Below are 57671 nucleotides of genomic sequence, written 5' to 3' on the forward strand. Positions count from 1 at the left end.
TGGTCACAATCAGTCTTGTATTAGCAGCATGTCAAAGTGCGCCCAATCAAAATACAAAAACAGTTCAAACAAAAAAAACAGTTCATCATGTTCAACCCCCTGTTGTAAAAAAGAGAGTGAGTCCTGATGGCATTCAAGATATTGATTGGCAAATTACCCAGATTAATGGTCACAAGGCCAAGTTTTTTAACCAATGGCCAGTTCTTTCTTTAAATTCTGCTGTCAAAACAGTATCAGGCCATACGGGATGTAATGGAGTGTTCGGACGATATGCATTTGATTTTATTCAGCAAAAACTTGATATGCAGGTCAATGCAGGACATTCAAGTTGTGATGGTGCATTGGCTCAAGAAGCAGAATTGATTGATTCTTTACAGCGCATTCAAAAATTTCAGTTGGTAGGCAATACACTCTATTTGCTTGACCAAAGCGGTCAGCGATTGATTCAGGCACAAAAGAAATAATAAAAAAGGTGGTAAAACCACCTTTTTCATATCTAAAGCGCTTGTAACATGGTTGTTGGAATATCTGTAATTAGCCCTTGTACATCTAAATCTCGTAAAGATTTAGCTCGTTCTACATCATTCACTGTCCAGACACTAATGTTCAAGCCAGCCTGTTGTGAAAGCTGAATCATTTCATCTGTTGCGAGTTGATCGTGCCAGCCAATGTGACCACAGCCATATTGATGCGCAAGCTCAATTGCGATTGCACCCACTGGAAGTTCAACTAATAAGCCTCGTTTAAATTGAGATTTTATATCGCGTAAGGCAGTTAGAATTTGAAGATCGAAACTTGTGATTGTTACGATTTTCTCAAAACCCTGCAATTCAGTCTCAAGCTTTTGAACGAGTTTTTCTGCTAAAGCCATGTCTCTTACAGCTTTTACTTCAACTTCAATATGCTCAAAGTTATCAAGTAAGTTTAAAACGCCCGTCAGTGTAGGTGTCGGCTCTGCACTTGGCCAGTTGGGCCAGTTTTGACGATGATCAAATGATAATGCTTGAGCCAAACTCGATTGCTCAACAATTTGATCTATTCCCGCAGTACGTAAAAAGTTGTCATCATGGATAACAACTAATTCTTGATCTTGAAGCTGACGAATATCAAATTCGACACCACGAATACCTAATTTTTTTAAGTGTTGAAAACCACCTAGCGTGTTTTCAGGAGTTTCTTTGCGTGCACCACGATGACCAATAATGCGCATAATTTTCTTCTATCAAGTATTTTTAAGAATGGTCCTTCAAAAGAACAAAGACTATTCTTAATCTAATCTATTTTTAAATAATCTCATTAATATTTTTTTGCCAAAGCACTTCTTGTCCACCCTCAGCACGTTGTAAAGCACGCGATGCGACAAATAACCAGTCAGAAAGACGGTTTAGAAGTTGGAGCGCCGTGGTTTGAATATTCTGGTCGCGTATTTGTACCGACAGCAGAGATCGTTCTGCACGGCGGCAAACAGCACGCGCCTGATGGGCGTAACTGCAAGTTAAAGAGCCTGATGGTAGAATAAACTCTTTCAGCATGGGTAAGTCTTCATTCATACGGTCAATTTCTTTTTCAAGAAATTCAATGCAAACAGGCTGAAGTAAATTGTAGTTTGGAATACAAACCTCTCCACCTAAGTCAAATAACCAATGTTGAACTAAGCTTAGACTCTTATCCCAATTTGCTTTGTCTATTACTTGACTTGCAGTGATTTGAGCACGAAGTACCCCAATAATAGCATTCAGTTCATCGACATCACCAAGTGCTACAATTCGTAAATCGTCTTTGGCAACACGAGAGCCATCGCCTAAACCTGTTGTGCCTGAGTCGCCTGTGCGTGTATAGATTTTGCTTAAACGGTGTCCCATGATGGATATCCTGAACATAAAAAAGGGGATAATGTCGGTCAGAACATTACCCCGAAACTGGAGTTAAGAAAATATTTTTATAGTTGGAGTGAAAAATTAATAACGGAAAGTTACGCCAACAGAAGCTTGGCGACCACCATTAATGTAATAGTAACCGCTACCATAAGCTGTAGTCTCATATTGAACATCACCAATATTCTGGATGTTTGTAAATAGTTTTATATTGGGATTCACATTCCAAAATGCATTCACATCGACAGTAGCATAGCCTGAGATGGCACTATTTTTAGGTCTAGATTTTGCAGAAAGTGACGTGCTTATACCATAAACTTCGTTTTGTAAACCAGCAGTCAGCGTCAGACTTTGACGTGAACGACGACTTAAATCTTGATCTGTCTCTTTATCTTTAGGCTGAACGTATGCATAAGACAGATGAGTAAATAATTCATCATTTACCCAATTTAGATTGAATTCACCACCTGTAAAGGTTGCTTTTTTGACATTGTATAATCTGCCTTCATATGTAATTGGATCTGTAACAAATGTAATTAAATCATCGACTTCATTGCGATATGCAGATAATTCTAAACTTAACTGATCAGTAATTTTTTGATCTAAACCAATTTCATAAGAAACACTTTCTTCAGACTTTAAATTAGGATTCCCCCCCCAATTAAGTGCATAAAGATCATTATTAGTTGGGGCGCGGAATGCCGTACCGATATTAGTATAAATACTTGTAGTAGGTAAAACTTGATAGCGAACGGCTGCTTGACCAACAGTATGCGTGCCAAAGGTTTCGTGATCTTCTACACGTAAACCTAATTGAGTATGGAGTTTATTGGATTGATATTGATGTTGTACGAAATAGCCTGTACTGTCGACCTCTTTATTATATTCAACTTCATAGGGAGCAGTACCTGAAAGGACATTAGACTTTATATTTTTAGTTGCAACGCCTGCTAAAATATTCTGATTTGGTGTAAATTGCCACTTGCTATAAAGTTCAGCTTCTTTTGTTGTGTTATAGATAGCATCGTGTGATTCGTTTTGTTCTAAGTCATCTTTAAATTGTGATAAACGTGCATTCACTGATACTTTATCGTTAATATTTACACGACCTTTAATATTAATGATCTCATTCTTAAAATCTTGAGATACATTCTTTAAACCTAGTAAAGTATAATTGGCGTCTTGAATGGATTCGACATAAACGGAATTACCTTGGTTTTGTGAATAGTCTACAGAGGCGGCGTACTGTTCTTTTTCAACACCAATTTTTGTACTAAATCCTTTTTGATCATAAGATCCGGTTTTTACATTAGCATTTTTAAAATCTGTAACTTGAGTACCATCAGATTCTAAACGTTGTCCACGAATTTGTGCATAGAAGCCATTTTCAGCGAGATCAGCACCGACCACAGATTTATAAGTATTTTGTTCACCTATTTCACCAGTGATGAACGCACCAGTTTTCTCAGGTGTTTTTGAAATTAGTTGTACTACCCCTCCAATAGCATCTGTTCCATATAAAACAGATGCTGGCCCTTTTAATACTTCAATTTGTTTAATATCTGTTGTGTCAATAAAAGCCAATGATGCAGAACCAGCAGAACCTGTATTTAAACGAACACCATCACGAAGTACTAATGTATGGGTTGAATTTGTACCACGTGTAAAGATAGATGCAGCTTGCCCGTAACCACCATATTGCATCATATCAATAGAGGCATCGCTCATGAGTAAATGTGGTAGCTCTGCGATTGGTGATTGTTCAAGTATCTGTGGCTCAATAATTGAGATACGAGCGGGCACATTTTTAATTTTTTCTTCTGAACGAGTGGCAGTCACTACAATTGGATCAAGCTGAGTTGCGTTGGTTGTATCTTCAGCAAAAATAACAGGTGAAAACCCCATCGCAATAGCGATAGCCCCTACCAGACGAGTAGGTTGAAAAGACTTAGACATAACATGCTCCATACATTCACCCCACGTGAATGATCGGGTAGATAGATGAAACAAGTAGGTCTCCGGACTTCAGCGCCATAGTTAATTTATGGACATATTCACCTTCCCACAGAACTGCAGTGGTGTAAGTCGATATCGACTTAAAAAATATGTTTTACATTGTTACCGTTGCGGGGGCAGTGCCGGACTTTCACCAGCTTCCCTAAAGCATGAATTGCTTACACTTGCTTCCAATTTTACGCAGTATAAAGTGGCGATTTATTTCATACAATGTCATTTAGCCCAATTCCCAGAGAACTTTTACGCAAGGGACAAAAATTGCATTACAATGGCCATTATTTTAAGAAATGGTTGTAGTTTAGGCAGATCATGAGCCCCTCAAACCAAAAGCGCACACGAGCAAAAATCTGTGGAATTACTCGCCCTCAAGATGTCCAGTCAGTAGTTGCGGCTGGAGCAGATGCGATAGGTTTTGTTTTTTTTCCGCCAAGTCCCAGACACGTGACAGTTGCACAGGTTCAAGAATTAGTAAAAAAAATTCCGCCTTATGTACAAATGGTTGGTTTGTTTGTAAATGCAAGTGCCACTGAAATTCAAGATGTACTTGATTGTGTTCCCCTAGATGTATTACAACTACATGGCGACGAAACTCCAGAGCAATGTCAGGAAATAGCTCGCCATTGTAAACGTCGCTGGTATAAAGCGATTCAGGTTAAACCTGAACTAGATGTAATTGCTGAAATTCAAAAATATCAGGCGGCTGGTGCCAGTGCTGTATTGCTCGATGCGTGGCATCCTGAGCTTAAAGGGGGCACAGGACATCAGTTTGACTGGTCTAAATTCCCAAAACTTGATATTCCTTTAATCTTGGCAGGCGGTTTAACTCCTGACAATGTCATTGACGCTATTCATACTACCGGTGCTTTTGCAGTAGATGTGAGCGGAGGCGTAGAGTCCGCAAAAGGTATAAAAGACCAACAACTCATTGAACGATTTATGCAAGGAGTCCAACGTGGATCAGCAAAACAATGTGATTGACTATACACAGTACCCAGATGCTGCAGGGCATTTCGGTATCCATGGCGGACGTTTTGTGTCAGAAACTCTAATGGCGGCATTGGAAGATTTAGAAAATCTCTATTCCCGCATGAAAAATGATGAACAGTTTCTGGCAGAATTCGACCGCGATCTCGCCTACTATGTAGGTCGTCCTAGTCCACTTTATTATGCTGAGCGATGGTCAAAAGAGTTAGGTGGTGCCCAAATTTATCTTAAACGTGAAGACTTGAACCATACAGGCTCACATAAGGTAAACAACACGATTGGTCAGGCGTTATTGGCAAAGCTTTCTGGTAAAAAACGTATTATTGCCGAGACTGGTGCTGGGCAACATGGTGTGGCAACTGCAACAATTGCAGCGCGTTTGGGTCTTGAATGTGTAGTGTACATGGGTGCTGAAGACGTTAAGCGTCAAGCCATGAACGTTTATCGTATGCGTTTATTGGGTGCAACAGTTGTGCCTGTGCAAAGTGGCTCAAAAACGCTTAAAGATGCTATGAACGAAGCGATGCGTGACTGGGTAACTAATGTTGATAGTACTTACTATGTGATTGGTACGGTGGCAGGTCCTCACCCATATCCACAACTTGTACGTGACTTCCAGTCAATTATTGGCCGTGAAGCACGCAAACAGATCTTGGAGCAAGCAGGTCGCTTACCAGATGCATTGGTTGCTTGCGTCGGTGGTGGTTCAAATGCAATGGGCTTGTTCTATCCATTCTTAAACGATGCCAATGTAAAAATGTATGGTGTTGAAGCAGCTGGTTTGGGTATTGAAACTGGTAAACACTCTGCACCATTAAATGCAGGTCACGTTGGCGTGTTGCACGGTAACCGTACTTACTTGATGAGTGACGAGCAAGGCCAGATTATCGAGACACACAGTATCTCTGCTGGGTTAGATTATCCGGGTGTTGGTCCTGAGCATAGTTTCTTGAAAGATATGAAGCGCGTAGAGTACGTGCCGATTAATGATACAGAGGCTCTGCAAGGCTTCCGTGATTTAACCAAAATTGAAGGGATTATTCCTGCGCTTGAAAGCTCGCATGCAATGGCATACGTCTCTAAGCTTGCACCAACGATGTCTAAAGATCAGATTATTATTGCGACTGTTTCAGGTCGTGGTGATAAAGATTTGATGACTGTTGCACGCATTGATGGCGTAGAAATGGTTGAGATGTAAGCGGAAATAAAAATGCCAAGTCTGTTTATGGTAATGTTAGGTGGGCGTCATGCCCGCGCAAATACAGAAGTTCATGATGTTGTCATGGCTGTAGGAGATACTTTAGAAGAAGTTTATCCTCAACTTAAACAGGCTTGGTTTGGTGAGGCTCAAGGATTACATATTGATGCTTGGGCTAAGCTTTCGGGAGTAAAATCTCAAGAGCAAAATTATCAAATTCACTTCACCGATGCAGCACCAAAACCAGATGACTTAAAGTTATATTTAATTAATTTGGGCGGATATAATGCTCATGAATTTGGTGAGCTCCATCGTTATGAGTTTGTCGTTGCACCTAATGCAGTCATTGCAAAACAACTGGGTAAACAATTTATAGATCGGCAGTGGCAAAAAGCGCATACAGATCGAGTCATTGATATTGATGATTGCTTAGCAATAGATTGTGTAGCAGGACGCTATATTCATTTAATAAAAGGCGATTTTGCTGCAACAGTTTGGGAAAATACGTATTTGACCGTGGTATAGGTCATTTGAAATCTAATATTCATATGGAAGTGGGTAAATGGATTTAATTCAAGAAAATGGACAGCCTCGTTATGGGCGTTTTGAATCTGTACCGTCAACCATTCATGTACAACATTATATTTATAAAACCCCTTATGGTAAGGTCTTAAAAGGCTGGCGTAAGCAATTAAAATACAAGAAATTTAAATTCTGCGGCATTCAACATAAACACTATAGTATTGGTCTGGCCATTGCGGATATTGGCTGGGTTGGGCACGGTTTTTTCTATATTTATGACCATGAAACAGGGCAAGTGATTGAGTGGAATGCGATTCAGCCTTTGGGACATAAGACCAATCTAGATGAACAGCCGCTTTTTAACCAAAGCTATTTTTCTAAATCGCCTTATCAGTTTGATATTCAGCATGCCAATGGTGTGCGGTACATTCGAGTCACTAAATATGGTGAGATTCAACTGAGCGCTCGAATTTTTTGTGCTGGCACCGATATATTAAGTTTATGTACACCGACAGGAATTAATGGTTGGACCTATACTCAAAAGCAGACCACGCTGGGTGTAGAGGGGATGTTTATTAATAAACAAAACCAAATTGTACAATTTGATGAAAAGACTTTTGCATCTTTAGATGATACTTGCGGTTTTTTGCGTCCTGAAACAGCTTGGTTTTGGCTTTCATGTAATTTCTGGGATGAACAAGGCAGACGTATTGGCCTAAATTTAGCTTCTGGTGTTAATGAAAGCTTTGGTAACGAAAACTGTTTATGGATTAATGGGGTTTTATTTCCCCTGACAGATGTTCTATTTGAAAAAGTAAGTGATGAACTTTGGCAAATTAGTTCTCTAGATCAAAAGCTTAATCTACAAATCCATATTGGTTGGTGTCGATACGAAAATATTAACTTAAGAATGATTGGGAGTCAGTTCAATCAGTGGCAAGCTAAAATTAGTGGCACGATTGAACATGAGACGAATGATGTCATCACTTGCAATGAGCAATACGGTTTACTAGAACAACATTATGCAAAGTGGTAACAAGCAGGTTATAAACCTGCTTGCCAAAATGCTTCACCAGCCGCAATTGGATCATTTGTTTTCTCTAATGTTTCAATCCAAACAGGGTATTGGCGAATCACCGGATGCTGACTTGGGTGGAAGTCTTTTTTAAACCAGTCCAGATATTGGCTTTTCATGGCTGTTAAAGTACCATTTTTACCAAAGAACCAAGGTAAACCCTTAAGGCTCATCAAGAGTCTTTCTCTAGAACTAAAACCATCACATTTCAACATGACATTGGTGCGATAAAGCGTAAAACCAAACATCAATACTGTTGTAGCAACTAATACAAAGCGACGTGTTGACTCAGGCACTTCACCTACCTGCTTCATAACATCAAAAGCAACATCTCGATGCTCCATTTCTTCAATGGCATGCCATGCAAACAGTGCTCGAACATACGGATGTGCATTTTCCAATGTTTTTCTGTGGCTATAAAATGTCTCTGCCATTAAGGCTGTTAAATGTTCGGCAGCAGCAGTCATAGCAATGTTATATTGCGGTGAGCGTTTTGTCAGTTCAAAGCGGAAAATCTTTTTCAGCGTGGCCGTGAATTGGTCAACTGGCATGCCTTGCTCTTTCATGATTTGATTCATTTTGTCATGAGCAATACCGTGCTGAGCTTCTTGTTTAATAAAGTCCACAACTCGTCTTTGTAGTTCTGGATCATCAATTTTGTCACGGAACATACGAACACATTCAATAAAATAACGCTCTCCATCTGGAAAGGTTAAGCTGAGTGCATCGAACATACGAGTCAAAAAAGGATCATTATTAAACCAAAAGCGAGGTGCTTCGTTTAAATGAAAATCTAAATCTTTACGAACCACTGGCTCGACCTGATAAGCAACATGTGCGTTCATATTTTTATTTCTCGCATCTAACATGTTCACTAGTATGTCGCGACTGGTCGGCTTTGTTTTGACAGTTATTGCCAATTTTTATACAGTTTGCGACAAGATGGCATTAGAAAAAGGATGAGCCATGCAGGATTTCACCATTTCAAATGGTTATTTTTACCTTTGGAATACGTATTTAAAAGAAAAGGGGATGGACTGGCGGTCATTAAACTTAACTGAAGCACAAGCTCGCCAAGTTCAAAATATCTTATCTGCATCTATCGATGCTCAATCATCTTTAACTTTTTTTCTTGAGCTTTTAGAGCTGACCGAATCTCGATTACAAGTTTCCAATTTAGCATTGGAAATGGCGACCTGTATTACACCTGCCAATTTTGGTGTGTTGGGTTATATGGCATCCCGAAGTGATAGCCTTGCGCAGGTGCTCGAATATGTCATGAAGTTTCATCGTCTGGTGATTGATGGTGAACAAGTTGTGCCTATGCAAGTTGAACAAGACGCTTCTAAAATTCGTTTGTATTGGCCGTTGGTTGATGACAGTAATATTATACTTTGTGAACTGACCTTGGCGGCTATGGTGCAGCTTGCCAAACAAATTGCGCCATTACATGATTTTCTTTTGCAACAAGTTGAGTTCGTACACCGCGCACGTGGCCCATTAGTGCACTATCAGCGTTTCTTCCAATGCAAATTATCATTTGGAAAACCTTACTATGCATTAACTTTTGCAAGTGAGGGACTAAGTATTCGCCCTCAACATGCAGACCCGACTTTAATGCAACTTTTGGTAAAACAGGCAGAAGAGGCGTTAGCTCAGCGTAAAATACATACAGATTTAGCTCAGCAAATACATTGGATCGTACATGAATATTTTAAGCAAAGGCAGCAAGCCCCTAAAATAGAAGATATTGCCATCGAGTTGAATATTTCAGTGCGAAGCTTGCAGCGTCAGTTACAGTCATTAAACACTTCATTTAAATTAATTTTAGATGCAGAGCGCATGAGACGTTGTGAAATATTACTCAACCAAAATGCAAGCCTAACTTTAATTGCTGAACAATTGGGATATTCGGACCAGTCGGCACTTGCACGGGCCCATAAAAATTTGACAGGACAAACCTTACTCACAAGAAAAAGACAATTACAGCTAACCCATAAAAATGCAGTGAAATAGTCTTATTATGGCGGTTTTCTATTTAAATGACGATCTAATAATGGTACGAAAATAGGAAGCTTTGATCATTGAGAAAAGTTTCAAAATATTGATAAATGTACGCCATGGGTTGTATGAATCATACAATCGAATATCGCCATAACGTTAGAGCTGTTCAATGGACAAAAAATAGCGTTAAAATGCGATGTTCTTGTATTTCTACAAACAACTCCTCAATTTTAAATAATTCAAGGAAAGCACAACCCTATGTCACGTCTTGCCACCCGTTTTGAAAAGCTTAAGTCCCAACAACGTAAAGCGCTTGTATCTTATGTTATGGCGGGTGATCCACAACCGCAAGTAACAGTTCCGTTACTGCATAAAATGGTTGCGGCAGGAGTAGATGTCATTGAGCTTGGTTTACCATTTTCAGATCCAATGGCTGATGGTCCGGTAATTGCGCTTGCCGCTGAACGTGCACTTGCAGCAGGGACTAACACATTAGATGCTCTTAATATGGTAAAGGAGTTCCGTGAACAGGATCAGGATACACCTGTTGTTTTAATGGGTTATTTAAATCCGGTTGAAGTGATTGGTTATGAGAAATTTATTTCTCACGCGAAACAGTGTGGTGTAGATGGCCTATTGCTGGTGGATTTACCGCCCGAAGAGTCAAAAGAGTTTGGTGCTGTGTTGAAGCAACATGACATGGATCAAATCTTCTTGCTCGCGCCAACTTCTACAGACCAACGCATTCAACATGTGGCAAATCAGGCAAGTGGATTTATCTACTATGTTTCACTCAAGGGTGTAACGGGAGCTGCAACACTAGATACGGCAGAAGCTGCTGCACGTATTCAGAAAATCAAAAATGCTACTGATATTCCAGTGGGTGTTGGTTTTGGTATTAGTGATGCCGCTTCAGCAAAAGCAATGGGTAGTGTTGCTGATGCTGTGATTGTAGGTAGTGCTTTCGTTAAAAATTTTGCAACGTTGGCAGCGGATGACGCTGTTGAACAGACGGTGAATAAAGTCAAGGAGCTTCGAGCAGCGCTCGATGAGTTAGTATGAATCAAGAAGTGAAATCAGGGAAAGTTCTTAACCCTGCGACCCCATGGACACAACGTCCAGTTCCAGGTATTGAAGTCGCAAATGAGCAACAAATTCTCAAAGCAACATTTACTGAGCCAACGATTGAATGCCCTGAATGTCATGCTCTCGTGACACGTACAGCAATCTCTTTCAATGCGTATGTTTGCCCGCAGTGTGATGAACACTTACGAATGAAAGCTCGTGATCGTTTGAACTGGTTCTTCGACAATGTGGTAACAGAATTAGGACAAGAGTTTAGCGCGAAAGACCCGTTAAAGTTTGTCGATACCAAGCCATATCCAGATCGTATGCGTGAAGCACAAAGCAAAACTGGTGAAACAGAAGCTTTAATTGCAATGCAAGGCAATTTAAATGGCGTTGATTTGATTGCATGTGCTTTTGAGTTCGACTTTATGGGCGGCTCTATGGGTACTGTAGTGGGCGACCGTTTTGTTCAGGCTGCCGAACTTGCTATTGCAAAACGTCAACCATTAGTCTGTTTCGCAGCTTCTGGTGGCGCACGTATGCAAGAAGGCATGTTGTCACTTATGCAAATGGCGCGTACTTCAGCGGCGATCCAAAGATTAAAAGATGCAGGCTTACCTTATATCGTAGTTTTAACACATCCGGTGTATGGTGGTGTAACAGCTTCTTTAGCAATGTTGGGTGATATTCATATTGCTGAACCTAAAGCCATGATCGGCTTTGCGGGTAAACGTGTAATTGAGCAAACTGTACGTGAAACATTGGAAGAGCCGTTCCAACGTGCAGAATATTTGCTTGATCATGGTGTAATCGATCAGATTGTTCATCGTCATGCTTTACGTGATACTGTATCTCGACTTGTATCGAAATTGATGAACTTACCTTGAATCAACAAGCTCCACTTTCAATAGACTCTTTAGATACATGGCTCAATTATTGGAGCCATGTTCACGTTACAGGGATAGATCTTGGTCTGGAACGTGTAATTCCTGTTGCAGAAAAGCTCGGTGTAACTCAGCCTACTGCTAAAGTTTTTACAGTAGCCGGAACGAATGGTAAAGGCTCAACAACAACTACACTAGCTGCCATATTAAATCAGCAGGGTTATAAAGTTGGGTTATATCAGTCACCCCATATCTATCGCTTTAATGAACGAGTCAAATTAGGTGGAGTCGAAGTCGATGATCAAAGTCTGATTGATGCTTTTGTTCAAGTCGATCAGGCTCGTCGCGATTGTGATTTAAGCTTATCTTTTTTTGAAGCAACCACTTTGGCTGCTTTTGTCATTTTTAAACAACAGCAATGCGACGTATGGGTGCTCGAAGTTGGTTTGGGCGGACGCTTAGATGTTGTTAATGTACTTGATCCTAACGTTGCGGTTATTACTAATATTGGCCTAGATCATACTGATTGGTTAGGCGATACCATTGAAAAAATTGCTTTTGAAAAAGCAGGAATTATTCGTCCACAAATTCCGGTTGTCTTTGCTGGCGAACAACTTTTACCTCAAGCAATTCAAGATAAAGCAGAAAGTACGCAAGCAATTTTATATACCGTTAATCGTGATTATTTTTATAAACTCGCCGATGATGGACAAAACTGGTACTTTGCCTCAGAAGGAACCACTTTAAAGCTTCCTTTAGGTCGTTTAGCCATCGAAAATATTGCGGGGGCGGTTGCAGCCATTTTAAATAGCGGACTTGAAATTTCTCAGTCTGCTTTAGAAAAAGGTATTCAAGCTGCACGCTTAGCAGGACGTTTTGAACAGCGTCAAGTGGAAGGCAAAACAGTAATTTTTGATGCCGGACACAATCCACATGGTGTTGAATTTTTGTTAAAGCAATTGCGAAATTTCTTAGAATACAATAAACAGTACACAGAAGTTGTCGCAGTATTTTCAATGCTGGCAGATAAAGATATAAAATCAGTAGTCGATTTATTGAAACCTACTGTTTTACATTGGAAAATTGCTGAATTGAATGTGCCGCGTGCTGCATCGATTCAGCAGCTCACTGAGGCCTTGCAAGGTCAGACAGTACAACAATATGGCAATATCAAAGAGGCATTTAAATCAGCGCTTGAGCAAACAAATAACAATCAGCTGATTTTGGCCTGTGGTTCGTTTCATACTTTAGAAGCGATTTGGGAGTATTTGGAAGAATGTCAATGAATAACAAACAACGCTGGATGGGTGGTGTTGTTTTACTGGGAGGTGGTGTTTTATTGGCAGCATTACTTCTAAAAGGAAATGAGGAAATAAAACAGGTTGAGGTTCAACCACCCGCATCCACATCGCCAAAAACTCAAACTAAGCCAAAGCAAGCAACCGAAGGACAAATGGTACAACTACAACCTCTAGCGGTTGATGTTGAAACAGAAAAGCGTTTGCTAGAAGAACAGCGTCGTTCTCGTGAAAAAGCTGTTGCAGAACAGGAAGCACGTGCAGCAGAGTTTTTAGCAATGCAACAGCAAGCTGAAGCCGACGCTGCTCGTAAAGCAGCAGCAGAGTACGCTGCGATTAATGCACGCCGTACAGCAGCTCAAGAAAGTTCAGATAATATTCCACCAGAGTTAGTGGGTGAGGCGAAAGCTAAAAACCAGCAAACCAATGTAGCGAATAAAACAACTGATACTTCAAAAATAGATGCAGACAAAAAAGCAGCCGAAGCAAAACGCCAAGCAGAAGCAGCCAAAAAAGCAGCTGAAGCAAAACGTCAGGCAGAAGCTGATAAGAAAACAACTGAAGCAAAACGCCAAGCAGAAGCTGATAAGAAAACAGCTGAAGCAAAACGACAAGCAGAAGCTGATAAGAAAGCGGCTGAAACAAAACGCCAAGCAGAAGCTGATAAGAAAGCAGCTGAAGCAAAACGCCAAGCAGAAGCTGATAAGAAAGCGTCAGATGCTAAACGCAAAGCAGAAGCTGATAAGAAAGCGTCAGATGCTAAACGCAAAGCTGAAGCTGATAAAAAAGCTGATGCTGAAAAAGCGCGTGAACTACTGGAAAATGGTGATAAAAAGTGGATGGTGCAAGTTGCATTGGCTGCTAACCAGGCAAATGCAGATTCAGTTGTTTCTAAATTACGAGCTAAAGGCTACAAGGTAACTACGAGCCAAACTAGCAAAGGAATCCGTATTATGGTTGGACCAGCGAAAGACCGTGATACAGCAGATGCAGCTCGTAAGAAAATTACTTCTGATTCAAGTTTAAATATGAAATCGGCTTGGGTCATTGACTGGGTGCCACTTGATCAGCGATAACGGCTGATCATCCCCTAAATCAAATCAGGAACACTTCAAAGGTTTTATTCTTGTGAGGAGTGTTCCATTCAATAGGGGATCTTGAAGATGAATACAACGATCAAAATATTAGAACAATTTGTTTTTGCACAAGAGTCGGTGATTAGCGCACTGTCTGGAGTCGCTTGTGTGGGGGATGATGTTTACTTTGTTGGTGATAATCTTCCTTATTTATTAAGAATCAATCGAACCCAGAACATGGCCGATGCAACGTTTTTTGAAAAAATTCCATTATTTGATCCTTCAGAGCAAATACCGCTAAGTGCATTAAGCAAAGAACAGAAGCCTGATTTTGAAGCTTTAACCCCCATAAGTTGGAATGGACAATCACAGCTTTTGGTGATGGGCTCGGGTTCTACAGAAAATCGAAAACGAGCATTACTCTATAACCCTGCCAATGATCAGGTCAAAACTTTCTTGAATGCGGTTGATTATGATTTTTTGCAGCATCAGGTTGAATTAACAGGCGGGGCTGATCTCAATATAGAAGCCATATGTTCAGACCATCGTTATCTCTATATCTTTCAACGTGGTAACATCAATCTCCATCATGGGGTTTTAGTCTTTGATTTAATCAAAACTCAAGCAGGAAAATCCTTAGCAAATGCACTTATACATTCGCTCAAACTGAGCTTAGCTGAGCTTGATGGTTCAGCAAGTGGTATTTCAGATGCTTGTTTTTTAGCGGATAAAAATTTGATTGTTGCTACAGCTGCGGTCGAACAAACACTCAATACCTATGATGACGGTGTTGTCTTGGGAAGTTTTATCTTGGTGTTTTCGCCTGAGGGTAAAGCTTTAGCGACTCATTTGATTCGAGATGCGAACGGACAGACACTGCCAATCAAGGTTGAAGGGATTACTTGGTTCGAGTCGAGATCCGATGGCGAAGTCTTTTTATTAGTGACAGACAGTGATGGTGGTGATTCTGAAATTTTGAAGGTATTACTTAGCAACGCCGCTTTGGGAAAATCATAAAGTTAAATCATATTTTTGATAATCATCTATCTTTAAATGTATGTTTTTCGATGTAATTGATAATAATAAAAACAATAAATAAGTTGGTGATTGAGCCAACTTATTTGCCTAATAATCGTGTTTTGCATACAAAAGCAATCCAGTCTTTAACTGCTAGAATTCGACAGTTGCTGTTGAGTCCATTTAACATTTTCAGGTGTAAATAGGCGGTCAATATTCTTCCAGATAATATGATAGCCATAACCGCCTTGTTTCATTTCTTTAACCGCATCATCAATTGCCCAATTCTCAAAAATAATTCGATACATGGCAACACTAGCTCCTGTACGGTCTGAACCATGGTAGCAGTGCAATAGAACACGTTGATTATTCTGCTTGGCAATCTTAATTTGTTGCATGACTTCTAATAGATCTTGTCGGTCGATTGCCCATGTATTGATAGGAATATGTGCAAGGTTAAAATTTTCATTTTTAAAAACTAAATCATCTGAGGCTCTAGCTCTTAAATTAATAATGGTACTTATTTGATGACGTTTTAGCTCGGGAACCATCGTTGCATCGGGTTGTTCACTGCGAAAAACAGTATCACTAATCTGATAAAAGTTATGGGTCTCAGAGACTAAAGTCCCCCAGTCTTGGGGGCGATGCTCATGGGCAATACTTTCATGCTGCATACATCCCTGTAAATTTATACAGATGACAAGTGTGATGAGCGATAATTTTTTCATGTTTGGTACCGGTTAAGCTCATAAGGATCATGAGCACAAATTATTTCAATCGTTGGCTCATGTTGAGCTAAATGCTGTAAGCGTTTGAGATTAACAAGACGTTTTTGATTATCTTCTGCAAATGTTTTTTCCAGCAAACTAAGTGATCTTAATTTATTTTTAGGGTTTAACTCCAGATGTGAATAGTATGCATCTCCACAAAATAATAACCATCGATTTTGTTGCTTTATGGCAATGCCACAATGACCAGCTGAATGCCCCAATAGAGGCACCATTAAAATTTCATCTTGAAAAAGAGGGAAGCCTTTTACTTTTTCAAGGTTAAACCATGCTTCACCTTGCTGATATTCAACAAAGTTCCAGTAGCGATGATCTTTATATTGATTGGTTCTATAGCGAAGTTTTCCCTTAAAATTTGGAAGTTGGGCTGCATTATATTCTGCTGCTAAAACATGGACAGTGGCATGGGGGAAATCTGAAATTCCACCTGCATGATCAAAATCAAGATGAGTAACAAAGATGTGCTGTACATCCTTAGGATTAAACCCAAGCTTTTGGATTTGCTGGATGGCACTAAATTCAAGGTTAGTCTCAATTTTACCTAAACGTTGAACTAATGAACCTAGTCGCTGCTTCATGTGAAGGTAATCTTGCAATCCAAAACCTGTATCAATAAGTACAAGGCCGCGATCGGTTTCAACTAGCAGGCAATGGCAGACAACCTCAGCCCGGAAGCCTTTTTGTCCAAAGAGTGGGGCACAAACAGGGCACATGCTGCCACACTTTAAATGATGAATTTTATAGATCATGATTTTTATTTTTTATACCGAATCGCTTCGAGTTATAACTGATCTGAGCAGTAAAAACCATGTGTATTCAATACATAAATAAAAAGCCATCGCGCTGGATGACTTTTCAGGATGAGGACATTTACTTATTCCCCTTAGGATTTTTAAGGCTTGCTATGCGCTTGGCTTATTTAAAGTTTACTGATGTTACCTATATGCTTCGCTTGTCTCGTAGTGAGCATTTTTAAATGCTTGCCTACGCACTTCGTTTGTCTTGCAAGTAATAAAGCCTTTAGTCGGCTTTATTACTTTCAGGCTGTGGTGTTAAGCGTAAATAAGGTTTAACTGCTTTATAGCCTTTAGGGAAGCGCTGTTTAATTTCTTCTTCATCTTTAAGTGAAGGAACAATAACGACATCTTCACCTTGCTGCCAGTTCGCAGGCGTAGCGACTTTATGCTTGTCAGTTAATTGTAATGAGTCAACAACACGTAAGACTTCATTAAAATTTCGGCCTGTTGAAGCAGGGTAGGTAATAATTAAGCGAACTTTTTTATTAGGGTCAATAATCACTAAAGAACGCACTGTGAGCGTTTCACTGGCATTTGGATGAATGAAATCATATAGCTCAGATACTTTACGGTCTTTATCTGCAATGATTGGAAAGTTTACAGTGGTATTTTGTGTTTCATTAATATCGTTGATCCAGCCTTTATGAGACTCTACATCATCTACTGACAGAGCAATCGCTTTAATATTACGTTTTTCAAATTCATCTTTTAATTTTGCTGTGTAACCTAATTCTGTTGTACATACTGGAGTATAGTCGGCTGGATGTGAAAATAAGATTCCCCAACTATCTCCTAGAAAATCATAAAAATTAATTGTGCCTTCACTCGATTCTTGTTGAAAATCGGGGGCTGTATCTCCTAATCGTAGTGTCATGATCGTTCCTCAATTGCTCATAATTTGTTATTCGATCCAATAAATATGCAGCATTATCTTTATGATTAAAATTATTGTTTTTGTATTTTATTATGAGTTTTTTATATAAGTGTAAATATATATGACTAAAACTCACTATTTTATATGCTTAATCAATGTAACTTTAAGGTAAATTTGCTAAATTAGATTTCTCGGAAGTTATGCTTAATAGATGAGCGTTAATGTTACGTTTTTAGGTGCAAGGCACATTACGAGGGACTAGGCGAATGATAAAACCATTCGTCTAACTATCAGATTTTTTTTAGGGGTTTTGTGCAAAACCCTTGTACTTCAAATTTCTGGCACCATAATAAACGACTGAGAAAAAGTTTATTCATTTGACCAAGCAAGATTTAGAGAGTTTATCCATGTTGGCAAGTCTGATCGGAGGTATCTTCGGTACAAAAAATGAGCGTGAACTCAAACGCATGCGCAAAATTGTTGAGCAAATCAATGCGCTCGAGCCGACGATATCAGCTTTAAGCGATGCAGACTTATCTGCAAAAACTCCAGAATTCAAACAACGTTATAATAATGGCGAAAGTTTAGATAAATTACTTCCAGAAGCGTTTGCAGTGTGTCGTGAAGCTGCCAAACGTGTAATGGGCATGCGTCACTATGACGTTCAGCTTATTGGTGGTATTACCTTACATGAAGGTAAGATTGCCGAAATGCGTACCGGTGAAGGTAAAACCCTGATGGGTACTTTGGCGTGTTATTTAAACGCATTAAGTGGCGAAGGCGTTCATGTCATTACTGTGAACGATTATTTAGCACAGCGTGATGCTGAGTTGAACCGCCCATTATTTGAATTTTTGGGTTTATCAATTGGTACCATTTATTCAATGCAAGGTCCATCAGAAAAAGCGGAAGCTTATCTTTCTGATATTACTTACGGTACCAATAACGAATTCGGTTTTGACTACTTACGTGACAACATGGTGTTTTCTTTAGCAGAAAAGAAACAGCGTGGCTTGCACTATGCCATTATCGATGAAGTTGACTCAATCTTGATTGATGAAGCACGTACACCATTAATTATTTCTGGTCAAAGTGAAGACTCTTCGCATCTTTATGCTGCAATTAACACAATTCCACCTAGATTACGTCCGCAAAAAGAAGAAAAAGTCGCAGATGGCGGGCATTTCTGGATTGATGAAAAGCAGCGTTCAGTTGAAATGACCGAAATTGGTTATGAAACTGTTGAGCAAGAGCTTATTCAGATGGGCTTGTTAGCCGAAGGTGAAAGCTTATATTCAGCAACGAATTTAAGTCTTGTTCATCATGTGTCTGCCGCTATTCGTGCACATTTCTTATTCCAACGCGATGTTCACTATATTATTCACGATGGTGAAGTGGTTATTGTTGATGAACATACTGGCCGTACAATGCCAGGTCGTCGTTGGTCAGAAGGTTTGCATCAAGCTGTTGAGGCAAAAGAAGGTTTGGAAATTCAGCCTGAAAACCAGACTTTAGCAACCACAACATTCCAGAACTATTTCCGTCTATATAAAAAGCTTTCAGGTATGACAGGTACTGCTGATACTGAAGCTGCGGAAATGAAAGAAATTTATGGCCTTGATGTTGTGATTATTCCAACTCACCGCCCAATGGTACGTAATGACCAAAACGACTTAATTTATTTAAACCGTAATGGTAAATATGAAGCGATTATTCAAGAAATTATGAATATTCGCCAACAAGGTGTTGCACCGATTCTTATTGGTACGGCAACCATTGAAGCCAGTGAAATTTTATCTTCTAAGTTAATGCAAGCTGGTATTCACCATGAAGTGTTGAATGCAAAACAACATGAGCGTGAAGCTGACATTATTGCTCAGGCAGGTAGCCCCAATGCGGTAACGATTGCAACCAACATGGCTGGTCGTGGTACTGACATTATCTTGGGTGGTAACTGGAAAGCAAAACTTGCCAAACTTGAAAACCCTACTGCTGAAGATGAAGCACATCTGAAAGCACAATGGGAACAAGATCATGAAGATGTATTGAAATCAGGTGGTTTGCATATCATTGGTTCTGAACGCCATGAATCACGTCGTATTGATAACCAGTTACGTGGTCGTGCGGGCCGTCAGGGTGACCCTGGTGTTTCTCGTTTCTATTTATCTCTTGAAGATGACCTTATGCGTATTTTCGCAGGCGACCGTGTCGTTGGCATGATGCGTGCGATGGGTTTAAAAGAAGACGAAGCGATTGAACATAAAATGGTGAGTCGTTCAATTGAGAACGCTCAGCGTAAAGTTGAAGCACGTAACTTTGATATTCGTAAAAACTTATTGAAATACGATGATGTGAATAATGAACAACGTAAGATCATTTATTCACAACGTGATGAAGTGCTAGCTGAAAATACTTTAAAAGAATACGTTGAAGAAATGCATCATGAAGTGATGAAAGGCGTGATTGCGAACTTTATTCCACCAGAGTCAATTCATGATCAGTGGGATGTTGAAGGTTTAGAGAATGCTTTACGTATTGATTTAGGTATTGAGCTACCAATTCAAGAATGGTTAGATCAAGATCGCCGTCTAGATGAAGAAGGTTTAGTTGAGCGAATCAGTGATGAAGTGATTGAACGTTATCGTCAACGACGCGCTCAAATGGGTGACGAATCAGCAGCAATGCTTGAACGTCATTTCGTTTTAAACTCTCTTGATCGCCATTGGAAAGATCACTTAGCTGCAATGGATTATTTGCGTCAAGGTATTCACTTACGTGGCTATGCGCAAAAGAACCCTGAACAGGAGTACAAGAAAGAAGCTTTCAACCTGTTTGTAAATATGTTGAGCATTATTAAAACTGATGTTGTGACTGATTTGTCTCGCGTTCATATCCCAACACCAGAAGAACTTGCAGAAATGGAAGCTCAACAGCAGCAGCAAGCTGAATCGATGAAGCTTTCTTTTGAACATGATGATGTAGATGGTTTAACGGGTGAAGTTACACTCTCTCAAGAAACCATGAACGAGTCTGACGATCAGCAAGCTTTCCCTGTTCCAGAAAGCCGTAATGCGCCATGTCCATGTGGTTCAGGACTAAAATATAAACAATGTCACGGTAAGATCTAATCTGCCTGCACAAAAAAAAGCAGAACAATTGTTCTGCTTTTTTTATGTTTGTAGTAAGCCTGTGAATAATGTTTGCAGTTTTAAGCATTAAATGCTATTTACTTCTCATCCAGAGTGTATGTTGGAAAGACAATGAAAAAAGTATTACAACCTTTATTTTTAACTGTTCTTGCTGTGCCTAGTTTCGTTTTCGCAGCAGAAACAGCTTCGGCTCCTCAAACGACAACGGTTGATAAAGTCCTTGCAGCAAAAGGGCCAACTTCGGCTCAGGCTGTAGTGAAGCAAGAAAATACAACAGTGATTAGTCCGCGTACAGGCATTCGCTATACGTTGGGTAACACAAATAATCGCCCAATTATTTTACAAACTACTGCGATTGCTCCGGCAAACTCAGCAAATATTAATCGTATTGTGGCAACTAACCCTGCTTTATCTACGAAGAGCCAAGAAAAAGCAAAAGTGGCTTTAATTGGGGAAGCAGCAGTGGCGGGCCCAGCGGCAGTGGCAGCAAGCAATATGAGTGCCCCTGCAAATCCGACAACAATAAATTAAGCTGTATCTGTAAAAAAAGCCGGTTCATCTTGAACCGGCTTTTTTATATAAGAATTTCTAGTTTTTAGATCTGATTATTTACATCATCATTTTTTGTTTCACGAATGAATAAGAAAGCGATGAGTGATAGAAGTGATGCCGCAGTAAGATAATAACCAACTGCATATAAACCATAGGTTTCAGCAAGTTTAGTGGCAATGAGTGGAGCAAATGATGCACCAAAAATGCCTGCCAAGTTAAACGTTAACGCTGAACCTGTATAACGAACTGAAATTGGGAAAAGTTCAGAAAGAACTGTACCAATCGGACCATAAGTCAATCCCATAATCGCCAAGCCTGTACATAAGAAAAGGAAGACAATTAATGTATTTCCTGACTCTAACATACTAGAGAAGAACAAACCGAAAATAGCAGCAGCAATACAAACACCAATCGAAGTGGCTTTACGTCCAAATTTTTCTGCAAAAATAGCCGATAATGGAATAAACGCAGCAAAGCATAGTGTGGCAAAGAGTTGAAGTTCCAAGAACTCACCGCGTGCATAGCCTAATTTGGTGGTTGCCCAGTTTAAGGCAAATACGGTGGTAAGATAAAACACGACAAACGTACAGATTGCTGCAATCGTACCAAGTACAAGTTTGCCTGTATGTTTAGTTAAGACTTCTTTAAATGGAATATTGACTTCTTTTTGCTTATCCAAGACCTTTTGAAATGCTGGAGTCTCATGGAGTTTTAAACGGATATATAAGCCAACAATCACTAATACAGCACTTGCAATAAACGGAATACGCCAGCCCCATTGCATGAATTCCTGCTCAGGAATGACTGCACCCAATAATAAAAATGAACCTGTTGCCAAAATAAAGCCAATTGGAGCGCCGAGCTGTGGGAACATGCCATACCAAGCTCTTTTACCTTCTGGGGCATTTTCGGTCGCGAGTAATACTGCACCACTCCATTCACCACCCAACCCCAAACCTTGCCCTAGACGACATAGAGCCAATAGTAAAGGCGCGGCAAGACCAATTTGTGCATAGGTTGGAAGTAAACCAATACATACAGTTGAAACGCCCATGGTCAGTAAAGCTGCAACTAGGGTGGCTTTACGACCAATACGGTCTCCTAAATGACCGAATAACGCTGCACCGATAGGGCGAGCAATAAAGGCAATGGCGAAGGTTGCTAAAGATTGTAAGACTGCGGCACTACCACTACTAGCAGGGAAAAACAGGTGAGGAAAGATAATTACGGCAGCTGTTGCATAGATATAAAAGTCGAAGAACTCAATGGTTGTACCGACTAAGCTTGCAAACAAAACCCGCGCTTTTGAATTAGTGGCTACTGCCGGAGCAGCAGTCGCAGAAGTTGACTCCATATAAGACCTTATATCAGTTAAAATTTATTTTTGGTTTACTATTCTTTTTAAAGACGTATTTTTCTCAAAGAATAGCGTGAAAGAACATCATCCATGACTCTTTCAGGATCACTGAATAAGAGTGAAAAATGAACTAAACAATGTACCAATAGATCGCAAGAAAATGTGCTCCTGCACCTAAAAGCACAAAAATGTGCCAGATCGCATGGGTATATCTTACCTTTTTTAACGCGTAAAACAATGCTCCAACCGTATAAGCTAATCCGCCAATGATCAAGAAAATCAATGCGTCTTTACTTAAATAAGTGCGCATATCATCCATGACGAACACGGCAAGCCATCCCATTAATATATAGGCAAGCAAAGAAATTTTTTGAAAGCGATGAATAAAAACTAACTTGAAAAGTGTACCAATTGCAGCGATGCTCCATAGAGCAATCAGCAGAATATGAGCTTTTGTAGTAGGTATAGCGATGCTTAAGAAAGGGGTATAGGTCCCAGCAATTAAATAATAAATGGCCGTGTGGTCAAGTTTCTTATACCAGTAACGTAGATTCTGTGTTTGAGCAAAGTGATAGAGTGTAGAGCTGGTGAAAACCAGAATCAGACTAAATGAGTATACCCATAAACCAATCCACTGAGCAGTTGAAAGATAAGATCCCTTCATAATTAAAAAGATAGAAGCAATAACAGCCATAATGACACCAGCTCCATGGCTGTAGGCGTTAAATAGCTCTTCTTTAGGATCGTAAGTTTCCAGTACAGATTTACTCATAAGTTTAATTTTTTTGATTAAAAATACGAATGTATAGAAATACAAAACAGTCGTAAAGTTATTTTATTTTTAATCCTAGACCCTTTAAACTTCTATTTCATATGAGTCTTCATTTTTAGGTATATCCGTGTCGGTTTTTTCCTTTGAGCAAGAACAGCAATTCTTCCATGAAATTAAGCAAATGCTTGATCAACAAACTTTTGAGCGTTTGATTTTGAGCCAATATAAGGGAGATTTGGAACAACTGGAAAAAATCACTTTCCGTATTGTTGAGTTACATGGGCAAAAACAGCTTTCAGCTTTATATCACCATACTACTCAGGATATGACCAAAAACTATTCATTTGAAGAGGGCTTACAGCAGATTGAGCAATTAATCATACAGTGTAAGCAAGCGAATTTATTTTCGGCTACTCAAGAAATTCAACTCAAAAAGAATAAGAAAAAAGCCATGTTAAATATGGGTAAAAAACAGGCGGCAAATGCGACGCAAATGGTTCAGACACATGATCGTGAGAAGCAACGCTATGTACAGCAGGGCAATGCATTTCTAAAAGAGCTTGGTATTACTGATGAAAAGGGCCAAATCATTCCAAGCATGGCTCGTAAATGGAAACAGATAAATAAATTTATTGAAATTTTTGCGAGTGCCTATGAACAGATTGATGCATCTCAGCAAGAGTTACGGATTGTCGATTTCGGTTCAGGTAAAGGCTATTTAACTTTTGCTTTATATGATTATTTGCAAGAACAACAAAAAACACCTCTAATTACCGGTGTTGAATTACGTCCGAATCTGGTTGAATTCTGCCAAAAAGTTGCAGATAAAGTTGATTTCAATTATTTAGATTTTTTTGAAGGTGATGTACGTAGTTATCAACCAGAAAAACTTGACGTCATGATTGCCTTGCATGCTTGTGACGTTGCGACCGATTTTGCGATTCATACTGGCATTCGTTTAAATGCTTCTATGATTATGTGCGCACCGTGTTGTCATAAAGAATTACGTCCACAATTACATAGTCCAGAAGTTTTACAGCCAATGCTGCAATTCGGCATTCATGCGGGACAACAAGCCGAAATGTTGACTGATACATTACGTGCATTGCTTTTAAAGGCATATGGCTACGAAACTAAAGTTTTTGAGTTTGTGTCGCTTGAACATACCAGTAAAAATAAAATGATTTTGGCGACGAAGCGTAAAAATGTTACTCAGCCTGATGCCAAGATTATGACTCAAATTCAAGCTTTGAAAGAAATGTACGGCATTCAAAAACATACTCTAGAATTGTTATTACAAGACCAGTTGCCTATCGAAAATATTGGCTGTAAATGCTAAGCAGGTGAATAGATGTTTAGAATTATAGCGGGTGATTGGGAGCAGTTTGGACAAGATGCCAAGCTCATTCGTGAGCAGGTTTTTATTCAAGAGCAGGGAATTTCCCCTGAAGATGAATGGGATGATCTGGATGCCACAGTTCTGCACTTTATGGTGTATGACAGCGATCAGCCGATTGCCACAGCACGCTTGTTGTCGCAGCATAGCGTAGGACGGGTAGCTGTTTTAGTACCTTATCGCAAGCGAGGGATCGGCAAAATTTTAATGCAGCATATTATTGAGTATGCACGTCAGCAAGAATTACCTTATCTAAAGCTTTCAGCTCAAACTTATGTGACCGCGTTTTATGAAGCATTGGGCTTTGTCGTTCAAGGCGAGGAATATCTTGATTGTGACATTCCACATATTGATATGATTTTAGAGTTAAGTTGAGACTTCTTTTTAGAAATCTCAACTTAGGTTTACTTCATTGCATTCCAGCTTTCAATTGCTTGTAGACCTGTCTCTAAACCGACTTCATAGCTATAGCGAAGCTTTTTCGGATTAGTGCTTAAACGGCCCGCCATATTTTTAAGTGGCGGTGGACAAATTTCTAAAATTTGCTGGTCTGGGTTAGGACCACGGACAAAATCGACCGAAGCGTTATAGCGAGCACAACGGCTACGTAAGCTGTTTGCAAAACCATAATGATGTTTAAATGCATATTTCGCGAGGAATTGATCACCGCGACTACTGGCCTTAAAGTAATTTTTCGGCCGAGTACGTAAAACTAAGAGTTTTTTGACGTCACTTTGCTGAGCCGTCCAGCGCACGGGTAGTGCATCTGCAACACCGCCATCAAAATAGGGTTCACCCATAATTTCAACAGGATGACGCGTTAAAACCGGAATCGAGCTAGATGCACGAAGTGCATTTAACAAGTTGTCTTTACCTGCACGAAGATATTCAGCATGCCCAGTTTTAGCATGCGTCAACACCATATAAAAATCAGGGTTTTTAGCAAAAAGACTTTGCTGGTCAAGCGGATGCTCTTGTTCGCCAATCTCCCACATCCATTTTAAATCAAGTAAATCACCGCCTTTAAAAAAGCGTTTGTAATCGATAAATTCAGGACGTAGTGAGTGATCAATATAAAATGTTAACGTGCGGCCTTGTTGACCTGCTAAGTAGTTTGCAACGTTGGTTGAGCCAGATGACACGCCAACATATAAATCGAAAGGATTGAACTGTTGTTGTAAAAATGCGTCAAGTACACCACTGGTAAAGGCACCACGCATGCCTCCACCCTCTACAACAAGTGCATTACGGGAAAAATCTGTCATTTGATATCTAATTACTGAGTTGAGTTCTGATGTTCTTTCATATCCATTTCAGACATGTTGTTACTATGTTGAGCGTGTTGCTCTGTGGAATTTTCAGCTTTTTGCTGCATTTGCTCTTGTTGTGCTTTGCGCTGAGCTCCTGGCATATAGTCAGGTTCATTACTCATCGCTAAATAGAAAAAGCCAAGGAAAATCGCACTCAAAACACCAACGATCAGAACAAATTTCCAGCCTAAAGCTGCTGACTCGGAAGAATTTTTATCGGACATAAGGATTTCTCGAATGTGCTGTAGAAGCACAAAAATGAAGTCTATTTATAGCATATTTAGGCGTGAGGCTGAAATCTTAAAGGTCATAAAGAAAAACCCATATAAATAAAATATATTTATATGGGTAAGGTTTATGCAGTTTTTAAATATTCGTTAAACCTAAGTTATTGAATATTTTGTTTCTGCTCAGCTTTAGTTTTTAGTAATACTGGCGGTGTAAAACGTTCGCCATATTTGGCAGCCAATTCTTCAGCTCGCTTCTGTGCTTTCTCGATACCATATTGGTTGAGGAACTGGATTGCACCTCCGGTCCACGGAGCGTAACCAATTCCAAATATAGAACCAACATTGGCATCAATCACCGACTCCAATACGCCTTCTTCATAACAGCGTAGAGTGTCTAAAGCCTGTACAAACAAAATGCGATCAATCATATCTTGCTCAGAAATATCATGATCTTTTTGCCAGCGATTTAAGCCTTCCCAGAGGTGCTTTTTACCATTTTCAGGATAGTCATAGAAACCAGAACCCGCCGCTTTACCTTTACGGTTCAGCTCATGAATCATGGTATGAACCACTTCATCTACAGGCGTTTTAGGTAAATCTTTACCTTCAGCTTGTAATGCTTTACGTGCTTCACTGGCAACATGTTCGGTTAAGGTTAAAGATACTTCATCTTGAATAGCGAGAGGGCCTATAGGCATGCCTGCCTTAAGTGCTGCCATTTCAATGCGCGCTGGGTGGACACCTTCAGCGAGTAGACGCATACCTTCTTGAATGAAAGTACCAAATACCCGACTGGTAAAGAAGCCACGGCTATCATTTACAACAATCGGCGTTTTTCCAATTTGTTGTACAAAGTCGTAGGCTTTAGCAAGTGTGTCGCTTGAAGTGTTTTTCCCTTTAATAATCTCAACCAACTGCATTTTGTCGACTGGGCTAAAGAAATGTAGTCCAATAAACTTCTGGGCATCTTTACTCGCCGTTGCCAAACCTGTGATTGGTAGGGTGGAGGTATTCGATGCAAAGATTCCACCTTCAACTAAATATTGTTCAGCTTCGTGAGTGACTTTGGCTTTGAGCTCTTGGTTTTCAAATACGGCTTCAATAATTAAGTCACAACCTTGGAGGTCTTCCGCTGAAGCTGTAGCCGTAATCAGAGATAAAACCTGATCACGTTTTTCTGCGGTCATACGACCTTGAGAAACACGTTTATCAAGAAGCTTTTGTGAGTAAGCTTTACCTTTTTCAGCATTCTCAGAAGAGACATCTTTCAACACAACTGGAATGCCTTTAATTGCGGCTGAATAGGCAATGCCTGCACCCATCATGCCCGCGCCTAGCACACCAACTTTGGTCGCTTGCCATTTGGCAACATCGGCAGGACGGCTAGCCCCAGACTTAATTGCATTTAGACCGTGCCAGAACGTACCGATCATATTTTTAGAGATTTGACCGGTGGTGAGTTCGGTGAAGTAGCGAGATTCGATGCGTAAAGCAGTATCTACATCGACCTGAGCACCTTCAACCGCTGCCGCCATAATTGCTTCAGGGGCAGGATAACAACCTTTGGTTTTGTCTCTTAACATGGCTGGGGCAATCGCAAGAACTTGAGCAACTGCCGGAGTTTTTGGATCGCCACCTGGAATTTTATAACCTTTAACATCAAAAGGTTGTTGAGACTTAGGATTAGCTTTTACCCATGCGATCGCTTTATCTAAAAGCTCTTGTTCGTTTTCGGCAGTGTCGTGGATTAAGCCTAAAGTTTTTGCTTTATCGACACCAAACTGCTTGCCTTCCATTAAAAACGGGAATGCATTTTGAAGGCCTAGTAAGCGTACCATGCGAACAATACCGCCACCGCCCGGTAATAGGCCTAAAGTAACTTCTGGTAATCCAAATTTACTTTTAGTGTCATTGATTGCAATACGATGGTGACAGCTTAATGCGATTTCCCAACCACCACCTAGAGCTGTACCATTTAATGCTGCAACCACAGGAATGCCTAGAGTTTCAATGGCACGTAAATGACCTTTTAGTTTTTCAACCATATTAAAAAAGTCAGTCGCATTTTCAGGCTGAACTTGAATCAGCTCATCTAAGTCGCCGCCAGCAAAGAAAGTTTTTTTGGCTGAGCGGAAAATAACGCCCGCAACTGCTGTTTCTGCTTTAAGTTTTTGGGTGACTTCATCAAGCGAGTCACGAAACTCGGCATTCATGGTGTTTGCAGATTGACCAGTTGAATCAAGCGTTAAAATGACAATATTGTCGGCATTTTTTTCGTATTGGATTGCACTCATCTTTTATATCCCTAATCTTTATACGCGTTCAATAATGGTGGCAATACCCATACCACCACCAACACAGAGCGTAGCTAAACCGCGCTTTTTATTTTGACGTTCAAGCTCATCAAGTAGCGTGCCTAAAATCATGGCACCCGTTGCACCTAATGGATGACCTAAAGCAATCGCACCGCCATTTACGTTGACTTTTTCAGGTGGAACATTGAGTTCATTGATAAAACGCATCACAACTGCTGCAAAGGCTTCATTGACTTCAAACAGGTCAATATCATCAATGGTGAGGCCAGCTTTTTCTAAAGCTTTACGTGCAGCAGGAGCAGGGCCAGTGAGCATGATGGTTGGGTCGGTACCGACGAGTGCGGTAGCCAGAACTTTAGCGCGTGGTTTTAAGTTTTGTTCTTTCACAGCTTTTTCTGAGGCTAATAAAACAACAGCAGCTCCATCAACAATGCCCGATGAGTTACCTGCGTGGTGAACATGATTTATTTTTTGCGCTTCAGGATATTTTTGTAAGGCGATGGCATCAAAACCCATTTGTCCCATCATTTCAAAACTTGGGTTGAGTTTAGTCAGACCTTCAACTGTCGTATTTCCTTTAATAAACTCATCTTTTTCTAAAATCAAAACGCCTGAGTGATCTTTTACAGGAATCACTGATTGATCGAAATAGCCGTTTGCCTGAGCCGCCGCTGCTTTTTGTTGAGAATTCACGGCAAATGTGTCTACATCTTCGCGACTATAGCCGTCTAAAGTTGCAATGAGGTCTGCACCCACACCTTGTGGAACAAATGATGATTTAAGGTTTGTTTCAGGGTCTAACGCCCATGGTCCGCCATCAGACCCCATTGGAATACGTGACATTGACTCAACACCACCTGCAACAACTAAATCTTCCCAGCCTGAGCGAACCTTCATTGCTGCCATGTTGACTGCTTCTAAACCTGATGCACAAAAACGATTGATTTGCACACCAGCAACATCATCGTTCCAACCCGCTGCAATCGCTGCTGTTTTTGCAATGTCACCGCCTTGATCACCAATAGGAGTTACACAGCCCAGCACAATATCGTCGACTTTAGAGGTATCGAGTTGATGGCGTTGCTGTAATTCATTTAATAACGTGGTGAGTAAGGTAATTGGTTTTACTTCGTAAAGAGAGCCATCTTTTTTTCCTTTTCCGCGTGGTGTGCGAATGGCATCAATAATATAAGCCTCGCTCATAACAGTTCCTTTTTTATTACTTAAACTTTATTGTGTTTTGAGTGTACTGGTTTTAAAAGGCAACGCAATGACGATAAGCGCACCAGTCAGGTGATGATTTTTGCCAATAGAAATACAAAAAAGCCCAAGTTGGACTTGGGCTAAATGTGAAACTCGAAAGTGAAGTTAAGAATTAGTGGTAACCGTGTAGCTGGCGATATAAACCAGGAGTTACACCAGTCCACTTTTTAAATGCGCGGTGGAATGTACTGGTTTCACTAAAACCAACTTGTTGAGCAACATCTTCAAGTGTTAATTCAGGGTTGAGTAATAAGTGAATAGCCGCATCTCGACGTAAAGCATCTTTTACGCCTTGATAGCTTTTCCCTTCAGCAGCCAAGCGGCGACGTAAGGTTTGTGGAGATAAATACAACATTGATGCAACGTCGTTAAGCGTTGGCATTTCTTCACCAATCTGGCTCTTAAGCACTTCACGAATACGAGAAGTTAGCGAGTTGGTGTTTTTGAATTTTACTAAAAGCTGAGCAGGTGCTGCTTTTAAGAACTCTTCTAGTGTTTTTTCATCTTGGCGAATTGGCAAATCAAGATAATCAGCCGCAAATGTAATTTCAGTACGCGGTGCATCAAATTGCATGACTGGTGCAAAAAATAATGCATCATATTCATCTGCATGTGCAGGGCGTGGATAGCTAAAATGAACACGTTCTAATGGCAAGCGGCGTTCAATTAACCATGATGCTAGACCGTGCCAAATCATGAGCATACTTTCAGTAATGAAATGATCTGGATCTAAAGTTTTTGGAATGAGCGGAACTAGACGTGCTTCATGTTTGTCACGCTCTAGGCTTACAGACCATTCATCACCAAATAATTTGTAAAATTGAGATGAGAGTTCAAGGGCTTGGCCCAATGTTTTTGCGTGAATAATCAACTGACACATAATGGCAAAAGTGCCCAGACGACGTGGTTGTACATCAAAGCCAACGTGTTCATCTTGTGTGACCATCCACAACATTTTTATAAAACGAGTGTATTGTTCTGGTGAGATTCGAGCTTTAGGTTGACGTAATAATTCCGCTTCAATGCCCACATGTGAAAGGAGTATTTCAACATCCATGCCAAGGCGCTTTACGCCTGTTAAAGCCGCATTCACGAAGTGGATGCTAATCGTATCGCGACTCATATTGAATCCTTCAGTCTCTTTGATGTTCACTTTAAATTGACCTAAATGACCGTCTAAAAAAATAAATTGGCTATTTACAACAGAGTAAAAGCACTTTTTACATGTTAAATTGCCGAAATGATCAAGGTAAATGGCTGAACATGACATTGTTTTAGAATATTTGCTTAACTAATATAAAAGAAAATATGAATAATAGTGGTTAATAAAACGATGACGACAGCATTAAATGGACTTAAAGTTCTCGATTTCTCGACACTCTTACCCGGACCTTTTGCCACAATGTACTTAGCCGATATGGGGGCTGAAGTCATCCATATTGAATCTCCATCGCGCCCAGATTTAATTCGGATCATGCCACCCTACGCAAATGGACAAGCAACGGCACATAGTTATCTAAACCGAAATAAACAATCGATTGTTCTCGATTTAAAAGATCCGGCGAGTATTGATCTAATTAAAGCCAAGATTTCCGAATTTGATATTGTCATCGAACAGTTTCGACCTGATGTCATGCGCCGTCTAGGATTAGACTACTCAATGCTTGCAGAGATTAATCCACGTTTAATTTATTGTTCAATTACCGGATATGGACAAACAGGAAGCTATAAAGACAGAGCAGGGCATGACATTAACTACCTAGCTTTAGCTGGTATTGCTGGGTATAGCGGCCGACAAGACAGTGGTCCACCACCGTTGGGTATTCAAGTTGCAGATATTGCAGGTGGTTCACTTCATGCTGTCATTGCTATTTTAGCGGCGGTCGTTGAACGTGGACGTAGTGGTTTGGGGCAATATATTGATATTTCCATGACTGATTGTGTTGCTAGTTTAAATAGTATGGCTGCATCAGCCACACTTGCTGCACAGGTCGAGCAGGTACCAGAGCAGGGCATGCTCAATGGTGGCATTTTCTATGATTACTATATGACACAAGATGGGCGCTATCTTTCAATTGGCAGTCTTGAACCACAATTTATGTCAGGTTTATCAATAGCGCTTGATCTGCCTTTATTATTACAAAAGGGTGCTTCATTAGATGCCGAAGATCGACAAGAAGTTAAACAAGCTATTCAAGAAAAAATTAAAACCAGAACATTTAAAGAATGGCATGAAATATTTGCAAATCTTGATGTGTGCGTAGAACCTGTCTTAAGTCTAAATGAGGCGTTAAATTCGCCTTTAGCACAACAACGTGGATGGATTGTGGATGTACCATTGCAAAATAATACAGCAGATACAGAACCACAGTTGGCTTGCCCAATTAAGTTTTCAAGATCAAAAATGAGATATTCCTTTATAGGTCAAAAGCTTGGTGAAGGGCAATGGTAAAGAGCTGAGGCCATTTCTTATACAATGTGTAGTAAGATTATTATTAGATTAATCAATTGATTAACATTTTGAATAATTTCTTTACATAAAATTAGCGTACCCTTTATAAACAAAGACATAAAAGGTATGTAAACATGAAAACACATAAATCCTTGATGGCTTCCTGTTTATCCGTTTTATCAATTACTCTTTTTATACAGCACGCACAAGCTGCTGCTGCATTTGACCCAAATAGTCCGTGGATGTTGGGTGATTGGAACGGTCAACGCTCCGCGTTACAAGCACAAGGTTATGATTTTTCTTTTGGATATACCGGTGAATATGCCGGTATTTTAGATTCAAAAAATACATCTACGCATGGTAGTGCTTATACGGGGCAACTTGCTCTAGGAACCCATTTTGATCTAAACAAAATTTTAGGGTGGCAAGATACAGAAGCTCAAATCACATTAACTTATCGTGATGGTCAGTCGCTTTCTGAGCATTCACCAGCTTTAGCGGGACATTTGAGTTCTGCACAAGAAGTGTGGGGGCGCGAGCAAACTTGGCGTTTAACAGATTTATGGATTAAGAAAAAATTCATGGATCAAAAATTAGACGTTAAAGTGGGTCGTTTTGGTGAAGGTGAAGACTTTAATAGTTTTGACTGTGATTTCCAGAACTTGGCACTGTGTGGCTCGCAAGTGGGGAACTGGGTAGGCGATCAGTGGTATAACTGGCCAGTCAGCCAATGGGCAATGCGTGTTAAATATAACTTGCAACCAGACTTATATACGCAAGTGGGTGTATATGAATACAACCCAGAAAATCTGGACCGAGGCAAAGGTTTTAACTTAAGTACAGACGGCTCTCACGGTGCAATTATTCCAGCTGAAGTAGTCTGGTCACCGAAACTCGGTACACAAAGCATGGCTGGTGAATACCGTTTAGGTTATTACTACAGCACTGCTGATGCTAAAGAAATTACAGATGAAACCAAAAACTCTCATAAGCAAGGTGTTTGGGTTACTGCAAAACAAAAATTATTCCAGCCTGCTGATCAAACAGACCGTGGTTTGACCGGTTTTGTGAATCTGACATTCCACGACTCTGATACCAACAAAATTGATAACATGCAAAATGTAGGCTTAGTCTATAAAGGTTTGCTCAATCAACGTCCTCAAGATGAGTTGGCATTAGGTGTTGCGCGTATCCATATCAACGATGATTGGAACGATGTCCAAAATAAAGAATACGACACTGAATACAATACCGAGCTTTACTACGGTATTCATGCTACCAACTGGCTGACTATTCGTCCGAATGTACAATATGTTCGTCATGTGGGCGCATTAAAAAATGGTGATAATACTTGGGTAGGCGGTGTTAAATTCTCAACCGCATTCTAAGCGTATTTACTACTAAAACGGATTGTCGAGATTAAATCACTGATTGAAATAACTTGACCTTCCGTTTTTTGTTTATGCCTGAGTTTTGTTTTAGATGTATCGATGATGCCGAATTTTTAATTAAAAGTTTGGCCTATCTTTCCGATAAAAATGATGATTGATAAGAGGTGGTTTATGACTCAACCTACTTCAAGATCAGGATTAACGACTTTTACCGTAATTATTGTTGGGTTATTGGCGTTATTCCTGTTAATTGGAGGTATTTGGCTCGCTACATTAGGCGGTTCAATTTACTATATTATTGCTGGTGTATTACTCCTTATTGTTGCATGGCAACTCTATAAGCGCGCTTCCACAGCATTGTGGGTGTATGCTGCTTTAATGCTAGGCACCATTATTTGGGGAGTCTGGGAAGTTGGAACTGACTTTTGGGCTCTTGCACCTCGTTTAGATATTTTAGGTATTCTTGGTTTATGGTTATTGGTTCCAGCTGTAACTCGTGGAATCAACAACCTTGGATCAAGTAAAGTTGCCTTATCTTCAACGTTAGCAATTGCAATCTTGTTGATGGTCTATTCGATTTTCAACGATCCGCAAGAAATTAATGGTGAAATCAAAACACCTCAGCCGGAAACTGCTCAAGCTGTACCTGGTGTTGCAGAGAGTGACTGGCCAGCTTATGGTCGTACTCAGGCAGGTGTGCGTTATTCTCCGTTGAAACAGATTAATGACCAAAACGTAAAAGATTTGAAAGTTGCTTGGACTTTACGTACTGGCGATCTTAAAACGGATAATGACTCTGGCGAAACAACCAATCAGGTTACTCCGATTAAAATCGGTAATAACATGTTTATCTGTACGGCTCATCAGCAATTAATTTCGATTGATCCTGCTACAGGTAAAGAAAAATGGCGTTTTGATCCGAAGCTTAAAACGGATAAATCGTTCCAGCATTTAACTTGTCGTGGTGTGATGTATTACGATGCAAACAACACAACTGAGTTTGCAACAAGTCTTCAAGGCAAGAAATCTAACTCTACGCAATGTCCGCGTAAGGTCTTTGTTCCTGTTAATGATGGCCGTTTAGTTGCTGTAAATGCAGACACTGGTAAAGCATGTACTGACTTCGGTCAAAATGGTGAAGTGAACTTGCAAGAGTTTATGCCATATGCTTATCCAGGCGGTTACAACCCAACATCTCCAGGTATTGTGACTGGTTCAACCGTGGTGATTGCTGGTTCAGTAACAGATAACTACTCAAATAAAGAGCCATCTGGTGTGATTCGTGGATACGACGTTAACACTGGTAAACTTCTTTGGGTATTTGATACAGGCGCGGCAGATCCAAATGCAATGCCAGGTGAAGGTACGAACTTTGTTCATAACTCACCAAATGCGTGGGCACCTTTAGCATACGATGCCAAACTTGATATCGTTTATGTGCCAACAGGTGTAGGTACTCCAGACATCTGGGGTGGTGACCGTACTGAGCTTAAAGAGCGTTATGCAAACTCAATGTTAGCGATTAATGCCTCTACAGGTAAGTTGGTATGGAACTTCCAGACAACCCATCACGATTTATGGGATATGGATGTACCATCGCAACCATCTTTAGCTGATATTAAAAATAAAGCTGGTCAAACTGTTCCTGCAATCTATGTATTGACGAAAACAGGTAATGCCTTTGTTCTTGATCGTCGTAATGGTCAACCAATTGTTCCTGTGACTGAGAAACCAGTTCCACAAACAGTTAAACGTGGACCACAAACTAAAGGTGAGTTCTACTCAAAAACTCAGCCATTCTCTGACTTGAACTTAGCTCCACAAGACAAATTGACAGATAAAGATATGTGGGGAGCCACTATGCTTGATCAGCTCATGTGTCGTGTTTCTTTCAAACGTCTAAATTACGATGGTATTTACACTCCACCATCAGAAAACGGTACTTTAGTTTTCCCTGGTAACTTAGGTGTATTTGAATGGGGTGGTATGTCAGTTAACCCTGACCGTCAAGTTGCTGTAATGAACCCGATTGGTTTACCATTCGTAAGCCGTTTAATTCCTGCTGATCCAAATCGTGAGCAAACTGCAAAAGGTGCGGGAACTGAACAGGGCGTACAACCGATGTACGGCGTACCTTATGGTGTAGAAATTAGCGCATTCCTATCTCCGCTTGGTTTACCTTGTAAACAACCAGCTTGGGGTTATGTAGCTGGCGTTGATTTAAAAACTCATGAAGTGGTATGGAAAAAACGTATTGGTACAATTCGTGACAGCTTACCGAACTTGTTCCAGTTACCAGCTGTGAAAATTGGTGTGCCTGGTTTAGGCGGTTCAATTTCTACTGCCGGTAATGTCATGTTTGTTGGTGCAACTCAAGATAACTACATACGTGCGTTTAACGTCACTAACGGTAAGAAACTTTGGGAAGCACGTTTACCAGCTGGTGGACAAGCAACACCAATGACGTATGAAATCAATGGCAAGCAATATGTTGTGATTATGGCCGGTGGTCATGGTTCATTTGGTACGAAAATGGGCGACTATTTAGTGGCTTATGCCTTACCAGATAACAAATAAAAAGCTTCTCTTGAAAGGGCCCGGATTTATCCGGGCTTTTTTTATATCGATTTATATTAAAGCTTATCAATAAAACCGTTATTAAATATGCAAAAAAAGCATTTTATTGATGAATAAAAGCTCGCTATGCTATCTGCCTTAATAATGAAACTACTAGCCGTACGCCATGTATTTATATACCGATTTCGATCAGCAGCTGATTAATCAACGAGTTGCTCAGTTCCGCGATCAGACAGAGCGCTATTTAGCGGGCAAACTTTCTGAAGATGAATACCGTCCATTACGTTTGCAAAATGGTTTATATGTGCAACGCTATGCGCCTATGCTGCGTATTGCTGTGCCGTATGGCTTAATGAGTTCAAAACAATTACGTAAAATTGCTGAAGTTTCAACTGAATATGATCGTGGCTACGCACACGTATCTACACGTCAGAACATTCAGTTAAACTGGCCAGCTCTTGAAGATGTACCAGAAATTTTAGCTGAACTTGCAACGGTACAAATGCATGCCATTCAAACCAGTGGTAACTGTATTCGTAACACGACGACTGACCAATATGCGGGTGTGGTTGCAGGTGAAATTGCAGACCCACGTCCAACATGTGAATTGATCCGTCAGTGGAGTACGTTCCATCCTGAATTTGCATTTTTGCCACGTAAGTTCAAAATTGCCGTTTCTGCACTTGAAGAAAAAGACCGTGCAGCAACAGCATTTCACGATATTGGTGTATATATCGTGCGTAATGAAGCGGGTGAAATCGGCTACAAAATTATGGCTGGTGGTGGTTTAGGCCGTACTCCAATCATTGGTAGTGTTATTCGTGAGTTTTTACCACGCGAAGATTTAATTTCTTACTTAGAAGCAGTTCTACGTGTTTATAACTTGCATGGCCGTCGTGATAACAAATATAAAGCGCGTATCAAAATTCTAGTTAAAGCGTTAACTCCTGAAGTTTTTGCTCAGAAAGTTGAAGCTGAATTTGAACATACACGTGAATCATTAAGAATTCAGCCAGAAATCTTGAAAAAACTGGATGAAGAGTTCATCCCATTTGATTATCAAGATTTGGCAGATGAAGACTTCACTGCTTTATTTGCTGAGCATCCAAAATTCAAACAATGGTTCAATATCAACACACATGCACATAAAGTGAAGGGCTATCGTATTGTTACGATTTCTCTGAAACGTGCAGGTATTGCACCGGGTGATATGACTACCGAAGAAATGAACTTTATTGCAGATCTTGCTGATAAATATACTTTCGGTGAACTTCGCACGACTCACGAACAAAACATTGCTTTGGCAGATGTACCTCAAAAAGATTTGTTCGATGTGTGGCAAGCGCTTGAACAGCAAAATATGGCACGTGCGCATATTGGTTTCATTACCGATATTATTAGTTGCCCGGGCGGTGATTTCTGTTCACTTGCAAATGCAAAATCAATTCCAATTGCTGAAGCAATTACACGCCGTTTCGATGACTTAGATAAAGTGTATGACCTTGGTCATTTGGACTTAAATATTTCTGGTTGTATGAATGCCTGTGGTCACCATCACGTAGGTAACATCGGCATTTTAGGTGTAGATAAGAAAGGCGCTGAATTCTACCAAATTACATTAGGTGGTAATTCAGACCATGATGCATCAATCGGTGATATCTTAGGGCCATCATTTGCAGCAGATGCTGTTGCCGATGTAATTGAAGAAGTATTAAATACTTATCTTGATTTACGTACTGAAGGTGAGCGTTTTGTTGACACATATCGCCGTGTAGGAATTCAACCATTTAAGGAGCGTGCATATGCTTAATACAGCTCTACCAGTGCTTTATAAAGATGGCACGATTGCAGATAATACTTATCAAATCATTGCTGAAGATGGTGTTATTCCTCAAGGTGACGTTGTGGTAACAACGGCTCAACTTGATCAATTAGCAAACATTCAAGGTAAAAAAGCTTTGTATGTAACTGTGAATGATTCGCCTGAAGATCATACGTTCCCATTAAATGAACTTGATGCAATTTTTATTGAGTTTGCTGGTTTTGGCGATGGCCGAGGCTACTCATTTGCAGCACTATTACGTCGCCAAGGTTTCCAGGGTGAGTTACGGGCAACGGGAGATGTGTTTAAGGATGTCTTAAACTACTTAAAGCGTTCTGGTTTTGATAGCTTTGTCGTAAAAGAAGGCAAAGATGTGCAAGAAGCAGCGGCGGGTTTACAAGACTTTACCAACCCGTATCAAGCTTCAACGGCTGTACCGCAAGCAAGTTATCAAACAGGTGCTGAATAAGTCCTGATATAAAAAATCCCGCAAATTGCGGGATTTTTTATGCTGAAATTTATGTGTCCAATTGGCAATTAACCATCCACTTTATGCCAAATTGATCGGTAAAAGCGCCGTACAATGCGCCCCAGAATGTTTTTTCTAGAGGCATTTCAATTTGACCATTTACAGATAAAGCATCAAAAAGTTGTTTTGCTTTCTCTTGCTCATCCTTTTCAAGATTAATCGAGATGTAGTGATTATTACCTTGGGTAAAAACACTGTTAGGAGCACAGAACTGATCATTTGTATCTGATGCCATAAGTACGGTATATTCATTAATTGGCAGTGAAACATGAAGAACCAGATTCTTATCAGCTTCAGATAAAGTCACACCTTCTGTTGGTGGCATATCACCATAGCGGCTCAATATGCCGAACTCGCCGCCAAAAACTGACTTATAAAAATTAAAGGCTTGCTCTGCCTGACCTTGAAAGTTGAGATAGTGATTGAGTTGCATTGTTATTGTCCATTGTTGTTTTCGTTTAAAAGAATAAGTTAAAACTTAAAAGTGATTTTGTGGGTCATTTTTTGTAGCTTTTTCATAAAAAATCCCACCGAAGTGGGATTTTAAAATAGTTATTTTTAATTAAATGAGTTCAATTGCAACGGCTGTAGCCTCACCACCACCAATACAAAGTGCAGCAATACCTTTTTTACCACCCGTGCGTTTCAATGCATGAATAAGCGTAAGAATAATACGAGAACCTGTAGAACCTACTGGATGGCCTAGTGCACAAGCACCACCATTGATATTGACTTTTTCAGCATCAAGTTTGAAGTCATCAATTGGGCACATGGTAACCATGGCAAAAGCTTCGTTAATTTCCCATAGGTCAACATCTTGAGCATTCCAGCCAGCTTTTTTCAGAACTTTCTCGATGGCACCCACAGGAGCGATTGTAAATTCTGAAGGATGCTGAGAGTTTGAAGCTGTTGCGATAATTTTCGCAAGCGGCTGTAAACCACGTTGAGTGGCAACTTCACTCGATGTTAATACTAATGCAGATGCACCATCTGAAATAGAACTCGCGTTTGCTGCGGTGATTGTTCCGTCTTTTGCAAAAGCTGGTTTAAGTGAAGGAATCTTGTCGATTTTTGCATTTAAAGGTTGTTCATCTTGGTCAACAACAACATCGCCTTTGCGACTAGGTACGGTAACAGGAACAATTTCATCTTTGAAATAACCTTCGGTAATTGCTTTTTGAGCACGTTTCAAAGAACGAATTGCAAAGTCATCCATTTGCTCACGTGTATAGCCACGTGTATTTGCCATATCTTGAGCAAAAGAACCCATTAAACGACCAGTTTCGGCATCTTCAAGCCCATCAAGAAACATATGGTCCTTAATTTCACCATGGCCCATGCGGTAGCCAGCTCGTGCTTTTGGCAAAACATAAGGTGCATTTGTCATAGACTCCATGCCGCCAGCAACAACTACTTCAGCACTACCTGCTTTAATCATATCAGCAGCTTGCATAACAGCTTTCATGCCAGAACCACAAAGCTTGTTAATTGTTACTGCACCTGTAGAATCTGGTAAGCCAGCTTTACGCATGGCTTGACGAGCAGGGCCTTGTTTTAAGCCAGCAGGAAGGACACAACCCATAATAACTTCTTCGACATCAGTAGGCTGTAAACCTGCTCGTGCGATTGCTTCTTTAATTGTTACCGCACCCAATTCAGGCGCCGTAAGTCCTGATAGTGATCCTTGAAAACCACCCATGGCAGTACGAGCACCATTAATAATTACGATGTCAGTCATTGTTGTAATCTCCGGTTATTCTTAATCTCAAAATAAGAAATGTTTAAAACCTAGGCAGTATATTGCAAAAAACACAGAGAGATATCTTCTGCATTAGACTGTAGAGTTCTAACAATTTTTAAGGTCTTCTAAACGAATATGTCCCATTTTGCTGAGAACTAATTTAAAGTTTTTAAGCTGGTCATAAGAACAATATGTAAAACTGCCGTTAGACTCGCGTGGCAGTCCAGTGTCTCCCTGAAATACGATACTATTTAATTTTTTTCCGAATTTTTGAAATTTTAAAGAACCATAACGATGATTAAGTTCAACATTGGTCAATATCTCTTCGTCGTTTTCTCTTTGTAGATTATGATTTGTGTCTACAAAGCTTATAAGGCTTGTATCCCAATTACTATTACACAGCGTTAAATCAACACTTGGGCAAAGTACGACACTCTTATGTCGTAGAATTGCGTCGTATTTGGCTTTTTGTATATGAATTGTCAGTAGTCGAGGCGTGTTTTTTAATTCTACCGAAGCCATAAATTGATGGTATAAAGGAAGCGCTATAGTGAACATAATCATAAGAATTGCGAGCGTTATAGTGAGTTCCATCAATGTGAAACCAAGAGATTTGAACATTAAAATTCCTTAATATATGAATTGATATTTTGATTTTATGCGTTCTATCAATGATTTATAAGGCTTTTTATAATGAGGAAACACAAAATTAAATAAAGGTTATCAGGACGCTAGAATACTGGTAAAATCACCCTAAGCGAAAGAAAGAAGTTGTCCATATTTGCTAGTTGAGTAAAAAATTACCGAATTACAACGGAAATTGTAAGTAATTTTGTCAATAATTTACTTGATTAAAATTATCAAGCACTTGGAAAGTCTATCAAGTGTTTGTATGATTCAAATGTGAATAGCTTAAAAATAATACTGGGGTAAAAATATCTCAGGGGCCAATAAATTTAGGCTGAGCTTGAACAACAATTGTTATCTCTGGAGGATATCCATGAAATTGAGTCGTATTGCACTTGCTATGCTTGTCGCTGCACCTTTAGCTGCTGCTAATGCTGGCGTAACTGTTACACCATTATTGCTTGGTTACACTTTCCAAGACAGTCAACACAACAATGGCGGTAAAGATGGCGAGTTAACTAACGGACCTGAACTACAAGACGATTTGTTCGTTGGTGCAGCTCTTGGTATTGAGTTAACACCATGGTTAGGTTTCGAAGCTGAATATAGCCAAGTAAAAGGTGATGTAGACACTAACTATGGTGAATACAAACAACAACAAATCAACGGTAACTTCTATGTTACTTCTGATTTAATCACTAAAAACTATGACAGCAAAATCAAGCCATACGTATTATTAGGTGCTGGTCACTATAAATATGAATTTGATGATGCGCGTTTAGCTTATCGTGATGGTGAAGAAGGTACTTTAGGTAACGCTGGTTTTGGTGCTTTCTGGCGCTTAAACGATGCTTTATCTCTTCGTACAGAAGCTCGTGGTACTTATAACTTTGACGAAAAATTCTGGAACTATACAGCTCTTGCTGGTTTAAACGTAGTTCTTGGTGGTCATTTGAAGCCTGCTGCTCCTGTAGTAGAAGTTGCTCCAGTTGAACCAACTCCAGTTGCTCCACAACCACAAGAGCTAACTGAAGACCTTAACATGGAACTTCGTGTGTTCTTTGATACTAACAAATCAAACATCAAAGACCAATACAAGCCAGAAATCGCTAAAGTTGCTGAGAAGTTAACTGAATATCCTAACGCTACTGCACGTATCGAAGGTCACACAGATAACACTGGTCCACGTAAGTTAAACGAACGTTTATCTTTAGCTCGTGCTAACTCTGTTAAATCAGCTCTTGTAAACGAATACAATGTTGATGCATCTCGTTTGTCTACTCAAGGTTTCGCTTGGGATCAACCGATTGCTGACAACAAAACTAAAGAAGGCCGTGCTATGAACCGTCGTGTATTCGCGACAATCACTGGTAGCCGTACTGTAGTTGTTCAACCTGGTCAAGAAGCGGCAGCTCCTGCAGCAGCTCAATAATTTGGGTTCTTGAACAGTAAAAAAGCGACTCATTAGAGTCGCTTTTTTTATTGCACTTTTTGAAATATTTAGTCATTTCTATGTCTCCTTCATAATAATTACTTTCGATTTTGATTTAAATTATTTACCAATCACCTTTTTTCAATTGCTGTTTAGTATCTTGTCTATCTCTACGGTGTTGGGCACGAGGCTTTTCCGTTTCATGCATCCCACCTTTGTGAAGTAAAGGGGAAAGAGCCACTTGATTACGGACTTTGATTTTTGACATTTCTTTAATTTTCATATTTTAACCTTTAATACATAAAACTTGTTTAAGTGTATGGACAACTTCAATGAGGTCGGCTTGATTTGCCATGACTTCATCAATATCTTTATAAGCACTTGGGATTTCATCGACAACGCCACTGTCTTTGCGGCATTCAATACCTTGGGTTTGTTCGATAAGATCTTGCTGGTTAAAAAGAGTTTTCGCCTTGCTTCGACTCATCTTGCGACCTGCTCCATGAGAACAAGAACAAAATGACTCAGGATTGGCTTTACCTTTGACGATATAAGAGCGTGCACCCATTGAACCCGGGATAATACCTAATTCATCTAAGCCTGCTCGAATTGCTCCTTTTCGGGTAATCAATAAACTTTCGCCAAAATGTGTTTCACGGCTTACATAATTGTGATGACAATTAATAGCCTCCTTGGTCATTTGAAAAGAGGGTAGAAGAGGGCGGATCGCTTCTAAAATTAAACGCATCATTTCTTTGCGATTTTCAAAAGCGTATTCTTGAGCCCATTCCACTGCTTCTACATAATCATCGAAACTTTTTGAGCCTTCGGCAAAATAACTTAAAGCTTTATCAGGTACATGACCAAAACGATGCTGAGCTTCTTTCTTAGCTAACTCAATAAAATAAGTACCAATGACGTTACCCAATCCTCTACTACCTGAATGTAGCATAATCCATACGTCTTGATTTTCATCAATACAGAGTTCTATAAAGTGATTGCCGCCACCTAAAGTGCCTAGCTGTTTTTGCCATGTTGCATCAAATTGTCGGAGCATTCGAACCAGACCAGGATGCTTTTTGATAATCGGTTCTAAGCTTTTTTCAAGTGGAATAATACTTGAAGCTTTTGCCCTGACTTGTTTATGTAAAGCAAATCCAACTGGTACTTTACGCTCAATTGTATCGCGCAAACGGCTTAAGTTATCAGGTAATTGTGAAGCTTTGAGACTTAAGCGGATTGCATTCATTCCACAACCAATATCTACTCCTACAGCGGCAGGAATAATGGCATGTTTAGTTGGAATAACACTGCCTACAGTAGCGCCTTTTCCCACATGAACATCTGGCATTACTGCAATATGAGAATAGATAAATTGCAGCTGCGCCATTTTCTTCAGTTGTTCAATACTTTCACTATCTATATCTTGAGTGAAAATTTTAACGGGAACACCGTAAAGTGCTTCCTCGTTTAATATTTTTTGTATGCCCATAATTTTTCTCTTATTTTTGTCCGTGCAGGCATAAAAAAACCTAGCGAATGCTAGGTTTTAAATTTGAGCATTCGGACAAGTGAAGTGAATTTGTACACTTGTCCGTGAGCTGACATCGTGCCAAATTATTTAATCTGTTTTACCTTGTAGTGTTGGCATGATGTCCTCCTTATTTAAAAGCGCCGTTGAAAATATGAACGGCATTTTACGCTTTTTAAATCAAATATCAAGTTTTTGATCTTTGATTTATTTTTAATTACTACTTTTTAGTCTTGCTCTGGCTTCACGTTCATTTGATCGTAAGGGATCAGTTTGGTTTTATTTTTCCACTTATAGCCTAACCAAATAATTAAGAACAATGGCAAGCTAATATAGGTTGAAAGTAGGCCTAACCAGTCAATTTTTCCACCTAAAATGGCTTGATAGTTTTGTCCCAAAATAATGATTGAACAGAGGATAAACGCGAACCAAGGGGCAAATGGGAAAAATTTGGCACGATAGGCTAAATCTTCTAATTTATATCCTTGAGCAATATAACCTTTGCGGAAACGATAATGCGAAATAGCAATTCCTAACCAAACAATAAAACCGCACATACCTGACATATTGAGTAGCCAGTTAAATACTTGTTTTTCACCAATAAAAGTCGTCAAGAAACAAAATGCAGCGATAAATGTTGTGGCATATAGTGCATTCATCGGAACGCCACGACTATCAAGCTTTCCAAACCACTTTGGCGCACGTTCTTCCTGAGCCATTTTAAACAACATGCGAGTTGAAGAGTACATGCCTGAGTTACCTGCTGACAAAATAGCAGTAAGAATGACAGCATTCATTAAACCAGCAGCAAAGGCAAAGCCAACTCTTTCATAGAGCAATGTAAACGGAGAAAGTGCAATATTTTCAGTGGTAGCAGCTTGTAATAAGTTTGGATCATCATAGGCGATGAGGGTGCCGATAATGAAAATACATAAGATATAAAATAATAAGATTCGCCAGAAAATCTGTTTGATTGCAAGAGGAATCGTTTTCTTTGGATCTTTAGACTCACCAGCAGCAACCCCAACCATTTCTGTCCCTTGGAAAGAGAATCCGGCAATCATTGCTACACCGATCATGGCTTGTAAACCACCTACAAAAGGCGCGTCTTTATAGGTCCAGTTTCCAAAAGCTGCGACACCTGGAGTTAGCATAATCTTAATGATCATGGCTAATCCAATAATAATAAAGGCAACGATGGCGATCACTTTTACCATTGAGAACCAGAATTCGCTTTCGCCGAATCCCTTTACTGTCATGGCATTAATCATAAAGATAACGATAAGGAACAGGGCACTCCAATAGAACCCAGGAATATCCGGGAACCAGAACTTCATAATAAACTGAACTGCAACAAGTTCGAATGCAACTGTAATTGCCCAGTTATACCAGTAGTTCCAACCTAGAGCGAAACCAAAGCCTTCTTCGACATAACGACTACCGTATGTAAAAAAAGCACCAGAAGTTGGAGTGTGGGTTGCAAGCTCACCTAAACTGGTCATTAAGAAGTAAATCATAATGCCAATGAGAGAGTAGGCGAGAAGCGCTCCACCTGGGCCAGCATTTGCAATGGTTGATCCAGAAGCAAGGAAGAGGCCTGTACCAATGGAACCACCAATGGCGATCATATTCAGATGACGAGCCCCAAGCTTACGCTGGAGTTTTTCAGGAGCATGTGTTTCGCTCATGGAGATTCCTTACATAGTTTGTTATGCACAGGCATATAACACCTTAAAGCCTTGAAGATCAGTTTTAATCTGGCACTGACCAAAGTGCTTCTCAATTAAGATCGGATAGTTTAAAAAACGGTTTGCTACAATCCATAGCTCACCTGATGCCTTTAAATGTTTTTTAGCGTTCTGGCAGAGTCCTTCACTTGCATCATAGTCGGTATGAATACCTTGATGGAAAGGGGGATTACTGACAATGGCATCGAGTTCTGTTGGAGCGTCTGCAATACCTATAACAGGCTGCAATCTCAACTGGTCTGAACTTATTCCATTTCGACTAAAAGTCATTTCCGTTGACCGTAAAGCGAAAGCATCAATATCTAGGGCATGAATAATATTACTTGAATTTATTTTTGCCAAATAGCAACTGATAATTCCAGCACCACACCCGAAGTCGGCAATTCTACCTGATTTCACCTGATTAAGATAAGGGAGTAAAACAGCAGTTCCGACATCTAGATGATTTTGGCTAAAAACACCGGGTAGGGCGCAAATCGTAAGCTCTTGTTCATTCACCTGAACAGTATAAGTTTTAAGCCATTTTTCCAGAGGTTTAATCTGTTCGGTTTTCTCAATCTTTAAGTGCCACAATTGACAGTGGCGGGCACTATCAAGTTTTAGGACTTTGCCGAAGTTTTGTAATTGTTTGGCGGCTCTTTCTACGCCACCCTTTTTTTCACCGACTAAAAAAACAGATTGATTGGTTTTCAGATGGCTCATCACTACATGCAATATGTAATTCAAGAGCTCTTTAGATTTTGGAACAAAAATGATTGCTTGGTCGAAGTCTTGTGATGGAAACTCAACTGAGAAGTGCGCTTCTGTTCCATTATTTATAAATCCCTGATAGTCAGCATGGTTCCATGTCCAGACTGATGCATCAGTCCCAGCGGGTAATTGACTAACTAAGGCATCATTCGGTGCATTAATTAACAAGATTCTACCTTTCAAATAGTCTTGCTGTCTTAATACCACTTCACTTCTAGGATCCATGTACATCTCTCATGAAGAAGAATGCCCAGTGGGAGCTGGGCAGTAATCAAAATTAAAAGTTAATTATTTATGAGTTTCAGGAAGCACAACATTTAAAATTAATGCTGCAATACCGCCTGTCGCCACGCCAGAGCTAAAAATATTTTTAAATAATTCTGGAAGGTGCTCTAAAATTTGAGGAACCTGAGCAACACCTAAACCTAATGCAAGTGAGATGGCAATAATTAACAATGCTCGGCGGTCAAGGTGAACAGAAGAAAGAATGTTAATGCCTGATGCAGCCACTGCACCGAACATGACCATAACAGCGCCACCTAACACTGCTTGAGGAACTGCTTGTATAACACCAGCTACCGCAGGAAATAAGCCTAATAAAATAAGTAAGGCTGCAATCCATATACCTACATAGCGGCTAGCAACCCCAGTGAGTTGAATTACACCATTGTTTTGAGCGAAAACAGAACTAGGGAAGGTGTTAAATAATCCCGCTAATAAAGAGTTTGCACCATTAACTAACACGCCACCTTTAATACGTTGCATCCATACTGGACCGTTAACAGGTTGGTTGGAAAGTTTACTGGTTGCTGTCACATCGCCAATTGCTTCTAATGAGGTCACCAAATAAATGAATGCCATTGGGATGAATAATCCCCACGAGAAGCTCAAACCAAAGTGCATTGGTGTTGGGATTTGTACGAGTGGCGCATCTTTAATACCAGAGAAATCTAGGTGACCCATAAATCCGGCAAGAATGTAACCACTCACTAAAGCGATTAAAATAGCTGAACTTTTAATCCAAACCACTCGAATACGATTTAGAACAACAATAATGGCAAGTACGGTACATGACATAATAAGGTTGTCTGCACTTGCAAAAGTATGATCTTGCATGGCTTGGTAGCCACCACCCATACTAATTAAGCCTTCTTTAATAAGCGTTAAGCCAATTAATAAAACAACAATACCAGTCACCAAAGGAGTAATGAGTCTTTTTACCCATGGAAGAATTTGCGAAACACCCATTTCAATGAAGGAGCCGGCAATGACTACACCAAATATTGCAGCCATAACTTGGTTTACAGGTGTTCCTGCGGCAACCATTGCACTACCAATACCAATAATAGGACCAATAAAGTTAAAGCTTGTGCCTTGAACAATAAGAAGACCTGCACCAAACGGACCAACTTTTTTACATTGTAGAAATGTAGCAATACCCGAAATCACCAAAGACATCGATAAAATCATGTTAGTTTCGGTGCGTGAAACGCCTAAAGCTAAGCAAATTAAAAGGCCAGGTGTAACAATTGGTACAATAATCGCAAGCAAATGCTGGAAAGCTGCTAAAAAAGCGATCAAAGGTTTTGGTCGATCATTTAAACCATAAACAAGGTCTAAATGGTCTTGAGAGTGTTGATTGGACATGGGTGTAGGTCCGCCGCAATTTTGCAAATTGGCGCTATTCTAATCGAGATAACTATCTTTACAAAACGAAATACAGGCTATTAGAAATTTTTTTATCAATGTCAATAAACTGTCACTACTCAAGAGTAGTGTTTTTCTGTATAATTTGCCCTCAAACTTTAGGCGTATCGAATTTACATGTCAGATATTAAAACACTCCGTAACATTGCCATCATTGCGCACGTCGATCATGGTAAAACGACTTTAGTCGACAAACTTTTACAACAATCAGGTGCATTAGGTGATCGCGCGGGTGAAATCGAGCGTGTGATGGATTCAGGTGCAATTGAAAGTGAACGTGGTATTACCATTCTTGCAAAGAACACTGCAATTAAATGGACCGATGCTCGTACGAATACAGAATACCGCATTAACATCGTGGACACCCCAGGACATGCTGACTTCGGTGGTGAAGTTGAACGTGTAATGTCGATGGTTGACTGTGTATTGTTATTGGTTGACTCTCAAGAAGGTCCAATGCCACAAACTCGCTTTGTAACTCAAAAAGCGTTTGCTCGTGGTTTAAAACCAATCGTAATTATCAACAAAGTTGACAAGCCAAGCGCGCGTCCAGACTGGGTTATTGACCAAGTATTTGACTTGTTCGACAACCTTGGCGGTTCTGACGAACAGCTAGACTTCCCAGTTGTTTATGCATCTGGTCTTCGTGGTGTTGCTGGTCCTTCTCCAGAAGAATTGGCTGACGACATGACTCCATTGTTCCAAACAATTGTAGATATCGTTGAACCACCAGCAGTTGATGTTGATGGTCCATTCCAAATGCAAATCTCTTCACTTGATTATAACAGCTTCGTTGGTGTAATCGGTGTTGGTCGTATTCAGCGTGGTTCAGTTAAATTAAACACACCTGTAACTGTTATCGACAAAGAAGGTAAAACACGTAACGGTCGTATCTTAAAAATCATGGGTTACCATGGTCTAGATCGCGTTGACGTTGAAGAGGCAAATGCTGGTGATATCGTTTGTGTAACAGGTATCGATGCACTTCATATTTCTGACACGATTTGTGATCCGAAAAATGTTGAAGCTTTACCGCCGTTATCTGTAGATGAACCTACTGTTACGATGACTTTCCAAGTAAACAACTCACCGTTTGCGGGTAAAGAAGGTAAATTTGTTACTTCACGTAACATTCGTGAACGTTTAGATCGTGAATTGATTCACAACGTAGCATTACGTGTTGAAGATACTGATAGTCCAGACCGTTTCAAAGTGTCTGGTCGTGGTGAACTTCACCTTTCAGTTTTAATTGAAAACATGCGTCGTGAAGGCTTCGAAATGGGCGTATCACGTCCACAAGTAATTTTGAAAGAAGTTGACGGCGAAAAGCAAGAACCATACGAAAACGTAACATTTGACGTTGAAGAACAGCACCAAGGTTCTGTGATGGAACAAATGGGTTACCGTAAAGGTGAAATGACAAATATGGAAGTTGACGGTAAAGGCCGTATCCGTATTGAAGCAACTGTTCCTTCACGTGGCTTAATTGGTTTCCGTTCTGAATTCTTGACCATGACTTCTGGTACAGGGATCATGACATCAAGTTTCTCGCATTACGGTCCAATGAAACAAGGTACTGTTGCGAAACGTCAAAACGGTGTGTTGATTTCTATGGTTCAAGGCGTTTGTTTGGGCTATGCATTATTCACATTGCAAGACCGTGGTCGTTTATTCGCTAAACCTCAGTTAGAAGTTTACGAAGGTATGATCATTGGTATTAACTCTCGTTCAGATGACATGGTTGTTAACCCAACTAAAGCGAAACAGTTAACAAACGTACGTGCATCTGGTACAGATGAAGCGTTAACGTTGACACCAGCTGTTGAATACACGCTTGAACAAGCGCTTGAATTCATTGAAGATGATGAATTAGTTGAAGTTACTCCAAAGTCAATTCGTATCCGTAAGCGTTACTTGACTGAAAATGAACGTAAACGTAACCGTGATAAATAATTTTTCTTAAATGAAAAGAAAAAACCGCTAAATTAATTTAGCGGTTTTTTTAATCGTTATATTTAAAATTAAACTAAGCTTAAAATCATATTTTTCTTATCAGACAATATGTTGTTAAAGTGTGAAATAACTTTCTTTTTTTGATAAAAATATTAAATTATCAATATCATGGCGAGTACTATCTAAATGGATAAGATGCCAATGAAAAAGAAAAATATAACGTGTTTTAACCCCCGACATCTGGAGATGTTTAGATGAGTATTATTCAAGAATTTAAAGAATTTGCCGTGAAAGGCAATATGATGGATTTAGCCATTGGTGTGATTATTGGTGGTGCTTTTGGTAAAATCGTAGACTCTTTAGTAAAAGATATTATCATGCCTCTTATCAGTGTAATTACTGGTGGTGGTGTCGATTTTTCACAGAAATTCATTGTTCTAGGAGCAAACCCTGCCAATCTGCAATCTTTAGATGCTTTGCAAAAAGCAGGTATCAATGTTTTAACCTATGGTAATTTCCTCACCATTTTAATCAACTTTATTATTTTGGCTTGGGTAGTTTTCTTAATGGTGAAATTATTAAACAGACTTCGCCGTGATAAGAATGAGCCAGAAGCTCCAGCTGCAACTCCTGAAGATGTTCAATTGTTACGTGAAATTCGTGATGAGTTGAAAAAACAGGCTTAACAGTCTTCTGATAAAAATAAAAACGGTACTAAAGGTGCCGTTTTTTATGACTAAGTATTTTATATTGGACTGAAGATATTGATAAAATTGAAAAGCTACCAATAAGCTCAGCTACGCATATTGTAAAAGGGGTATAAATAAATGAATCAACTTTTTGTATATGGAACCTTATGCCCAAATAAAGCCAATGCTCATATTTTAGAGCAGATTGGCGGCAGTTGGACAAAAGCCAGCTTGCGAGGCGTGATTCATATTTTAGATTGGGGGCCAGATAAAGGATTAACTGCAATTGTTTTAGATCCCAAAGCCGATTGGGTTGAAGGCTATGTGTTTAGTACAGAAAAGCTGGAAGAAAACTGGAAAATGCTTGATGATTTTGAAGGATTTCAATATCAGCGTGTCGTCACGGATGTAAAGCTTGAGTCAGGCGAACAGATTAAAGCCTGGACATACCAACTGAATGCGCAGGCTCAAAGTTTTGAAAACTATAATTAATATAATGGAATCAACGTAAACTGCCCATTCTGAATTTAACTTCTAAAAGATGATAGCCAAACTGACTCTTTATTGGACCTTGCAGTACGCGTTCAGCGGCTGTAAAAACGATTTTATCAATAACAGGTACCAGTTGCCCTTTTTTTACTTCACCAAGCTCACCACCGCGTTTTGCTGAGTTACACGTTGAATATTGCTTGGCAATTTTGGCAAAGTCAGCGCCATTTTGTAGCTTCTTTTTTAGCTGTTCAGCTAAGTCTTTATCTTTGACCAGAATATGGCGGACGATTGCTGTTTGCATTTTATCTTCCTCTGAAAATTAGAGCTTATTGGGCTTTTTGAGGGGCTGGCACTGTGGACAAAATACACTAGCGCGTTGGCCGAGTTTAAGATTTTCTAATGTAGTCTCACAATTAATGCACATTTCTCCAGCGCGTCCATAAGCCAAAAGGGTTTGCTGGAAATAACCATTTTCGCCCATAGCATTGCTGTAGTCCCGTAAAGTTGAACCACCTAAATCAATCGCTGATTTTAAAATACGTTTGATTTCGACCACGAGTTTTTCTATCTGCTGGAAATTTAGGTCAGTAGCAGGCTGAGCTGGGTGAATCCCGACATTAAATAAACTTTCAGTTGCATAGATATTGCCTACGCCAACCACAACATGATTATCCATAAGTGCAATTTTTATGCCGACTGATTTATTTTTAAGTTTTGAAGCTAAATATTCTGCATTGAAGTCATTAGTTAAAGGTTCCGGCCCTAAAGTATCAATTAACTTCCCTTGTGTTTCAGGGTTTAGCCAGAGAATGCAGCCAAAACGACGTGGGTCGTGGTAACGTAATTCATGTTCTTCAAAGAGAATAATGAAGTGATCATGTTTTCGTAATTCATCTTGAGGATTGCATAAACGGAAGCTTCCTGACATTCCTAAATGCCAAAGCATTTGATCTTGTTCGAACTCTGCCAAGATATATTTTGAGCGGCGATTTAATCCAATAAGACGTTGCCCAACAAGTTTTTGAACATCATCAGGTATTGCCCAGCGTAAGCTTGGGTTACGTACTTCCACACTTAGAACTTTTTGATTCAATAGAGGAAATAAACTGGTTTTAGTTGTTTCGACTTCGGGTAACTCAGGCATGCCAACTCGCAGAATTAACAGATATACTGGAATAATCAAGTATATCGTGTGGTATGTAGTATTTCAGAGATTACTATGTCAGATATTTTACCATTAAGCTGGTTTCAACGTGAAACTTCACAGGTTGCTCGTGATTTAGTTGGATGCGTGCTATGTAAGCGACAAGCTGATGGACACGTTGTTCGGTGTACGATTACCGAAACGGAAGCTTATTTAGGAATTCGGGATAAAGCCTGCCATAGCTATAATGATAAACGTACAGCTCGAACTGATGTGATGTATGGTTCAGGTGGCACGATTTATGTCTATTTAATTTATGGCATGTATGAAATGCTCAATCTAATTACTCAAACGGAAGGAATTCCTGAAGGGGTGATGATTCGTTCTGCATTTTTATGTGGGGCTTCAACCAAAAAAGAATATAAGCTTTTAGCTGGACCCGGCAAACTGACACGCTATCTAGGCATTGATCGGTCTTTAAAAGGCCAGACTTTAGGTGAAGAATCTGGGCTATGGATTGAAGCGGCATCAACGCAGCCTGAAGTGGTGATGACTCCACGTATTGGAATTGACTATGCCGAAGAAGCAAAAGATTGGCCGGAGCGCTATTGCTGGAAAGATCATCCATCTTTAAGCCGTTAATTCAAATTTGGAAATCAATTTTCAGATATCGAAAAGGCTGTTCTAGATTTATAACAATGCAGAGCGAATTCAATATCCAGACAAGACACTACTTTTTGTTATCATAACTACAATATAAATAAAGGAAATAAGCATGTCCTTATTACGCTTAGACCGACTTCATTACTGTATTTTGATGAGTATGGGCTGTATTTCTAGCCCACTTGTTTGGGCAGATGACTTAGCTCAAGACATTACGGTATTGCCAACTTTACATGTTGAAGCAACCCGTACAGATACAACTTATTTGCAAACACCAGCTTCGGTTTTTCGAATAGATGCGCCTCAAGTTGATACTTCTTCACAAGTAAATTTAACTGAAGTTGTGAAAGGCATACCGAGTTTACAGATTCGTAATCGTGAAAATTATGCGCAAGATTTACAGCTCTCCATGCGTGGTTTTGGTGCACGTTCTACTTTTGGTGTTCGAGGTATTCGTCTGTATGTTGATGGTATTCCGGCAACGATGCCAGATGGACAAGGCCAAACCTCTAATATTGATTTAAGTAGTCTGGACCATGTCGAAGTACTAACAGGCCCTTTTTCTTCGCTTTATGGAAACTCATCTGGTGGAACGATTTTAACGTCTACAAAAGAAGGACAGGGTAAAGACTCGATTGAGCTGAGTTACTCGGGTGGTAGCCACGATAAAAGCCGAGCTGGGCTTGTGCTACAAGGTGGTGCAAAGGGTGCGAATGAACCAAGTTATGTTATTAGCTCATCATATTTCGATACCGATGGTTACCGAGAACATAGCGGTGCAGAAAAAGTATTAAACAATGCAAAGCTCAGTTGGAATCTTGATGATGGTAGTAAAATCAACTGGGTGACCAACTATGTAAAAATCCATGCAGATGATCCGCAGGGTCTAACTCGTGATCAGTGGAATGCTAATCCAAAACAACAAGTGCCTTTTTTAAAGCAATTTAATGTTCGTAAAGATATTGAGCAAACCCAAACGGGCGTGACGTGGTCTAAGCCAATTAATGATAAAAATGAACTTTATGCGATGGCATATTTAGGCAATCGCCAAGTGACACAATATCAATCTATCCCTAAGTCGACACAAGATGCCAGTATAAATCATGCTGGTGGGGTAATTGATTTTGAGCGTAATTATTATGGCGCTGACTTCCGTTGGACGGGTAAAGAACTATTGCCGAATACTACTCTGAGTGTCGGTGTTGCACTCGATGCAATGGATGAAGATCGCAAAGGCTTTGAAAACTTTAACTTAGTAAACGGTCAGCCTTCTTATGGTGTTAAAGGTAATTTACGCCGCGAAGAAGATAATACTTTGTGGAATATTGATCCCTATTTACAAGCTTCATGGCAGTTCTTACCAACATGGCGTTTAGATACGGGCGTACGTTACAGTAATGTCCACTATAAGTCGGAAGATCATTATTTGAGCAATGGCGACGATAGTGATAAAACCGATTACAATAAAGTTTTACCTTCTGCTGCTTTAAGCTGGCAAATTTTACCTGAACTTATGGCGTATGTGAGTTATGCCAAAGGTTTTGAAACACCGACATTTACTGAAATGGCATATCGTCCAGATGGGGAAAGTGGTTTTAATTTTGATTTAACAGCATCAACAAGCGATACCTATGAAACAGGCTTAAAGTCACAGAATCATTTGGGTGATTTTACTTTGGCAGTTTTCCAGACTAAAACTAAAGATGACATTGTTTCAGCAGGGAATTCTAACGGCCGTTCAACGTTCCGTAATGCAGATAAAACTTTACGTGAAGGTGTCGAGTTTGCATGGAATAAAAAACTGTGGCGAGATTTAACTGCAACTGCTAGCTATACATATTTAGATGCAACCTTTGATGCTGATATTCCAGCCTCAGGAAGTGTTACTCAAATTCCATCAGGGAATGCGATACCGGGTATTGCTAAAAATCAGGCTTACGCATCTTTGGCTTGGCAACCTACGCACGGTTTATATGGTGGTGTAGATATACAGTATATGGATAAAGTATACGTGAATGATACCAATAGTGACGCAGCGCCAAGCTACAGTGTAACCTCAGCTAACGTTGGTTATGCATGGGTGATGGGCGATTGGAAAGTAAATAGCTTTGCCCGTGTTGATAACCTGTTTGATAAAAACTATGCAGGTTCAGTGATCGTAAATGACGGTAATGGACGCTACTTTGAGCCAGCGGATGGACGTAACTGGAGCGCAGGTTTACGTGTAATTAAGCAATTCTAGGAATTAAAAATGGCAAAATTATTTGAAACGGTTAACTTTGGTTCACTACAACTGGTCAATAGAATTGTAATTGCCCCAATGTGCCAATATTCGGCAACAGATGACGGTGAAGTGACCTATTGGCATGAGCAGCAATGGGCAAATTATGCGTTGTCTGGTGCAGGGCTTTGTATTGTAGAGGCGACGGCTGTACAAGCTGAGGGACGTATTAGTTATGCTGACCTTGGACTTTGGAATGATCAGCAACGTGACCAAATCAAAACGTTATTGGGTAAGGTTCGCACACTTTCACCGATGCCATTTGGAATTCAGTTAGCACATGCAGGTCGTAAGGCTTCTACTGAAAAACCGTGGTTAGGCAAAGGGCAAATTGCAAAAGATCAGCCACATGGTTGGCAAACGGTTGCTCCAAGTGAAAGTACCTTTTCAGTGCATGATGCAGCGCCCCATGCTTTGACCATTGCTGAGATTAAACAAGTTCAACAAGACTTTGCAGCAGCAGCAAAACGTGCTGTAGAAGCTGGCTTTGAGTTAATTGAAGTGCATGGTGCGCATGGTTACTTGTTACATCAATTCTTATCGCCAATTGCGAATCAGCGTACTGATGAATATGGCGGTTCTTTAGAAAACCGTATGCGCATGACACTTGAGGTTCTTCAGGCAATTAAACTCGCTGTTCCAGATGGTTATCCAGTAGGAGTTAGATTGTCTGCTACCGATTGGTTGGATGGTGTAGAACACTGGGATGTTGAATCTACAGTTGGTTTATCAAAAGCTTTAGAGCAGTTGGGTGCAGCCTATGTGCACGTGTCTAGTGGTGGTTTGCATGAGCATCAATCTATTCAGATTGGAGCTGGCTACCAAGTTCCATTTGCTGAACAAGTCAAAAAGCATGTGTCTATTCCAGTCATTGCTGTAGGGCTAATTACTGAGCCAGAACATGCCGAACAAATTTTGGAAAATCAGCAAGCTGATGCCATTGGTCTTGCTCGTGCAATGTTATATGACCCACGATGGCCTTGGCATGCAGCAGCGGCTTTAGGTGCGGAAGTTAAAATTGCGCCTCAATATTTACGTTGCCAACCTCATGGGGTAAAACAGCTTTTTAATTCTTTTTAACTGTATCGGGCAAAGTCATCTTTGCCCGTTTTTCTTTAGATGAGTGAGGGTGGGCGGTGGTTTTTCAGGTTATTTTACCTATCTTGATATTGCTATTGATGGGCTATGTTTGTGTCCTCATCAAATTGGTAACGCCTGAACAGATCAAGGCACTTAGTGCATTTGTAATTAAAATTTCCTTACCCACCTTTTTAATTCATTCTTTGGCAAATAAAAATTTACAAGATATTTGGCATCCTGCCTATTTTATTGCTTATGGCGGTGGCTCTTTAATTTTATTTTTCTTGGCTTTTATTCTCTATCGAAAATATTTTAAAAATAGTTTAACCCATAGCGCCGTAATCGCGATGGGCGCTTCTATGTCCAATACTGGATTTATGGGAACTGCTATTTTGACCATGTTGATTGGCAACCATGCAGCAATCTATATTTCTTTAACCTTAATCATTGAAAATTTATTGATTGTGGTACTCATGCTGATTTTGGCCGAGGCTGGGTTACATCAACAACAAAATCTTTTACCGCTGTTAAAACAAACCTTTTTAAATTTACTAAAGAATCCAGTGATTATTGCTATTTTGGTTGGCATGGGATGTATCCTTTTAGATGTTAATCTTCCTACCATGCTTGATCAGTCTTTAGAGTTACTTGGGCGCACGGCATCACCTTTGGCTTTGTTTGCAATTGGCGGCAGTTTAGTTGGGATTGGAATCACAACAGTAAACATGCAAAGTGTTTTATTGGCGACATTTAAAGTCATCTTAATGCCATCTGTTATTTTTGCGCTTTTTTTAATAACTCCCAATGTAAGCCGTGAAATGCTTTACGCAGGAACGTTAATTGCTGCTTTACCAATGCCAATTGCTTTTGGAATTTTTGGACAAGCATATGGCCTAAATGAAAAGGCCTTAACACCTTTAATGATTAGTACCGTTGTTGGCTTTATTGGGGTGAGCGGACTTATCGCTTTGTGGTGGTAAATTAAAAAGCCCCTCGCGGGGCTTAAATCATTCACTATTTTTTCGGGGCTGGCTGTGCAGGAGTAGTGGCTGGTTGTTTACTTTTTTCTGCAATAATTTTATCAACTGAAGCTAAAGATTCTCTAGCATTGGGAACATTTTGGTTAGCTAACTCAGTAAAAATCTTTTTAGCCTGTGGCAAATTTTGCGGAATGATATTGCCATTGGCCATCATGGTCGCTAAAGCCATAGACGCTGGTGCATAACCTTTTTGCGCAATTGAT

General features: G+C 39.9%; 53 protein-coding genes and 1 riboswitch (2 of these 54 cut by a window edge). Of the genes, 28 read left to right on the plus strand and 25 right to left on the minus strand.

Annotated features, from left to right (window positions below):
* Positions 1-464: the 3' portion of an META domain-containing protein gene (locus KTH84_RS14605; RefSeq protein ID WP_262473823.1), read on the plus strand. It extends 70 nt beyond the left edge of the window; the window shows 464 of its 534 coding nt (coding positions 71-534); its start codon lies beyond the left edge, outside the window; it ends in the stop codon at positions 462-464.
* Between the two features lie 32 nt (positions 465-496).
* Here KTH84_RS14605 and KTH84_RS14610 read toward each other — a convergent pair whose 3' ends face one another.
* From KTH84_RS14610 to KTH84_RS14620, 3 genes are all read right to left on the minus strand, one after another.
* Complete coding sequence (locus KTH84_RS14610; RefSeq protein ID WP_262473824.1) at positions 497-1210, minus strand: glycerophosphodiester phosphodiesterase; 714 nt, start codon at positions 1208-1210, stop codon at positions 497-499.
* 73 nt (positions 1211-1283) lie between these two features.
* Positions 1284-1862, minus strand: coding sequence for a cob(I)yrinic acid a,c-diamide adenosyltransferase (locus KTH84_RS14615; protein WP_262473826.1), 579 nt, complete (start codon positions 1860-1862; stop codon positions 1284-1286).
* A gap of 96 nt (positions 1863-1958) precedes the next feature.
* Positions 1959-3830, minus strand: coding sequence for a TonB-dependent receptor plug domain-containing protein (locus KTH84_RS14620; protein ID WP_262473828.1), 1872 nt, complete (start codon positions 3828-3830; stop codon positions 1959-1961).
* 35 nt (positions 3831-3865) lie between these two features.
* A riboswitch (cobalamin riboswitch) is annotated at positions 3866-4073 on the minus strand.
* Between the two features lie 126 nt (positions 4074-4199).
* Between KTH84_RS14620 and KTH84_RS14625 the strand changes: the two genes are divergently transcribed.
* From KTH84_RS14625 to KTH84_RS14640, 4 genes are read left to right on the plus strand one after another with little or no spacing between them, the layout of a single operon-like run.
* A complete protein-coding gene (locus tag KTH84_RS14625) occupies positions 4200-4868 on the plus strand; it encodes a phosphoribosylanthranilate isomerase (protein ID WP_262473830.1) in 669 nt (222 codons plus the stop codon).
* Positions 4843-6072: a tryptophan synthase subunit beta gene (gene trpB / locus KTH84_RS14630; RefSeq protein WP_042897516.1), complete on the plus strand. Its 1230-nt coding sequence runs from the start codon at positions 4843-4845 to the stop codon at positions 6070-6072. Before KTH84_RS14625 ends, trpB begins: the two co-directional genes overlap by 26 nt.
* 12 nt (positions 6073-6084) lie before the next feature.
* Positions 6085-6597 (plus strand): DUF1543 domain-containing protein, encoded by a 513-nt coding sequence (locus KTH84_RS14635; protein ID WP_262473833.1) that lies wholly within the window; start codon positions 6085-6087, stop codon positions 6595-6597.
* A gap of 37 nt (positions 6598-6634) precedes the next feature.
* A complete protein-coding gene (locus tag KTH84_RS14640; protein ID WP_262473834.1) occupies positions 6635-7630 on the plus strand; it encodes a DUF2804 domain-containing protein in 996 nt (331 codons plus the stop codon).
* Between the two features lie 8 nt (positions 7631-7638).
* Here the strand turns inward: KTH84_RS14640 and KTH84_RS14645 are convergent, their stop codons facing one another.
* On the minus strand, positions 7639-8514 hold the full coding sequence (locus KTH84_RS14645; protein WP_262473837.1) for a metal-dependent hydrolase: 876 nt from the start codon (positions 8512-8514) through the stop codon (positions 7639-7641).
* Between the two features lie 121 nt (positions 8515-8635).
* On the opposite strand from KTH84_RS14645, the gene KTH84_RS14650 reads away from it, so the two are divergent.
* The 6 genes from KTH84_RS14650 (at position 8636) to KTH84_RS14675 (ending at position 15016) form a co-directional block, all read left to right on the plus strand.
* A complete protein-coding gene (locus KTH84_RS14650; RefSeq protein WP_262473840.1) occupies positions 8636-9685 on the plus strand; it encodes an AraC family transcriptional regulator in 1050 nt (349 codons plus the stop codon).
* A gap of 246 nt (positions 9686-9931) precedes the next feature.
* Positions 9932-10735, plus strand: coding sequence for a tryptophan synthase subunit alpha (gene trpA / locus KTH84_RS14655; RefSeq protein ID WP_017392444.1), 804 nt, complete (start codon positions 9932-9934; stop codon positions 10733-10735).
* Positions 10732-11628, plus strand: a complete 897-nt coding sequence (gene accD / locus KTH84_RS14660) for an acetyl-CoA carboxylase, carboxyltransferase subunit beta (RefSeq protein WP_262473843.1) — start codon at positions 10732-10734, stop codon at positions 11626-11628. Before trpA ends, accD begins: the two co-directional genes overlap by 4 nt.
* Positions 11625-12911 (plus strand): bifunctional tetrahydrofolate synthase/dihydrofolate synthase, encoded by a 1287-nt coding sequence (folC, locus tag KTH84_RS14665; protein WP_262473845.1) that lies wholly within the window; start codon positions 11625-11627, stop codon positions 12909-12911. The genes accD and folC overlap by 4 nt, the downstream gene beginning before the upstream one ends.
* Positions 12902-13999, plus strand: coding sequence for an SPOR domain-containing protein (locus KTH84_RS14670; RefSeq protein WP_262473847.1), 1098 nt, complete (start codon positions 12902-12904; stop codon positions 13997-13999). Before folC ends, KTH84_RS14670 begins: the two co-directional genes overlap by 10 nt.
* An 87-nt stretch (positions 14000-14086) precedes the next feature.
* Entirely contained in the window at positions 14087-15016 is a 930-nt protein-coding gene (locus tag KTH84_RS14675; protein WP_262473849.1) for a DUF6929 family protein, read from the plus strand.
* Positions 15017-15162: 146 nt separating this feature from the next.
* Here KTH84_RS14675 and KTH84_RS14680 read toward each other — a convergent pair whose 3' ends face one another.
* The 3 genes from KTH84_RS14680 to KTH84_RS14690 form a co-directional block, all read right to left on the minus strand.
* Complete coding sequence (locus KTH84_RS14680) at positions 15163-15744, minus strand: dual specificity protein phosphatase family protein (protein ID WP_197730975.1); 582 nt, start codon at positions 15742-15744, stop codon at positions 15163-15165.
* The gene (locus KTH84_RS14685; protein ID WP_262473851.1) at positions 15741-16553 is read right to left on the minus strand and encodes an MBL fold metallo-hydrolase; all 813 of its coding nucleotides are present in this window, start codon (positions 16551-16553) and stop codon (positions 15741-15743) included. The genes KTH84_RS14680 and KTH84_RS14685 overlap by 4 nt, the downstream gene beginning before the upstream one ends.
* Before the next feature lie 271 nt (positions 16554-16824).
* A complete protein-coding gene (locus KTH84_RS14690; RefSeq protein WP_262473853.1) occupies positions 16825-17475 on the minus strand; it encodes a peroxiredoxin in 651 nt (216 codons plus the stop codon).
* A gap of 407 nt (positions 17476-17882) precedes the next feature.
* Between KTH84_RS14690 and secA the strand changes: the two genes are divergently transcribed.
* Both secA and KTH84_RS14700 read left to right on the plus strand, forming a co-directional pair.
* The gene (gene secA, locus KTH84_RS14695) at positions 17883-20603 is read left to right on the plus strand and encodes a preprotein translocase subunit SecA (RefSeq protein WP_202743480.1); all 2721 of its coding nucleotides are present in this window, start codon (positions 17883-17885) and stop codon (positions 20601-20603) included.
* A 132-nt stretch (positions 20604-20735) separates the two neighbouring features.
* A complete protein-coding gene (locus KTH84_RS14700) occupies positions 20736-21155 on the plus strand; it encodes a hypothetical protein (protein WP_202743479.1) in 420 nt (139 codons plus the stop codon).
* Between the two features lie 64 nt (positions 21156-21219).
* Here KTH84_RS14700 and KTH84_RS14705 read toward each other — a convergent pair whose 3' ends face one another.
* Both KTH84_RS14705 and trhA read right to left on the minus strand, forming a co-directional pair.
* The gene (locus KTH84_RS14705) at positions 21220-22530 is read right to left on the minus strand and encodes an MFS transporter (RefSeq protein WP_133971843.1); all 1311 of its coding nucleotides are present in this window, start codon (positions 22528-22530) and stop codon (positions 21220-21222) included.
* Positions 22531-22663: 133 nt separating this feature from the next.
* Entirely contained in the window at positions 22664-23305 is a 642-nt protein-coding gene (gene trhA / locus KTH84_RS14710) for a PAQR family membrane homeostasis protein TrhA (protein WP_133971845.1), read from the minus strand.
* 127 nt (positions 23306-23432) lie between these two features.
* On the opposite strand from trhA, the gene KTH84_RS14715 reads away from it, so the two are divergent.
* Together KTH84_RS14715 and KTH84_RS14720 are read left to right on the plus strand one after the other, a co-directional pair.
* Complete coding sequence (locus KTH84_RS14715; RefSeq protein ID WP_262473858.1) at positions 23433-24644, plus strand: class I SAM-dependent methyltransferase; 1212 nt, start codon at positions 23433-23435, stop codon at positions 24642-24644.
* A gap of 12 nt (positions 24645-24656) precedes the next feature.
* Positions 24657-25076, plus strand: a complete 420-nt coding sequence (locus KTH84_RS14720; protein ID WP_262473860.1) for a GNAT family N-acetyltransferase — start codon at positions 24657-24659, stop codon at positions 25074-25076.
* Positions 25077-25105: 29 nt separating this feature from the next.
* Here KTH84_RS14720 and KTH84_RS14725 read toward each other — a convergent pair whose 3' ends face one another.
* The 5 genes from KTH84_RS14725 to KTH84_RS14745 all read right to left on the minus strand — a co-directional run bounded on the left by KTH84_RS14725 (position 25106) and on the right by KTH84_RS14745 (position 30942).
* Entirely contained in the window at positions 25106-25966 is an 861-nt protein-coding gene (locus KTH84_RS14725) for a patatin family protein (RefSeq protein ID WP_262473862.1), read from the minus strand.
* A gap of 11 nt (positions 25967-25977) precedes the next feature.
* Complete coding sequence (locus tag KTH84_RS14730; RefSeq protein ID WP_133971853.1) at positions 25978-26235, minus strand: hypothetical protein; 258 nt, start codon at positions 26233-26235, stop codon at positions 25978-25980.
* Positions 26236-26399: 164 nt separating this feature from the next.
* The gene (locus KTH84_RS14735) at positions 26400-28535 is read right to left on the minus strand and encodes a 3-hydroxyacyl-CoA dehydrogenase NAD-binding domain-containing protein (protein WP_262473864.1); all 2136 of its coding nucleotides are present in this window, start codon (positions 28533-28535) and stop codon (positions 26400-26402) included.
* An 18-nt stretch (positions 28536-28553) separates the two neighbouring features.
* On the minus strand, positions 28554-29759 hold the full coding sequence (locus KTH84_RS14740; RefSeq protein ID WP_262473866.1) for an acetyl-CoA C-acetyltransferase: 1206 nt from the start codon (positions 29757-29759) through the stop codon (positions 28554-28556).
* 172 nt (positions 29760-29931) lie between these two features.
* On the minus strand, positions 29932-30942 hold the full coding sequence (locus tag KTH84_RS14745; RefSeq protein WP_042897494.1) for an AraC family transcriptional regulator: 1011 nt from the start codon (positions 30940-30942) through the stop codon (positions 29932-29934).
* 210 nt (positions 30943-31152) lie between these two features.
* Here KTH84_RS14745 and KTH84_RS14750 point away from each other — a divergent pair, with 210 nt between their 5' ends.
* From KTH84_RS14750 to KTH84_RS14770, 5 genes are all read left to right on the plus strand, one after another.
* A complete protein-coding gene (locus KTH84_RS14750; protein WP_262473868.1) occupies positions 31153-32271 on the plus strand; it encodes a CaiB/BaiF CoA transferase family protein in 1119 nt (372 codons plus the stop codon).
* A 155-nt stretch (positions 32272-32426) separates the two neighbouring features.
* Entirely contained in the window at positions 32427-33659 is a 1233-nt protein-coding gene (locus KTH84_RS14755; protein ID WP_133976157.1) for a carbohydrate porin, read from the plus strand.
* A 174-nt stretch (positions 33660-33833) separates the two neighbouring features.
* Positions 33834-36239: a glucose/quinate/shikimate family membrane-bound PQQ-dependent dehydrogenase gene (locus KTH84_RS14760; protein ID WP_133971861.1), complete on the plus strand. Its 2406-nt coding sequence runs from the start codon at positions 33834-33836 to the stop codon at positions 36237-36239.
* Positions 36240-36405: 166 nt separating this feature from the next.
* Positions 36406-38049 (plus strand): nitrite/sulfite reductase, encoded by a 1644-nt coding sequence (locus KTH84_RS14765; RefSeq protein WP_042897474.1) that lies wholly within the window; start codon positions 36406-36408, stop codon positions 38047-38049.
* The gene (locus KTH84_RS14770) at positions 38042-38530 is read left to right on the plus strand and encodes a DUF934 domain-containing protein (protein ID WP_133971863.1); all 489 of its coding nucleotides are present in this window, start codon (positions 38042-38044) and stop codon (positions 38528-38530) included. Before KTH84_RS14765 ends, KTH84_RS14770 begins: the two co-directional genes overlap by 8 nt.
* Positions 38531-38579: 49 nt before the next feature.
* On the opposite strand, the gene KTH84_RS14775 is transcribed toward KTH84_RS14770, so the two are convergent.
* From KTH84_RS14775 to KTH84_RS14785, 3 genes are all read right to left on the minus strand, one after another.
* Positions 38580-39023 carry a VOC family protein gene (locus KTH84_RS14775; protein ID WP_133971865.1) on the minus strand — a complete coding sequence of 148 codons (444 nt, stop codon included), beginning with the start codon at positions 39021-39023 and terminating at the stop codon, positions 38580-38582.
* A gap of 129 nt (positions 39024-39152) precedes the next feature.
* Positions 39153-40328, minus strand: coding sequence for a thiolase family protein (locus KTH84_RS14780; protein ID WP_133971867.1), 1176 nt, complete (start codon positions 40326-40328; stop codon positions 39153-39155).
* A 108-nt stretch (positions 40329-40436) separates the two neighbouring features.
* Entirely contained in the window at positions 40437-40952 is a 516-nt protein-coding gene (locus tag KTH84_RS14785) for a GspH/FimT family pseudopilin (RefSeq protein ID WP_133971869.1), read from the minus strand.
* Between the two features lie 379 nt (positions 40953-41331).
* On the opposite strand from KTH84_RS14785, the gene omp38 reads away from it, so the two are divergent.
* Entirely contained in the window at positions 41332-42390 is a 1059-nt protein-coding gene (gene omp38 / locus KTH84_RS14790; RefSeq protein ID WP_133971871.1) for an outer membrane protein Omp38, read from the plus strand.
* A 124-nt stretch (positions 42391-42514) separates the two neighbouring features.
* Here the strand turns inward: omp38 and KTH84_RS14795 are convergent, their stop codons facing one another.
* The 5 genes from KTH84_RS14795 to KTH84_RS14815 form a co-directional block, all read right to left on the minus strand.
* On the minus strand, positions 42515-42673 hold the full coding sequence (locus KTH84_RS14795; protein ID WP_171459050.1) for a hypothetical protein: 159 nt from the start codon (positions 42671-42673) through the stop codon (positions 42515-42517).
* A 3-nt stretch (positions 42674-42676) separates the two neighbouring features.
* Entirely contained in the window at positions 42677-43882 is a 1206-nt protein-coding gene (locus KTH84_RS14800) for an RtcB family protein (protein ID WP_262473875.1), read from the minus strand.
* A gap of 266 nt (positions 43883-44148) precedes the next feature.
* Positions 44149-45609: an amino acid permease gene (locus KTH84_RS14805; RefSeq protein ID WP_042897465.1), complete on the minus strand. Its 1461-nt coding sequence runs from the start codon at positions 45607-45609 to the stop codon at positions 44149-44151.
* Positions 45610-45630: 21 nt separating this feature from the next.
* Positions 45631-46644 carry a class I SAM-dependent methyltransferase gene (locus KTH84_RS14810; RefSeq protein ID WP_262473878.1) on the minus strand — a complete coding sequence of 338 codons (1014 nt, stop codon included), beginning with the start codon at positions 46642-46644 and terminating at the stop codon, positions 45631-45633.
* A 63-nt stretch (positions 46645-46707) separates the two neighbouring features.
* Positions 46708-48066, minus strand: coding sequence for a uracil-xanthine permease family protein (locus KTH84_RS14815; protein WP_042897464.1), 1359 nt, complete (start codon positions 48064-48066; stop codon positions 46708-46710).
* Positions 48067-48243: 177 nt separating this feature from the next.
* Here KTH84_RS14815 and typA point away from each other — a divergent pair, with 177 nt between their 5' ends.
* The 3 genes from typA to KTH84_RS14830 all read left to right on the plus strand — a co-directional run bounded on the left by typA (position 48244) and on the right by KTH84_RS14830 (position 51260).
* Positions 48244-50079 (plus strand): translational GTPase TypA, encoded by a 1836-nt coding sequence (gene typA, locus KTH84_RS14820; protein ID WP_042897462.1) that lies wholly within the window; start codon positions 48244-48246, stop codon positions 50077-50079.
* Between the two features lie 254 nt (positions 50080-50333).
* Positions 50334-50765, plus strand: a complete 432-nt coding sequence (gene mscL / locus KTH84_RS14825) for a large conductance mechanosensitive channel protein MscL (RefSeq protein ID WP_133971877.1) — start codon at positions 50334-50336, stop codon at positions 50763-50765.
* 141 nt (positions 50766-50906) lie between these two features.
* Positions 50907-51260 carry a gamma-glutamylcyclotransferase family protein gene (locus tag KTH84_RS14830; protein WP_262473880.1) on the plus strand — a complete coding sequence of 118 codons (354 nt, stop codon included), beginning with the start codon at positions 50907-50909 and terminating at the stop codon, positions 51258-51260.
* A 10-nt stretch (positions 51261-51270) separates the two neighbouring features.
* On the opposite strand, the gene KTH84_RS14835 is transcribed toward KTH84_RS14830, so the two are convergent.
* Both KTH84_RS14835 and mutM read right to left on the minus strand, forming a co-directional pair.
* On the minus strand, positions 51271-51561 hold the full coding sequence (locus tag KTH84_RS14835; RefSeq protein WP_042897457.1) for a peptidylprolyl isomerase: 291 nt from the start codon (positions 51559-51561) through the stop codon (positions 51271-51273).
* 18 nt (positions 51562-51579) lie between these two features.
* Entirely contained in the window at positions 51580-52404 is an 825-nt protein-coding gene (gene mutM, locus KTH84_RS14840; RefSeq protein ID WP_262473881.1) for a bifunctional DNA-formamidopyrimidine glycosylase/DNA-(apurinic or apyrimidinic site) lyase, read from the minus strand.
* A 75-nt stretch (positions 52405-52479) separates the two neighbouring features.
* Here mutM and KTH84_RS14845 point away from each other — a divergent pair, with 75 nt between their 5' ends.
* The 4 genes from KTH84_RS14845 (at position 52480) to KTH84_RS14860 (ending at position 57408) form a co-directional block, all read left to right on the plus strand.
* Positions 52480-53046, plus strand: coding sequence for a DNA-3-methyladenine glycosylase (locus KTH84_RS14845; RefSeq protein WP_262473883.1), 567 nt, complete (start codon positions 52480-52482; stop codon positions 53044-53046).
* Between the two features lie 133 nt (positions 53047-53179).
* Positions 53180-55309 carry a TonB-dependent receptor gene (locus KTH84_RS14850; RefSeq protein ID WP_262473884.1) on the plus strand — a complete coding sequence of 710 codons (2130 nt, stop codon included), beginning with the start codon at positions 53180-53182 and terminating at the stop codon, positions 55307-55309.
* Positions 55310-55318: 9 nt separating this feature from the next.
* Positions 55319-56428, plus strand: a complete 1110-nt coding sequence (locus KTH84_RS14855) for an NADH:flavin oxidoreductase/NADH oxidase (protein ID WP_133971885.1) — start codon at positions 55319-55321, stop codon at positions 56426-56428.
* A 56-nt stretch (positions 56429-56484) separates the two neighbouring features.
* Entirely contained in the window at positions 56485-57408 is a 924-nt protein-coding gene (locus KTH84_RS14860) for an AEC family transporter (protein ID WP_262473886.1), read from the plus strand.
* 34 nt (positions 57409-57442) lie between these two features.
* Here KTH84_RS14860 and KTH84_RS14865 read toward each other — a convergent pair whose 3' ends face one another.
* A protein-coding gene (locus KTH84_RS14865; RefSeq protein WP_262473888.1) for a tetratricopeptide repeat protein crosses the window boundary here: on the minus strand, positions 57443-57671 show its final stretch. It continues 596 nt past the right edge of the window; 229 of the gene's 825 nt are visible here — the last part of the coding sequence; its start codon lies beyond the right edge, outside the window; it ends in the stop codon at positions 57443-57445.

It is taken from the genome of Acinetobacter sp. WU_MDCI_Abxb74 (genome assembly GCF_025513915.1).
In the GTDB taxonomy this organism is placed as follows: Bacteria; Pseudomonadota; Gammaproteobacteria; order Pseudomonadales; family Moraxellaceae; genus Acinetobacter; species Acinetobacter calcoaceticus_C.

Bases quoted from the DNA above. Each gene is read 5' to 3' on its own strand.
- KTH84_RS14690 (WP_262473853.1), bottom strand. From the start codon at position 17,475: ATGACACTACGATTAGGAGATACAGCCCCCGATTTTCAACAAGAATCG.
- KTH84_RS14610 (WP_262473824.1), bottom strand. From the start codon at position 1,210: ATGCGCATTATTGGTCATCGTGGTGCACGCAAAGAAACTCCTGAAAAC.
- KTH84_RS14625 (WP_262473830.1), top strand. From the start codon at position 4,200: ATGAGCCCCTCAAACCAAAAGCGCACACGAGCAAAAATCTGTGGAATT.
- KTH84_RS14850 (WP_262473884.1), top strand. From the start codon at position 53,180: ATGTCCTTATTACGCTTAGACCGACTTCATTACTGTATTTTGATGAGT.
- KTH84_RS14735 (WP_262473864.1), bottom strand. From the start codon at position 28,535: ATGAGTGCAATCCAATACGAAAAAAATGCCGACAATATTGTCATTTTA.
- KTH84_RS14750 (WP_262473868.1), top strand. From the start codon at position 31,153: ATGACGACAGCATTAAATGGACTTAAAGTTCTCGATTTCTCGACACTC.
- KTH84_RS14810 (WP_262473878.1), bottom strand. From the start codon at position 46,644: ATGGATCCTAGAAGTGAAGTGGTATTAAGACAGCAAGACTATTTGAAA.
- KTH84_RS14855 (WP_133971885.1), top strand. From the start codon at position 55,319: ATGGCAAAATTATTTGAAACGGTTAACTTTGGTTCACTACAACTGGTC.
- trhA (WP_133971845.1), bottom strand. From the start codon at position 23,305: ATGAGTAAATCTGTACTGGAAACTTACGATCCTAAAGAAGAGCTATTT.
- KTH84_RS14835 (WP_042897457.1), bottom strand. From the start codon at position 51,561: ATGCAAACAGCAATCGTCCGCCATATTCTGGTCAAAGATAAAGACTTA.
- omp38 (WP_133971871.1), top strand. From the start codon at position 41,332: ATGAAATTGAGTCGTATTGCACTTGCTATGCTTGTCGCTGCACCTTTA.
- accD (WP_262473843.1), top strand. From the start codon at position 10,732: ATGAATCAAGAAGTGAAATCAGGGAAAGTTCTTAACCCTGCGACCCCA.
- KTH84_RS14760 (WP_133971861.1), top strand. From the start codon at position 33,834: ATGACTCAACCTACTTCAAGATCAGGATTAACGACTTTTACCGTAATT.
- trpA (WP_017392444.1), top strand. From the start codon at position 9,932: ATGTCACGTCTTGCCACCCGTTTTGAAAAGCTTAAGTCCCAACAACGT.
- KTH84_RS14720 (WP_262473860.1), top strand. From the start codon at position 24,657: ATGTTTAGAATTATAGCGGGTGATTGGGAGCAGTTTGGACAAGATGCC.
- KTH84_RS14805 (WP_042897465.1), bottom strand. From the start codon at position 45,609: ATGAGCGAAACACATGCTCCTGAAAAACTCCAGCGTAAGCTTGGGGCT.
- KTH84_RS14685 (WP_262473851.1), bottom strand. From the start codon at position 16,553: ATGATCTATAAAATTCATCATTTAAAGTGTGGCAGCATGTGCCCTGTT.
- KTH84_RS14615 (WP_262473826.1), bottom strand. From the start codon at position 1,862: ATGGGACACCGTTTAAGCAAAATCTATACACGCACAGGCGACTCAGGC.
- KTH84_RS14635 (WP_262473833.1), top strand. From the start codon at position 6,085: ATGCCAAGTCTGTTTATGGTAATGTTAGGTGGGCGTCATGCCCGCGCA.
- mscL (WP_133971877.1), top strand. From the start codon at position 50,334: ATGAGTATTATTCAAGAATTTAAAGAATTTGCCGTGAAAGGCAATATG.
- KTH84_RS14795 (WP_171459050.1), bottom strand. From the start codon at position 42,673: ATGAAAATTAAAGAAATGTCAAAAATCAAAGTCCGTAATCAAGTGGCT.
- KTH84_RS14640 (WP_262473834.1), top strand. From the start codon at position 6,635: ATGGATTTAATTCAAGAAAATGGACAGCCTCGTTATGGGCGTTTTGAA.
- KTH84_RS14780 (WP_133971867.1), bottom strand. From the start codon at position 40,328: ATGACTGACATCGTAATTATTAATGGTGCTCGTACTGCCATGGGTGGT.
- KTH84_RS14670 (WP_262473847.1), top strand. From the start codon at position 12,902: ATGTCAATGAATAACAAACAACGCTGGATGGGTGGTGTTGTTTTACTG.
- KTH84_RS14830 (WP_262473880.1), top strand. From the start codon at position 50,907: ATGAATCAACTTTTTGTATATGGAACCTTATGCCCAAATAAAGCCAAT.
- KTH84_RS14770 (WP_133971863.1), top strand. From the start codon at position 38,042: ATGCTTAATACAGCTCTACCAGTGCTTTATAAAGATGGCACGATTGCA.
- KTH84_RS14730 (WP_133971853.1), bottom strand. From the start codon at position 26,235: ATGTCCGATAAAAATTCTTCCGAGTCAGCAGCTTTAGGCTGGAAATTT.
- KTH84_RS14800 (WP_262473875.1), bottom strand. From the start codon at position 43,882: ATGGGCATACAAAAAATATTAAACGAGGAAGCACTTTACGGTGTTCCC.
- KTH84_RS14815 (WP_042897464.1), bottom strand. From the start codon at position 48,066: ATGTCCAATCAACACTCTCAAGACCATTTAGACCTTGTTTATGGTTTA.
- typA (WP_042897462.1), top strand. From the start codon at position 48,244: ATGTCAGATATTAAAACACTCCGTAACATTGCCATCATTGCGCACGTC.
- KTH84_RS14725 (WP_262473862.1), bottom strand. From the start codon at position 25,966: ATGACAGATTTTTCCCGTAATGCACTTGTTGTAGAGGGTGGAGGCATG.
- mutM (WP_262473881.1), bottom strand. From the start codon at position 52,404: ATGCCTGAGTTACCCGAAGTCGAAACAACTAAAACCAGTTTATTTCCT.
- KTH84_RS14620 (WP_262473828.1), bottom strand. From the start codon at position 3,830: ATGTCTAAGTCTTTTCAACCTACTCGTCTGGTAGGGGCTATCGCTATT.
- secA (WP_202743480.1), top strand. From the start codon at position 17,883: ATGTTGGCAAGTCTGATCGGAGGTATCTTCGGTACAAAAAATGAGCGT.
- KTH84_RS14705 (WP_133971843.1), bottom strand. From the start codon at position 22,530: ATGGAGTCAACTTCTGCGACTGCTGCTCCGGCAGTAGCCACTAATTCA.
- KTH84_RS14740 (WP_262473866.1), bottom strand. From the start codon at position 29,759: ATGAGCGAGGCTTATATTATTGATGCCATTCGCACACCACGCGGAAAA.
- KTH84_RS14785 (WP_133971869.1), bottom strand. From the start codon at position 40,952: ATGTTCAAATCTCTTGGTTTCACATTGATGGAACTCACTATAACGCTC.
- KTH84_RS14755 (WP_133976157.1), top strand. From the start codon at position 32,427: ATGGCTTCCTGTTTATCCGTTTTATCAATTACTCTTTTTATACAGCAC.
- KTH84_RS14650 (WP_262473840.1), top strand. From the start codon at position 8,636: ATGCAGGATTTCACCATTTCAAATGGTTATTTTTACCTTTGGAATACG.
- KTH84_RS14745 (WP_042897494.1), bottom strand. From the start codon at position 30,942: ATGAGTCGCGATACGATTAGCATCCACTTCGTGAATGCGGCTTTAACA.
- KTH84_RS14765 (WP_042897474.1), top strand. From the start codon at position 36,406: ATGTATTTATATACCGATTTCGATCAGCAGCTGATTAATCAACGAGTT.
- KTH84_RS14680 (WP_197730975.1), bottom strand. From the start codon at position 15,744: ATGAAAAAATTATCGCTCATCACACTTGTCATCTGTATAAATTTACAG.
- KTH84_RS14645 (WP_262473837.1), bottom strand. From the start codon at position 8,514: ATGAACGCACATGTTGCTTATCAGGTCGAGCCAGTGGTTCGTAAAGAT.
- KTH84_RS14845 (WP_262473883.1), top strand. From the start codon at position 52,480: ATGTCAGATATTTTACCATTAAGCTGGTTTCAACGTGAAACTTCACAG.
- KTH84_RS14675 (WP_262473849.1), top strand. From the start codon at position 14,087: ATGAATACAACGATCAAAATATTAGAACAATTTGTTTTTGCACAAGAG.
- KTH84_RS14775 (WP_133971865.1), bottom strand. From the start codon at position 39,023: ATGCAACTCAATCACTATCTCAACTTTCAAGGTCAGGCAGAGCAAGCC.
- KTH84_RS14700 (WP_202743479.1), top strand. From the start codon at position 20,736: ATGAAAAAAGTATTACAACCTTTATTTTTAACTGTTCTTGCTGTGCCT.